The organism is Pseudoxanthomonas sp. z9 (assembly GCF_006542425.1).
Taxonomy (GTDB): domain Bacteria; phylum Pseudomonadota; class Gammaproteobacteria; order Xanthomonadales; family Xanthomonadaceae; genus Pseudoxanthomonas_A.
The window spans coordinates 1-56,093 of sequence record NZ_VFID01000015.1; the positions used below are offsets into that span (position 1 = coordinate 1).

Here is a 56,093-nt window from a genome sequence, read left to right on the forward strand (position 1 = left end):
ACCTCCCAGGCGTCGTCGTAGGAGCCCAGCCGCAACTGCAGCATGCGCACCAGCGACTGGTTGAAGTCGCGGACCAGATCCTCGGCGGAGGCGCGCGCACCGGTCCCGTCGGGGACCGGTGCGCCGGGAGGCAACTTGTTTCTGGATTCAGCCATGCCGGTAGAGACGAAGCGGGGAGTCGAAAGTGAAATGCCCGGGTCCTGGCGGCTATCCCGGCCCGGCCGCGTCAGGTGGGACAAGCATAGCGGGTGCTCGCGGGCCGGCGCCGTTCGCGTACCCGCGGCCATCGTCGCGGGTGATGGCGCATGGCGGTCCCGGGGGCGGGTTGACCGGCGGTGGTCGTGGAAGCGGATGTTTCCCCGCCACGGCATCGAGGCATCGCGGACCAACGGTGGCATCGGGTTCGGAAAGCCACGAAGGTCGCCGGGATTCCGCGCCGGCGCTCGCGCGCCGATGGGTGACGCATCCTGCACATCCCTGAATGCAGCCATCCACCAACCTGGGGCACGGTTAACAGAAGCCGCTGGCGGGAATGTCTACCGTGTCGGCGCGGTCTTCCGCCGCGAACATCATGGAGATGAGTATGGCTCGTAACCGTATCCCCGCCGTCGCTGCGCTGGCCTTTCTTGCGCTGGTGTCCTTCAACGCGGCTGCCGGTTGGCAGGGCACGTGGCATTACTACGACGAGGAAGGCGTACTGGTGGGGTCGTGGACCGCAGGCTGCGGCGCGAAGGATGGGCGCTGGGGCGTCGTCACCAGCAACAAGACCTTTACCCAGGGATGTCGCGACGAAAGTTGAAGCAAAAAAGCCCCGCGCGAGCGGGGCTTTCTGTTTGCGGAACATCGCAGCGTGATCGATCAGTCGGCGTACTTTGCGATGAAGTCACGCACCTGCGGATAGACCTTGTCGCGCCAGCGACGGCCGCTGAAGATGCCGTAGTGACCCGCGCCCTCGACGGTGATGTGCGCGTGCCGCGCCTTGGGGATGCCGGTGCACAGGTCGTGCGCGGCGGCCGTCTGGCCCAGGCCGGAGATGTCGTCCAGTTCGCCCTCGATGCTGAGCAGCGCGGTCTTCCTGATCGCGGCCGGGTTGACCAGTTCGCCGTTGACCTTCCACTTGCCGCGCGGCAGCAGGAACTCCTGGAACACCACCCGGATCGTGTCCAGGTAGTACTCGGCCGGCATGTCCAGCACCGCGTTGTATTCGTCGTAGAAGCGGCGGTGCGACTCGGCGTCCTGCAGATCGCCCTTGACCAGGTTGGCGTAGAAGTCCCAGTGCGACATGAAGTGGCGGCTGGGGTTCATCGCGATGAAGCCGGCGTGCTGCAGGAAGCCCGGATACACCGACCGGCTCTGGCCGGGATAGGGCATCGGCACGCTGTGGATGACATTGTTCTCGAACCACGACAGCGGGTTGCGCGTGGCCAGGCTGTTGACCTCGGTCGGGCTGCGGCGCGCGTCGATCGGACCGCCCATCATCACCAGCGAACGCGGCGTGGCCTCGCCGCGCGCGGCCATCAGCGACACCGCCGCCAGCACCGGCACGGTCGGCTGGCATACGCTGATGACGTTGAGGTTGTCGGCGCCGATGTGGCGAATGAACTCCTCCACGTAGGCGACGTAGTCGTCCAGGCTGAAGGCGCCCTCGGACGTCGGCACCATGCGCGCGTCGACCCAGTCGGTCACGTAGACCTTGTGATCGCGCAGCAGGGTACGCACGGTGTCGCGCAGCAGGGTCGCGTGATGGCCGGACAGCGGCGCGACCACCAGCACCACCGGGTCGTCCTTCAGCGCCTTGATGCTGTCGGCGTCGTCGGTGTAGCGCTTGAAGCGCAGCAGCCGGCAGAACGGCTTCTTGATGATTTCCTGTTCCACCACCGGCACGGTGCGGCCTTCGACTTCCACCTCGTGGATGTCCCAGGCCGGCTTCTCGTAGTCCTTGCCGATGCGGTAGATCAGTTCGTTGCCGGCGGCGATGCGCTCGGCGCCGGGCAGGTTGGACAGCCAACTGCCGGGCGCGGAAAAGATCCGCGCGTTGGCTTCGGCCATGTAGGCGAGCGGCGCCATCCAGGCACGGCCAAGTTCATGCCACTGGTACAGGAGAGTCATGGGCAACGGGAATCCCGGATTTGGTGCAGTCTGCTGCGGCGCAGCATAGCGCAATCCGGGACCACCCGGAATCGGCCTGTTCAGCCAGCGCCCGGGATCTCCAGCGCGGCGGTTTCAGCGGCCAGGGCGGGCGCCAGCCAGCAGTGCGAGCCCACCGCACGCAGGCCGGCGGCCTCGAACTGGCGGCGGTACCAGCGGCCCGGGCGCGACTGGAAACCATCGTGGTCGCCTTCGTATTCATCCTCGCGGGTGAAGGTTTCCAAGAACGCGACCCCTCCGCACAGTTCGGCCAGCCCCGGCAGGCCCCGGCGCAGATCGCGCGTGGGCAGGTAGTGCATCACGTCGGCGCAGACCAGCAGATCCACCGGCGGGCAGGGGCGCAGATATTCGAAGTCGGCGAACGCGGCCAGGTGCAGGTTGCGGCTGCGGCCGTAGCGGGCAATCGCGTATTCGCTGCTGTCGAAGCCCAGATAGCGCAGGCGCGGGCGCAGTTTCAGCAGCGGCGTGCGCCAGGCACCTTCGCCGCAACCGATGTCCAGCACGGTGCGGATCGGGCGCTCCAGGTAGTACTCGGCGGTGGCCACGGCCAGCGCGACCTTGCGCGCGAGGCGCTGCGGGCCGCCGATCTCGCCGTCGCGATACCAGCGTTGGAAATAATGGGCGTCGTACTTCTTCATCGGAATGGAAACCTCGGCAAGCTCATCGGCAAGGATCCCGGTTTGCGAGGCGAAGGAAAAGGGGCGGCGATGGTGTTGCGGTTGGACAGCGGTCCGCGCGATGGCGGAGAATCCGCGCACCCTTCGCCCGCACCGGAGTCCCGCGTGGACAAAGCCAGCCTCTACTTCTGGGTCAAGACCTTCCACCTCGTGTTCGTGATCGCGTGGATGGCGACGGTGTTCTACCTGCCGCGTATCCTGGTCAATCTCGCCGAGACGACCGGACAGGCGGACGTGCAGGCGCGGCTGCTGCTGATGGGACGCAAGCTGTACCGCTTCGGCCACAACATGTTCGGCCTGGCGGTGATCCTGGGCCTGCTGCTGTGGCTGGGCTACAAGGTGATTCCGGGCTTTCCGACCATGGCCGCGCCCGGCGCCGGCTGGCTGCACGCCAAGCTGACCCTGGTGGTGCTGGTGCTGGCGCATTTCATCATCGCCGGCCGCTGGCTCAAGGGGGTGGAGAAGGGCCGCGCGCTGCCGTCCCCCTTCACCCTGCGCCTGTTCAACGAAGCACCGGTGATCGTGCTGATCGGCATCGTCTGGCTGGTGCTGGCCAAGCCGTTCTGAATCAAGGGCGTTGCAGGCTTCAGCGACGCCCCCCTTGTGGGAGCGACGTCAGTCGCGATTCGCGATGCCGGTTGGTCATTCGAAAAGCTCGCGACTCACGTCGCTCCCACAATCGGGGTGTCTGTAGGAGCGACGTGAGTCGCGATCGGGAAAATTCCACGGGCGTGTAGCCGATGGTCGCGACTGAGGTCGCTCCCACAATCGGGGTGTCTGTAGGAGCAACGTGAGTCGCGACCGGGAAAATTCCACGGGCGTGTAGCTGATGGTCGCGACTGACGTCGCTCCTACAAGGAAATCGCCCGGGTGAATGGCCGGGCGTTTTGGTTGACGGCTCCTTCTCGAAATCCACCGGCCTCGGTAGGTCCAAAGGTTCAGTACCGCCCACCTTGTGGGAGCGACGTCAGTCGCGATTCGTGATGCCGGTCGGTCATTCGAAAAGTTCGCGACTCACGTCGCTCCCACAAGGGAAAACGCCCGGATTTGTGACCCGGGCGTTTTGGTTTACGGCTTCTCGAAATCCATCGGCTTCGATAGGTCCAAAGGTTCAGTACCGCCCACCTTGTGGGAGCGACGTCAGTCGCGATTCGCGATGCCGGTTGGTCATTCGAAAGCTCGCGACTCACGTCGCTCCCACAATCGGGGTGTCTGTAGGAGCGACGTGAGTCGCGACCGGGAAAATTCCACGGGGGGGTAGCCGATGGTCGCGACTGACGTCGCTCCTACAAGGGAAATCGCCCGGGCGAATGGCCGGGCGTTTTGGTTTACGGTTCCTTCTCGAAATCCACCGGCCTCGGTAGGTCCAAAGATTCAGCACCGTCCACCTTGTGGGAGCGACGTCAGTCGCGATTCGTGATGCCGGTCGGTCATTCGAAAAGCTCGCGACTCACGTCGCTCCCACAAGGGAAAACGCCCGGGTTTGGCCCGGGCGTTTTTGTTTACGGTTTCTTTTCGAAATCCACCGGTTTCGGCAGTTCCACCGGTACGCCGTCGGCGTTGCAGGTGTTGGCCGCGCACAGGCGCTGTCGCAGCCGGGGCGTGGACTGCACGATGAAGTGGTAGATGGTGTTCTGCTCGACGGTGCCGCGTACCGCGTCGCTGCCCGGGCCGATGGCCCAGATGCCGACATCCTCGCCGCCGTGCGATTCGGACTTCAGCGGCACCAGCGATTCCTGCAGGTAGTCCGGATGCTCGGTGTCCACAGCGGTCAGGTCGGGACGGCCTTCGCTGGTCTCGACGTTGCTGGGGGCATGGATGAAGCGCTTGGGGCCGGCCTTCTGCTGGTTGCTCTCGCCGGTGTAGCCGGGGCCGTTGGCGTAGCTGAGCGTGGTGAACGGCAGGCCGGTCTGGTCGCGCGCCAGGTCGCCGGGCACGTCGTCCTCGCCGCCCTGGCCGCGGACCTTGCCCAGGATCGGGTTGCCGCGCACCGGATAGCCGACGAAGTTCAGCGTGTGCGAATGATCGGCGGTGACCAGTATCAGGGTGTCCTCGCGCGAGGTCGCGTCCAGCGCGGCCTGCACGGCCTCGGACATGGCGATGGTCTCGTCGAGCGCGCGGAAGGCGTTGCCGTAGTGGTTGGCGTGATCGATGCGCGCGCCTTCGACCATCAGCACGTAGCCTTCCTGGCTGCGCGACAGCGTGTGGATGGCGGCGCGGGTCAGTTCGGCCAGCGAAGGTTCGCCGGTGTCGGTGCGCGAGCGGTCATGATCGAACTGCATGTGATCCGGCTCGAACAGGCCCAGCAGGCGCGGCGCGTCCTTGGCCGCTTCCAGTTGCTTGCGGTTCCACACGTACTGGCCGCCCGGATTGGCCTTCAGCCACTCGGCCGGCAGATCGCGCCCGTCGAGGCGTTCGCCGACCTTGTCGTCGTATTCCGGATCGCGCTGCTCGGTGCTGGTGAATTCGGCGCGGCCGCCGCCCAGCGCCACGGTCGGTCCGTGGCCGAAGCGCGAGGAGGTCAACAGTTGCTGGGCGATGTCGCGGCAACCCTGTTCGACCGCCGTCTTGGGCAGATCGGTGTCGTTTTCCCAGTTGCGATCCGGCACGTGCGCGTAAGTCGCCGCCGGAGTGGCGTGGGTCAGGCGCGCGGTGCTGACGATGCCGGTGGCCAGGCCGGCGCTGTCGGCCAGTTCCAGCCAGGTCAGCGCGGCCTTGCCCAGGCTGTCGGCACAGTCGTCGCGGCGACCGGCGCTGACGCCGATGGCGCCCATGTGGGTCTTCACGCCGGTGGTGATGGCGGTCATGGTGCCGGCCGAATCCGGCGTCTGCGAATCGGTGTTGTAGGTCTTGCTGAAGGCGGTGTGCGGGAAGCGTTCCCAGCTCAGCAGGTTCTCCTCGCCCGAGCCGCCCTTGCGCTGGCCGTCGAGGATGCGCGCGGCGGCGACCGTGGTCAGGCTCATGCCGTCGCCGAGGAACAGGATGACGTTCTTCGCGCGTCCGTTCATGGCGCCGTTGGCGGCGGCGCGGGCGGCGCCGTTGCGATACCACCAGGCCGGCGTCTCGCCGCCGGGATGGGCGACGACCGGGACATCGATGCGGGGTGCCGCCGTCGGGGCGGAGGAGGTCGCGGGCGCCGTGGCGCAGCCGGCGAGCAGGGTGGCGAGGGACATGCCCAGGACGGGCAGGACGGCGGTACGACGCATCAGGGACTCCAGGCAAGGCAACGGGGCATTATGGCCCGGTGACAGTGTCCTGTTCATGACATGCGGCCTTTCCAGCCATGCCGTCGCGTATGGGACGGCACTGGGCTATCGTTCGGGATTCCGTATTTTCAGGGCTGCCGATGAAGCTGGTCTCCGCGTGGTTGAGGATCCCGTTCTGGCAACGGGTGGTCGGGGGCTTCGTGCTCGGCGCATTGGCCGGCTGGTTGCTGGGACCCGCGGCCGACACCTGGTTCGGTCCGCTGGGCGCGCTGTACGTCACCCTGATCAAGATGATCGCGGTGCCACTGGTGTTCTTCGCCGTCATCAACGCGGTCTCCAGCCTGCATGGCCAGCAATCGGTCGCCGCACTGGGTGGGCGGACCTTCCTGTGGTTCGTGGTCACCGCGGCGCTGGCGGTCGGCGTGGGCCTGGCGGTGGGCGTGATCGTCCAGCCCGGCGTCGGGGTGACCACGCTGCAGGTGGATCCGAGCTACGTGCCCAAGGACGTGCCCAGTCCGATCAAGGTGCTGCTGGACGTGGTGCCGTCCAATCCGTTCCATGCGCTGACCGGCATCGGCACGACCAAGAATGCCGCCGGCGAGACCGTGCTGGCGGCGGGCAAGGGCTCGATCCTGCCGGTGATTTTCTTCGCCGCGCTGCTGGGCTTCGCGATGGTCAAGCTGGGCGATCGCGTGGCCGCGGCGCGCAAGCTGGCCGGCGAGAGCAGCGAAATCATGATCCAGGTGACCCGCTTCGTGCTGGAAGTGACCCCGCTGGGCACCTTCGGCCTGATCGCCTCGCTGGTCGGCGCCTATGGCTTCGGCAAGCTGCTGCCGCTGGCGAGCTTCGTCGGTGCGCTGTACCTGGCCTGCGCGCTGCATATCGTGATCACCTACAGCCTGCTGCTGCTCAGCCATGGCCTGAACCCGTGGAAGTTCTTCCGCGGCGCCGCCTCGGCGATGCAGGTGGCGTTCGTCAGTTCCTCCAGCTTCGCCTCGATGCCGGCGGCGATCCGCGCGGTCACCCACAACCTGGGCGTGGACAAGAACTACGCCTCGTTCGCGGTGCCGTTGGGCGCGAGCATCAAGATGGATGGCTGCGGCGCGATCTATCCGGCGCTGTGCGCGGTCTTCATCTCGCAGTACACCGGCCACCCGCTCAGCGCGGACCAGTACTTCGTCGTGCTGATCGCCTCGGTGCTGGGCAGCTTCGGCACCGCCGGCGTGCCCGGCACCGCGGTGGTGATGGCCACGGTGGTGCTGACCGCCGCCGGCCTGCCGCTGGAGACGATCGGCTACCTGTACGCGATCGATCGCGTGCTCGACATGATGCGCACGATGACCAACGTGACCGGGCAGATGGTGGTGCCGGTGCTGGTGGCCAAGGAAACCGGCCTGCTGGATCGCAACGTCTACGAGGCCGCGCCGACCAACCTCGGGCTGGAGGAGGGCGAGGGTTCCGATGAACGCGCCGTCTGATCCCTACACGCTGGTCGAGCGCTTCCCCGGCGTCGAGGATTTCCGCCGGCTGCGCGCGGTCGCCGGGCTGTCGCCGAAATCGCAGGAGGCCGCCGAGCGCGGCCTGCCCAACACCCTCTACGGGGTGAGCCTCCTGCACCAGGGCCGCGCCATCGGCATGGGCCGGATCATCGGCGACGGCGGCCTGTCGTTCGTGGTGGTGGACATCGCGGTGGAGCCGGAACACCAGGGCCGGGGACTGGGCAAGCGCATCATGGGCGCGCTGGATGCCTGGCTGAAGGCCAATACCCTGGACAGCGCGCACGTCTCGCTGATTGCCGACGGCGAGGCGAAGCACCTGTACGCGCAATACGGCTTCGCCGACGTCGGTCCGGCCTCGGTGGGCATGCATTACGTCGTCCGCCACTGAGGCAGGCGGGCCCGGCCATGACTTCCGGGCCGGGGCGGGCGTGACGGGGCGGCGTAGGCTGCGGGGACTTTACTGGGGAGATTCCCGATGCGCATCCGCACCGCCGCCGGTTTTCTGGCCGGCCTGCTGCTGGCGTTGCCGGCCATGGCCGCCGACACCGACCGCTGGACCGTCCCGGTCGCCGTCAAGAAACTCGACAACGGCCTGACCGTCGTCATCTCCGAGGATCACAGCTCGCCGGTGGTCGGCGTGAGCGTGGTCTACCACGTCGGCATGCGGCTGGAGCCGCGCAATCGCACCGGCTTCGCCCATCTGTTCGAGCATCTGATGTTCCAGGGCACGCCGAACGCGAAGAAGGGCGTGTTCGACAGCGTCATCACCGGCGGCGGCGGCAACAACAACGGCTCCACCCGCGCCGACTTCACCAACTACATCGAGACCGCGCCGGTGTCGTCACTGGACGCGATCCTGTGGCTGGAAGCCGATCGCATGAAGACCCTGGACTTCAATGCCGAGACGTTGAAGAACCAGCAGGACGTGGTCAAGGAGGAAATCCGCGTCAACGTGAAGAACCAGCCCTACGGCGGCTTCATGTGGATCGACATCGGCCAGCAGGCGTTCCAGAAGTGGGAGAACAACCACGACGGCTACGGCAGCTTCGAGGATCTGGAGAACGCCAGCCTGGAGGACGTCAAGGCATTCCACCGCGACTACTACGGCCCCAACAACGCGGTGCTGGCGATTGCCGGCGACGTCACCCCGGAGCAGGGCTTCGCGCTGGCGCAGAAGTACTTTGGCGGCATTCCCGCGCGCGCCACCCCGGCCGCGCCGGACTACAAGGAAGGCCTGAACACGCAGGAAAAGCGCGTGCAGCAGAGCGACGCGCTGGCGCAGGTGCCGGCGATCGCGGCGGCCTGGAAGATGCCGGATCGCGGCAGCCGCGATCAGGCGCCGATGGCCGTGCTGGGCGCGCTGCTCGCCAACGGCGATGCCTCGCGGCTGTACCAGGGCCTGGTCAAGGGCCGCGAACTCGCGCTCAACGTCGAATCGCTGTACGGCCTGACCAGTGAATGGGAATACGACGGCCCGACCCTGTTCACCGTGTTCGCGCTGTACAAGCCGACCACCGACGCGGACACCGTGCTCAAGGGCATCGATGAAGAGATCGCACGCATCGCCCGCGAAGGCGCCGACGATGCGACCCTGGCGCGCATCAAGACTCAGCTGCTGGCCGACTGGTACAACGGCCTGGAGATGTTCCTGAATCGCGCCGACACCCTGGCCAAGCTGCAGACGCTGTGGGGCGATGCCAACGTCGCCAACCAGATTCCCGGCTGGATCCAGAACGTCTCTTCCGAGGACGTCAAGCGCGTCGCCGCCACCTACCTGACCCCGGCCAACCGCACCGTCATCGACCGCAAGCCCGCGGCGATGCTGGCGCCGTCGGCGAAAAAGGAATGAGGAGAATCCCGATGAGCCTGCACAAGACCGCGATTGCCCTCGCCCTGACCACGCTGTTCGCCGGCGCGGCGCATGCCGCCGAGCCGGTGCTGCCGAAGGATCTGCCGCCATACGCGCCGGACAAGCCGTTGCCGGTGCCGCAGATTGAAAAGAAGACGCTCGCCAACGGGCTGGAAGTATGGGTGGTGCCGCGCGACGGCATCCCGCGCGTGGACTACGTGCTGGCGGTGCGCAACGCCGGCCTGGCCGCGGATGCCGCCAACGCTTCCGGCTTCGCCAGCCTGTTCGCCGGCCTGCTGACCGAGGGCACCGCGCGCCGCGATTCGCGCGCCATCGCCGAAACCGCGCAGGGTTACGGCGGCAGCATCGGTGCCGGCGCCAGCAATGACGGCGTCACCGTGTACGCCGACGCGCTCGCCAGCCAGGCCCCGCCGATGCTGGACCTGCTGGCCGAGGTCGTGCGCGAGCCGACCTTCCCGGAAAACGAGGTCAAGCTGGCCCAGGCCAACGCCGCCCAGCAACTGAAAGCCAATGAAGCGCAGCCCTCGTTCCGTGCCAACCGCGCGATGCTGGCGGCGGTGTACGGCGACCATCCGTATGCGCGCACCCAGCTCAGCGAAGCCGGCATCGCGGCACTTGCCACGCCCACGCTGCGCGCCGAACACGCGCGTCGTTTCCATCCGGATCGCAGCTTGCTGGTGATCACCGGCCGGGTCACGCCCGCGCAGGGATTCGCGATGGCGGAGAAGGCATTCGGTGACTGGAAAGGCACCGGCGGCGAGGTGGCCGATACCGTGGCGCCTCCGCGCACCGCTGCGCCGAAGTTCGTGCTGCTGCAACGTGATGGCAGCGTGCAGTCCACCCTGCGCATCGGCCAGCCGGCGCTGGCGGCCACCGACCCGGACTACATCCCGCTGCAGCTCACCCGCATCGTGCTGGGCGGCGGCTTCAGCAGCCGGGTCAACCTCAACCTGCGCGAGGAGAAGGGCTACACCTACGGCGCGGGCACGCGCCTGTCAGCTTCCCGCGCGGGTGGCGACCTGGTCTCGCAGGCCGACGTGCGCAACGAGGTCACCGGTGCCTCGCTGAAGGAGTTCTTCGGCGAATTCGATCGCCTGCGCAACGAACCGGTGCCGGCCAAGGAACTGGACGACACCAAGCGCTACATCGCCGGCGACTACGTGCTCAGCAACCAGTTGCAGGGCGCGGTGGCTGGCACCCTGGCGAAGAACTGGCTGATTGGCCTGCCGTCGGATTTCCTCGGCCAGTACGTGCCGCGCCTGCGCCAGATCGACGCGGCCAAGGTGCAGGCGGTCGCCCAGCAGTATTTCGATCCGAAGCAACAGTCGATCATCGTGGTCGGCGACGGCAAGGCGATCGCCGAACAGCTCAAGCCCTACGGTACGTTCCAGGCCTCGCAGAAGTAGTCCGCAAGTTTGCAATTCCCTGTCGTTCAAGGCCGGCGTCCGCGCCGGCTTTTTTTTATATGCCGCCGGCGTGCCGGCCGGGTGGTGACTGGCGTATCTTTGCCACTCCCCCGAGGAGAAGCCCATGAGTGGCGAACAGCGCGAACTGAACTTCCGTTTCCTGGCCCAGCCCACCGACGTCAACTACGGCGGCAAGGTGCACGGCGGCATCGTGATGAAGTGGATCGACCAGGTCGGCTACGCCGCGGCGGTGGGCTGGAGTGGCCATTACAGCGTGACCGTGGCGGTGGGCGGTATCCGCTTCGTCGCCCCGATCCGCACCAGCGATCTGGTGACGGTGTCGGCCAAGCTGGTCTACACCGGCACCAGCAGCATGCACTTCGCGGTGGACGTGCGCGCCCGCGACCCGATGGGCGGCGAATCGCGGCTGTGCACGCACTGCATCATCGTGTTCGTCGCCCTGGATCAGGTCGAGGGCAAGCCGACCGCGGTGCCGGCCTGGAAGCCGGAAACGCCGGAGGACTGCCGCCTGGCCGAATACGCGCTCAAGGTGATGGAACTGAGCAAGGGCATCGAGGAAACCGTCGCCCACTACCAGAGCGCGGGCGCGACGACCTGAGGCTCCCTACCGTGGGAGCGACGTAAGTCGCGACCGGGTGAGTGACAGGCCATTCGGGAACACGGCAGATGGCGGGATAGCCGCCGGATGTCGTGGACAACGCATAAAAAGCTCGCGACTTACGTCGCTCCTACAGGGAAGAGCTGCTGGATCCGTTCATTGTGGGAGCGACGTGAGTCGCGACGAGGTGTGCGAGAAGACCGGAGGCCTGCGGTCAGCGCGGCAAGCTCATTCCTGATGAGCGGGCGGGAAAGCAAAAGCTCGCGACTTACGTCGCTCCCACAAGGAGCTTGCTGGAGTCGTTCATTGTAGGAGCGACGTGAGTCGCGACGAGGTGTGTCAGAAGACCGGAGGCCTGCGGTCAGTCCGGCAAGCTTATTTCTGATGGAGGAGCGGGAAAGCAAAGAGCTCGCGATTCACGTCGCTGCCGCATCCCGCAGTTCCGCATCGAAGAATTGTCCTGTCGGGACGCGCGTATGGCATCCCGAAGCCCGGTCACATCGCGACGCGGCGGGCCTGCATGAAGCGGGGAGCCCAGTAGCCGGTGGTCAGGCTGTCCACGCGGACGTCCTTGCCGGTGCTGGGGGAGTGCAGGAAGCGCCCTTCGCCGACGTAGATGCCGACGTGGTTGATCCGGCCCTTGCGGCCGAAGAACACCAGGTCGCCCTGCTGGAGTTCATCGCGACTGGCGATCATCTGGCCGTTGGCCTGTGATGCCATGTCGCGGGATACGCGCGGCAGTTCGATGCCCAGCGCGGTGCGGAACACGTAGCCGACCAGGCCGCTGCAGTCGAAACCGCTGTCCGGCGAGGTGCCACCCCAGCGGTAGGGCGTGCCCATCAGGGTCAGGGCGCGCTTGAGCACGGCCTGGATCTTGCCGCCCTCGTCCTTGATCACGCCGTCCTTGCTCAGGTCATAGCCGGCCAGCAGGCGGCTGAGGTCGCCGGCCACCATGGTGGACCGGTCCAGCAGCGGCAGACTGTCGCTGGCGGCCAGGCGGGGCAGGAGGGCAGTGAGGGTGGCGGTGGCGGCTTCGGCCGCCTTTTCCTTGATGCTGAACGAGGCCGGCTTGGCGGCAACGGCTTCCGGGGCATTGACCGCCGCGGCGGTTTCCACGACGTCGGTCTCGACCGCATCGGCGCCGGGCGCATGCTGCTGGGCCCACGCGGGGACACTTGCGGCGGCCAGCAGCACCAGGGAAAGGAATCGGTTCACGCCCCGCGGGGTGCGGTGGGCGGCGGCGGGCTGGCCTGGCGGCAGGTCGTCGGTCGTCACGCGGGGTCGGGAAAAATGCGAAGCGGCAATAGTGCCGTCATATCGCCTCGATTTGGTTCACAAATCGTTATTTATTCGTTAACAAGACCGGGCTTGGGTCACAGAACTGGCCGACTTCAGTGCAGGACCCGTTTTGCGCCGCTGTAATGATCGCGCCAGTAGCTGCCGTCCAGGTGATCCAGCCGGACCGTGCCGCCGGTACTGGGGGCATGTACGAAGCGACCCTCGCCGACATAGATGCCGACATGGCTAACGCTGCCCCGGCTGCCAAAAAACACCAGGTCGGCGGGCGCCAGCCGGCGCGGTTCGATGCGCGGCCCCTGCACCTTGGCCAGTTCGCCCGAGGTGCGGGGCAGCTTCAGGTCCAGCATGTCACGGAAGACGTAGGCGACCAGCCCGCTGCAGTCGAACCCGGATTCGGGGGTGTTGCCGCCGTAGCGGTAAGGCGTGCCGACCAGGCCGATGGCCCGCATCAATACGGCATTGGCGGCGGCCGGGTCCTCGGCCTCGACCCGCGGCCACTCCCGGGCCGGCGGTGGCGGGGAGCGGCGGACGGTCTCCTTGCCACCGCCACAGCCGGCCAGCAGGGCGGCCAGCAGCACGGCGACCACGACCACGGCGCGGCGGGCCGCGGGTGGCGGCAGGCGGTCCAAGCCGGGATAATGCACGGTCTTCATTGCGGCGCATCTTCGCCCGCAATCCACCTGGCCGACAAGCCACCACGCCTGCCGCCGGCAGCCCCTATTCCAGAGTCCCGAATGAAAATCGCAAAAGACAGCGTCGTCCGTTTCCACTACACCGTCTCCGAAGTCGGCCAGGAGCCGCTGGAGAGCTCGAAGGACCGCGAGCCGCTCGCCATCCTGATCGGCCACGGCAACATCATTCCGGGCCTGGAGAACGCGATGCAGGATCGTGAAGCCGGCGAGAGCTTCAGCGTGGACGTGACCGCCGCCGAGGCCTATGGCGAGCGTCGCGACGGTTTGAGCCAGCGCGTGCCCAAGAAGCATTTCGGCACCCAGAAGCTCGTCCCGGGCCAGCAGGTCGTGCTGAACACCAACTTCGGCCCGCGCGCGGTGACCATCCAGAAGGTCGGCATGAGCGTGGTCGACGTCGACCTGAACCATCCGATGGCGGGCAAGGATCTGCATTTCGACGTCGAAATCGTCGAGGTGCGTGAAGCCTCGCCGGAAGAGGTCGAGCACGGCCACGTGCACGGCGACGGTGGCCATCACCACTGAGCGGACGCACTTTCCCGCGATGCAAAAGAAACGGCCCGCGCGAGCGGGCCGTTCTCGTTTCCGTGTCCGGCGTGTCCGCGTTCTTTCCGATCAGGGCGCGCGCGGGTCGCCGCCGCCGGACTCCGGAATGACCGCGATGGCGTCCACTTCGATGCGGACGCCGGGCTGGAACAGTGCCTGCACTCCGACCAGCGCGCTGGCCGGCGGCCGCTCGGGGTCGATCCAGCGATCTCGCACCTTGCGGATGGCCGGCAACTGCGCGGGATCGAAGTCGCGGATGTACAGCGTCAACCGGGCCACGTGGGAGAAATCGCTGCCGGCCGCGCGCAGGGTGGCGTCCAGGTTGCGCATGACCTGTTCCAGCTGACCCTCTAGCGAACCTTCGACCAGGCTGCCGTCCGCGCGCAACGGCACGTGGCCGGACAGCAGCAACAGCTTGCCGCCATCGACGCGCATGGCCTGCGAGACATTGGGAATGGTGGCGCCGGGCGGGTTGACGGGATGCAGCAGCGCACCATCCGGCGTGCCGGCGAACACGGGCAGTCCGGGACCGGCCAGCAGCAGGGCGGCAAGTCGCAGGCGGAAGGGAGTCATGACGGGTTTCTCCGAAGGCGTTGCGGCGGGGAATGGCGGTGGGACGGACGCGGGAGGCAGCGCGATGGGCGCGAGGTTACACCCGCTTCCGTTCCGGCGGATGGCTGGCCGGGAAGCGTCAACATGCTTTAATGCGCCACGATTCCAGGGAGCAAGGACATGGGCGCCATATCGTCGAACCCGGACGCACCGCTGCGGCCCGTCGCCGCCAGCGAACGCATCGAGACCATGGATGTGCTGCGCGGCTTCGCGCTGGTGGGCATCCTGCTGATGAACATCGAGGGCATGGCCGGCCCGCTGTTCCAGTCGTTCTCCGGGCTCGACCCGGCATTGACCGGCGCGGACCGTACCGCCGATGCGCTCATCTACATCCTGGTGCAGGGCAAGTTCTACACCCTGTTCTCGCTGCTGTTCGGCATGGGCTTCGCGGTGATGTCGACCCGCGCCGAAGCGCGCGGGCAACCGTTCGCGGGGGTGTACTGGCGGCGTAGCCTGGTACTGCTGGTCATCGGCGTGATCCATGGCGTGCTGATCTGGTCGGGCGACATCCTGCTGATGTACGCGCTGTTGTCGTTTTTCCTGCTGGCGTTTCGCAACGTGCCCGCCAAGTGGCTGCCCTGGATCGCGGGCCTGACCTACCTGGCATCGTCGGGAATGATGCTGCTGCTGGGACTGGTGGGATCGGCGATGCAGATGGATCCGGCCGCGGGCGCCAACTGGAACAGCGAAATGGCGAAGGCGGGCGCGGAGATGAACGCGATGCTGGAAGCCCAGCGCAGCGCCTACGGCTCGGGCACCTACCTGGAAGCCGTCATCCAGCGCGCCAGGGACGTCGGCTTCATGCTCAGCAACCTGCTGTTCATCGGGCCTACGGTGTTCGGCATGTTCCTGTTCGGCACGTGGTTCGTGAAGAGCGGCGCCATCGCCGCGCCGGATCGTTTCCCGCGCCTGTTCGCGTTCCTGCGCTGGGGCGCGCTGCCACTGGGATTGGCCCTGATGCTGCTGTCGTTCCGGATGGAGCCCACCGCGGATTTCAACAACATCAACCTGCACGCGTCGCTGGCGTTCGTGGCCAGTTCCGTCGGTAGCGTGCTGATGGCGTTCGGCTACGTGGGCTGGATCGTGAAGGGCGTGCAGTCGACGGCGAGCGCGTCGCTGCTGCACTGGCTGGCGCCGGCCGGGCGGATGGCGCTGACCAACTATCTGACCCAGTCGATCGTGTGCACGCTGATCTTCAACGGCTACGGGCTGGGTTACCTGGATCAGTTGCCGCGCGCGTGGCAGGTGCCGTTCGTGTTCGCGGTATTCCTGCTCCAGGTGGTGTTCAGCCGCTGGTGGCTGGCACGGTTCCGGTTCGGTCCGGCGGAGTGGGTCTGGCGCTCGCTGACCTACCTGCGGCCACAACCGATGCGCGCCGATACCGTATCGGCCTGAGCACCTCCGACAAGAAAACGGCCCGCTCGCGCGGGCCGTTTCTTTCGCGGCGTTGATGAAACCGGATCAATTGACGCTGACCGCGCTCCAGGCACGCGCCACCGCGTTGTACTGGGCCGAGCCGGCACCGTACAGATCGCTGGCCGCGTTGAGCGTGGCGGTGCGGGCTTGCGGATAGGTCGTGTTGGAGGTCATGTACACGGTCAGGGCGCGGTACCAGATGCGCTGGGCGGCGTCACGGCCGATGCCGGTCACGCCGGTATCGCCATTGCAGACCAGCTGGCTGGCGGTGTAGCTGAAGCCGGCCGGCGAGACCGCGCCTTCCGCCAGCAGGTAGAAGAAGTGGTTGGCCGGACCGGACGAGTAGTGCGGATCCACGCCGGCGAAGCCCGCCGCCGGATAGCAGTTGTAGGAACGGCCACCGTCCGCATCGCCGGGGCGGAACATGTAGCGCAGGGCCTTCTTGCCATCCGGATTGCTGCGATAGATCTTCTCGCCGATCAGGTAGTCGCCCGGATCGCTGGCGTTGTTGATGTAGTACTCGACCATGGTGCCCATGATGTCCGAGGCCGCCTCGTTGAGACCGCCGGCATCGCCGGAATAGGCCAGGTTGGAGGTGGCTTCGGTCACGCCGTGGGTCATCTCGTGGCCGGCCACGTCGATCGATACCACCGGGTACCAGGTGGAGGTGCCCAGGCCGTAGGCCATGAACTTGTACGGTGCGCCGTACCAGCCCGCGTTGCCGCCGGTGGCCGGGCCGCCGCCGCCGCGGAAGGTGACGTTGACGATGCTCTTCACGCCCACGCCGTCATTGAAGATGCCGTTGCGACCGAAGGTGTTCTTGTAATAGTCCCAGGTCGCGGCCACGCCGAAGTGCGCGTCGGACGCCTCGCTTGCCACCTGCGACTCGGTGTTGTTGCCCCAGTTGTTGTCGGCATCGGTCATGATCGCGGCCGTGCTGTAGACGCGGCTGATTTCCTTGCCCAGGCCGTCGCGGGTATTGCCGCCGCCGCGGGTGGGATCCACCATCTGGTAACCGCCGCTGATCGAATTGGTGGTGATGGCCACGTCGCCGAGGAACAGGGTCTGGCCGGTGCCGACCGCCGCCGCGGTATGGATGATGTTCCAGTGATCCAGCACCTTGCCGCTGTGCGCGTCGACGAAATAGCGCATGTCGGCCTCGCCCTGGCTGTCGGACACGCCCCGTACCCGCACCTCGTAGGCGAGCACCGGCTGCGCACCGCGCGCATAGATCACCAGGCCCTGGCTGCCGATGTCGTCGATCTGGCCCTTGAAGTCGGCGCCGGCCGAGATTACCGCGGCGTCGGCGTCGATGCCGGCCTTGAGTGCCGGGCGACCGTTGCCGCGCAGGGTGAGGCTGGTGGATTTGAGCTTTCCATTCCTGGAGTGAATCACCACGTCGCCGCCGATGACGGGCAATCCCTTGTAGCGGCGATCCAGGCGCACGTGCTCCGTGCCGTCACGATCGACGATAACATCGCGGGCGACGAACTCGTCGCCGTCGCTGCTCTTCAGCGCGGCCGCATGACCGACGGCCAAGCCCTTGGCGCGGCTGGCGGCCGGCGTCTGGTCGGCATTGGCGGCGTAGAGCGGGGAGGTGACGAGGACGGCGGCGATGGCCGTGGTGATGAGGCTGATCTTCCGTTGCATTGCTTGCTGACCCCTGTGATGTGTGGATGTGGGTGTTGCGACAGCAGGATTCGGAACAGGATCGGAAGCGGTGGGGCGCGTTCCATCGCGCGGCAGCGGACACGACCGGCGATGACCCAACGATGTTGTCGCAGGACAATTGGTGTCAATAGAAACCATGTGAAGAAAGACAGAAAATGACGCTTACCTTTTCCGGATTACGCTTGACATGTCCGTAGTGGCTGACGCCGTATGGAAAACCGGCCATGCGGTGGGGCGTGCGCGTTCGCATGGCGGCAGCCGATGAACAGGTGGCGCGCGTGAATCACCGGCGGGAGGAGATTCTCATTCTCGGTTCGGGGGCCATTGGCCTCTCGATCGCGCTGGTGTTGCTGGAAGCCGGCCGCGCGGTCCGCGTGCTCGAAGCGGGCGAGCGTATTGGCGCCGGCGCCTCGCATGGCAACTGCGGCACCATTACCCCCAGCCATGCGCCACCGCTGGCCGCGCCCGGGGTGGTGAAGCAGGCGTTGCGCTGGATGCTGACGCCGGACGCGCCGCTGTACCTGAAACCGCGCGTGGATCCCGCCTTATGGCGATGGCTGTTGGACTTCGCCGCGCGTTGCAATCCGCGCGATTGGCAGGACAGCACGCGGGCGCGAGCCGCGCTGCTCGACGATTCACGCGCGCGGCTGGCGGAATGGGTCGCACGCTACCCGCTGCAATGCGAGTTCCAGGAGGAGGGACTGGACTACGTGTTCCGTGATCCACGCAATTTCGAGCGTTATGTGCACGAATGCGAATCGTTGCGGCGCATGGGCATCGCCAGCGAGGTGATCGCAGGCGCCGATTACGAGGCCCGGGAGCCGGCCGTGCGTGAAGGTGTTGCCGGTGCGATCCGGTTTCCCGGCGACGCGCGCCTGCGACCGGACCGCTACGTCGCCGAACTCGCGCGGGTGGTGCGCGAACGCGGCGGGGAAATCGAAATCCGCTGCCGCGTGCTCGGTTTCGAGGATGACCGCGACGGGGTTCGGATCCATACCTCGCAGGGAACGCGGAACGGCCGCGAAGCGGTGTTCGCGCTCGGCGCGTGGACGCCGGAATTCGCGCGCCGGCTCGGCCTGCGTATTCCGATCCAGCCGGGCAAGGGCTACTCGGTGACCTACAGCCGTCCGGAGCGGGTGCCGAAGCGGCCGCTGGTGCTGAAGGACCGCTCGGTCTGCGTCACCGTGTGGGACAGCGGCTTCCGCCTCGGCAGCACGATGGAATTTTCCGGCTACGACGACCGCCTCAACGAAGTCCGGCTGGCCGCGCTGGAGCGCGGCGCGCGCGAGTTCCTGCGTGATCCGGTGGGCGAGGTCGTGCAGGAACGCTGGTGCGGCTGGCGGCCGATGACCTGGGACGACCTGCCGCTGCTGGGCCGGGTTCCCCGCCACGAACGGCTCTGGCTGGCCGCCGGCCACGGCATGCTCGGCATCAGCATGAGCGCCGCGACCGGGCAGCTGATGTCCGATCTGATCATCGGCCGGACGCCGGCCATCGATCCCCTTCCTTATCGACCGGAGCGTTTTTCATGAACCCGCAGACCGACTTCGACCTGATCGTGATAGGCGGTGGTTCCGGCGGGCTTGCCGGCGCTTTCCGCGCCGCCGCCCATGGTGCCCGGGTGGCGCTGCTGGAACCGTCGGATCTGGGCGGCACCTGCGTCAACGTCGGCTGCGTGCCAAAGAAAGCGATGTGGCTGGCCGCCGATACCGCCCAGCGCATCGCGCTGGCCGCGCAACTGGGATTCAAGCTGGAATCGCAACCGCTCGACTGGCGCGAGTTCATCGTCCATCGCCAGCGCTACATCGCCGGCATCCACACCAGCTACCGCAAGCGGCTGGACGAAAGCGGCATCGTCTGGATGCCCTGCCGCGGCCAACTGGTCGACACGCATACCGTCGAGAACAGCGACGGCGCGCGACTGCGGGGCGAGCGCATCCTGCTCGCGACCGGCGGCCGTCCGCGCCGTCCGCCGGTGCCGGGCGCCGAACTGGGCGGGGTGTCCGACGACTTCTTCCAGCTTTGCGATCCGCCGGCGCGGGTCGCGCTGATCGGCGGCGGCTACATCGCGGTGGAACTGGGCGGCGTATTGCAGGCGCTGGGCAGCCAGGTGGAACTGTTCGTGCGTGGCCAGCGCCTGCTGGAGGGATTCGATCACGAACTGGCCGCGGACCTGCTGGAGGACAACCGCCAGCACGGCCTGCGCGCGCACTTCGGCCATACGCTGGCGGAACTGCGGCCGGCCGGTGACGGCAAGGTGGTGCTGGTCGACGCGAACGGCGAACGCAGCGATTCCTTCGACAAGGTGTTCTTTGCCACCGGCCGGGTGCCCAGCACCGCCAGCCTTGGCCTGGAGAATGCCGGCGTGGAGGTGGATGCGCGCGGTTACGTGCGGGTCGACGAATGGCAGGACACCACCGTGGCGAACATCCACGCGGTGGGCGACGTGACCGCCGGCCCGGCGCTGACGCCGGTGGCGATCGCCGCCGCGCGCCGGCTGATGGACCGCCTGTACGGTGGCAAGCCGGAGTCGCGGCTGGAGTTCCGTGACATCGCCACCGTGGTGTTCTCGCATCCACCCATCGGCAAGGTCGGCCTGACCGAGCAGGAAGCACGCGCGAGCTTCGGCGATGCCGCCGTACGGGTCTACCGGGCACGCTTCCGCCCGATGCTGCATGCATTGGCCGACTCGCCGCAGCGCAGCCTGTTCAAACTGGTGTGCGTGGGCGAGGAAGAAAAGGTGGTCGGCCTGCACCTGCTGGGCGAGGGCGCCGACGAGATCCTGCAGGGCTTCGCGGTGGCGATCCGGCGGGGCATCACCCGGCGGGATCTGGAGGACACCATCGCCATCCATCCGACCTCGGCCGAGGAAGTGGTACTGATGCGCTGAGGCGATGGACGGGGCGAGCCGACCGGCGGCGGGCCGTGCCGACGGTTGGGTGACGTCCGGCACCTGAGCCTCCCCGTGGCCGGCGCTATGGTGCGCCTGTACAGGCAGGAGAGCCGCCATGCAGCAGGATGTTTCCGTCACCGCCGCCGCGCCCGTGGATTCCGGCGCCGCGTTGAGGCCCATCGATTCGGGAGAACGCATCGCCGCGCTCGACATCATCCGCGGCTTCGCCCTGATCGGCATCTTCCTGATGAACATCGAATGGTTCACCCGCCCGATCAGCGAACTGGGCAGGGGCATCGATCCGTCGCTGCACGGCATCGACTACGCGGTGAGCTGGCTGGTGTACGTGTTCGTGCAGGGCAAGTTCTGGACCTTGTTCTCATTGCTGTTCGGCATCGGCTTCGCGGTGATGCTTGGACGCGCCGAAACCCGTGGGCGCCCGTTCCTCGCCCCGTACCTGCGTCGCATCCTGGGCCTGCTGCTGTTCGGCAGCGCGCACTTCGTCCTGGTCTGGACCGGCGACATCCTGCACAACTACGCCATTACCGCGCTGGCGCTGCTGCTGGTGGTCACCCGCAACTGGAAACTCTGGCTGGGCCTGCTGGTGTCGTTCGCGGCGATGGCGGTGGTGTTGAAGTCCGATGCCGTGGTCGGGGCGCTGATACTGCTGGTGCTGGTCGGCGTGATGATGTTCTTCCTGCATCGCGGCAGCGTGGCGCGCTACTGGAAGTGGGGCGTGACCCTGTATTCGCTGATGTTCGTGCTGGGCCTGATCGGCGCCGGCGTTACCGCCGTGTATCCGCAGATCCGCTCACCGGAAACCGCCGAACAGGCGGCCAAGCGCCAGGAACGCCTGGCCGAGCGAGCGAAGGAGCGGGTGGAGGAAATCCGCATCGACAGCCGCGGCAGCTATGCCGAGGCGGTCCGTTACCGCGCCGACAAGTTTGCCGAGGACATGCCGCAGGCGGCCGGATTGAGTTTCATGGCGCTGCCGATGTTCATGATCGGATTCTGGTTCGTCCGTTCCGGCGTGGTGGCACGATTGCGCGAACACACGGTGCTGTTCCGGCGGCTGGCGGCATGGACCCTGCCGATCGGCATGGCGATCACCCTGCTGAGCGTGTGGCTGGTGCCAAGCTTTCCCGGCGATGGCCTGGGCGGGCGCGATCCGACGCGGATGGCCGCGATGTCGCTGTTCCAGATCGGCGCGCTGCTGCTGTGCCTGGGCTACTTCGCCGGCATGATCCTGCTGCTGGGCACGCGCGCCGCACGCTGGCTGGCGCCGTTGGGCTTCGCGGGCCGGATGGCGCTGACCAACTACATCGGCGCATCGGTGATCAGCACGCTGTTCTTCTTCGGCTACGGCCTGGGATACTGGGGGCAGTTGTCGCGCCCCGGCCAGATGGCGTTCGTGGCGGTGGTGTTCGCCCTGCAGGTCGCTTTCAGCTGGCTGTGGCTGCGCCATTTCCGCTATGGCCCGCTGGAATGGGCGTGGCGCGCGTTGACCTATTGGCACCTGCCCCCCATGCGCCGGAAGCCGGATGTCGCGGCGGCGACGGATGGAACGGTGCATCCGGCCTGAGCCGACCGGCCTGGTCAAATCGCGCCGGGTTTAGAATGCGCGCATGGTTGAGCGCATTTCCCCCCACGCGTCACGCCTTCCTCGCTTCCGCGCCGCCGCGCCCGCTCTCCGATGAGCAGGGTCGGGCAGGACGACGAGGCACAGCAGGACGAATCCGCCAGCGCGGTACTGGATCCGGAGGCGGCGCCTTCCGGCGCCGCCGCGCCGCGCCCGCTGCTGGGCGGATTCGCACTGGCCGCACTGGGCGCCATCGCCTTTTCCGGCAAGGCCATCATCGTCAAGCTCGGCTACCGATATGGCGTGGATGCGATCACGCTGCTGGCGCTGCGCATGCTGGTGGCGTTTCCGTTCTTCCTGCTGATGGGAGCCTGGGCCGCCCGCCGCGCCGAACCATTGGCGCGGGGTGACGGCCTCAGGATCGTCGGCCTGGGGTTCTTCGGCTATTACCTCGCCAGCTTCCTCGACTTCGCCGGGCTGGCCTACATCACCGCCACCCTGGAGCGGCTGATCCTCTACCTCACCCCGACCCTGGTGCTGGCGATCGGCTTGCTGGTGTTCCGTCGCCGCGCCAGCCGCGCGCAGCTGGTTGCGTTGGCGATCAGCTATGCAGGCGTGCTGCTGGCATTCGGCCATGATTGGTCGCTGGGTGGCGGCAACATCGCGCTGGGCAGCCTGCTGGTATTCGGCAGCGCGCTGGCCTATGCAATCTACCTGGTCGGCAGCGGCGAGATGGTGCGCCGGGTCGGGGCGGTGCGCCTGACCGCCTATGCCAGCAGCGTGGCCAGCGTGCTGTGCATCGGCCAGTTCCTGCTGCTGCGTCCGCCGGCGGATCTGCTGGCGGTACCGGCGCCGGTGTGGTGGCTTTCGCTGCTCAACGGCACCGTCTGCACGGTGCTGCCGGTCCTGATGGTGATGATGGCGGTATCGCGCATCGGTTCGGCGCTGGCCGCGCAGATCGGCATGATCGGCCCGGTCTCGACCATCGTGCTGAGCCTGCTGCTGCTGGGCGAACCGATGGGGCCGTGGCAGGTCGCCGGCACCGTGCTGGTGATGTCCGGCGTGTTCGTGGTCTCGCGGCAGAAGGCGGCGTGAGCGCGCGGCGGCTCCGTGGCCTTCATCCTTCCGCCGGACCGGCGCGGGCACAATGAACCCATGAACGCCCCCGGTCCGCAAACACCCGACATCGCCCTGCGGCCGCTGCTGTGGCTGGTGGCGGCGGGGGTGTTCATGCAGATGCTGGACAGCACCATCGTCAATACCGCGTTGCCGGCAATGGCGCGGGATCTCGCGCAGTCGCCGCTGCGCATGCAGGCCGTGGTGGTCGCCTACGCGCTGACCGTGGCGATGCTGATTCCGGCATCGGGCTGGCTGGCGGATCATTTCGGCACCAAGCGGATATTCATCGCCGCGGTGACCCTGTTCACCCTGGGCTCGCTGACCTGCGCGTTCTCGCAGAACCTGCCGCAACTGGTGGCCTCGCGCGTGCTGCAGGGCATTGGCGGGGCGATGTTGCTGCCGGTGGGACGATTGGCGGTGCTGCGCGCGGTGCCGCGCAAGGATTTCCTGGCGGCAATGAGCTTCGTCACCGTGCCGGGCCTGATCGGGCCACTGATCGGCCCCACGCTCGGCGGCTGGCTGGTGGAAGTCGCCTCCTGGCACTGGATCTTCCTGATCAACCTGCCACTGGGTGTGCTGGGCACCGTGGCGGCGCTGCGCTGGATGCCGGACCTGCGTGGCCCGCGGGTGCGTTTCGACGCGCTCGGCTACGTGCTGCTGGCCTTCGGCATGGTGGCGGTGTCGCTGTCGCTGGACAGCCTGTCCGACCACGCCGGGAGCCGCGGCGCGATGGTGGTGCTGCTGGTGTTCGGACTGGCCGGGCTGGTGGCCTACTGGCTGCACGCCGCGCGCGCACCGCGGCCACTGTTCCCGCTGGCGCTGTTCCGGGTGCCGAGCTTCAGCATCGGCCTGCTGGGCAACCTGTTCTCGCGCATGGGCAGCAGCGGCATGCCGTTCCTGATTCCGTTGATGCTGCAGGTCGGCCTGGGCTTTTCGCCGATGTCGGCGGGCATGCTGATGATCCCGGCCGCGCTGGCCGGCATGTTCTCCAAGCGCATCGTGGTGCCGCTGGTGCAGCGGTTGGGCTATCGCAAGGTGCTGGTCGGCAATACCGTGCTGGTGGGGCTGGCGATGGCCAGCTTCGCGTTGATATCGGCCGAACAGCCGCTGTGGCTGCACCTGCTGCACTTCGCCATCTTCGGCGCGGTGAACTCGCTGCAGTTCACCGCCATGAATACCCTGGCCCTGCGTGATCTCGACGGCGATCTGGCCAGCAGCGGCAACAGCCTGCTGTCGATGACGATGATGCTGGCCATGAGCATCGGCGTTGCGCTGGCGGGCAGCCTGCTGGGCGTGTTCGGCAACATCGTCCTGCATCCGCTGCAGGGCCAGGCGCTGTCGGCGTTCCGCTGGACCTTCGTCTGCGTGGGCCTGATCACCATGGCGTCGGCGGCGATTTTCGCGCAACTGCAGCCGACCCACCGCATCCCGCCGTCCAGCGTGAAGCGCGCCGATCCGGGCTGAGTCTTCCTAGTCCTCCGGCGCCACCGGCACGCTGGCGTCGGCAAGCCAGTCCACGACCGCCTGCAGCGCGTCCAGGCGGCCTTCGCCGGCATTGCGGCGCTCGCGGTAGATCGCCAGCTGCCGGTGCGCGCTGGTCCCGTGCTGGAGCGTCTTCCACAGTTGTTCGAAAGCTGCGCCGGCCTCCAGCGCAACGATGTCCTCTTCCAATACCTGCTGCAGATTGCGGAGCATCTCGCGCACCGGCACCAATCGGCCGCTGGCCAGATCGATCAGGCCAGCGTCGTAACCGTGGCGCTGCGCCCGCCACAGGTTCTCCGCGACGATCGCCTGCACGCCGGCGTCCAGGCCGGCATGCCGCTCCGGATGGTGTTCCAGATGACGGACCAGGCAACGGAACAGCTGCGCCAGCGCCAGCGCGTCATCGGCATCGGTGCAGCAATCCGGTACCCGCAACTCGAGGGTGGGAAAGCGCAGGGAGGGGCGGATCGCCCACCACAGGAAACTGGCGTCCTCGATGGTGCCGGACTGCACCATCCGCGCCACGTAGCGATCATAGGCGGCCTGGTTGGCGAACAGCGGCGGCAGGCCGGTGCGCGGGATTTCCTGGTAGGCGGTCTGCCGGTAGCCCATCAACCCGGTCGGATGGCCCATCCAGAACGGCGAAGAGGTGCTGATCGCCAGCAGCAGTGGCATGAACGGTTGCAGGCGCCGCAGCAGGTCGATGCGTGCGGAGGTATCGGCTGGCTGCACGTGCACGTGCAGGCCGCAGACCAGGTTGCGATGGCCCAGCATCTGCAACTGTTCCATCACCCGATCGTAGTGAGGTTTGTCGGTGCTGCGCTGATCGCGCCATAGGCCCATCGGATGCGTGCCTGCGGCGAGGATGGCCAGGCCATGCTCCGCCGCGACGGCGCCAACCGTGCGGCGCAGGTGGTGAAGGTCGCGTCGTGCCTCGCGTGGATCGTGGTGGACGTTGGTCTGCACCTCCACCTGGGTCTGCAGCAGTTCGCTGCCCACCCGATCGCCCAGCGCTTCGTGGCACCGCTCAAAGAACGCCCGCGGCATGTGCCGCAGGCGCCGACGATTGCGGCGGACCAGGAAGTATTCCTCTTCGAGCCCGAATGTGTAGGGATGTGCCGCCAAAAAGAAAACGCCCTGCCGGAGTGACAGGGCGTTATCGCATCGCTGAAGTCAATTTTTCGTTGTCGTCGCCGCGGCAGGCATTGGCGCAGCGGCAGATCCGGTGCCAGGCCCGATGCTCTTGTCGAGGAAAGCCAGGATCCGCCTGTACAGTTCGTTGACGTTCTCCGGCTTGACGAAGCCGTGGCCTTCCCCGGACGCCACCATGGTTTCGACTGGAATGCCTTGTCTGTCAAACCCCTTTTTCAGGCTGTTGAACTGCTCCATCGGGACCTTGCGATCCAGCGTGCCCTGGGCCAGGAACACGGGCACCTTGATCTTATCGATATGGCGTGAGGGAGACATGGCGATCAGATGGTCCATGTCATCGCCCAGCGTCCGCGACAGGAACGCGCGGCCGTCCCGTGTACCGCTCAGGATGTCCCGCTTGTACATCACTTCCAGGTCGTATACGCCCACGTACCCGATCGCGCACTTGTACAGATCCGGGTAGCGGATGGTGCCTTGCAACGCGGCATAGCCGCCGTAGCTGGCGCCGAAGACGCAGATGCGATTGGGATCGGCGAGTTTGTTGTCGATAGCCCATTTCACGCCTTCGGCCACATCGTCCACGAGTTTGCCGCCCCACTCCTTGTAGCCGCTGGTGAGGAAGCGTTCCCCACGTCCGCCCGACCCGCGATAGTTGACCTGCAGCACCGCGTACCCGCGGCTGGCCAGGAACTGGGCGTCCCGGTCATATCCCCACGCATCGGCGACGCCATAGGGGCCGCCGTGCGGTATCACGACCATTGGCTGGGGGCCGCTGACGCCGGCCTTTGCCGTATAGAAGCCGAACAACTTGAGTCCATCGCTGGAGGTGTATTCGAAAGGACGGACCGGCGCGAGCTTCTCCGCCTTGAGCCAAGGCATGAGTTCTCCGACCAGGCGTACCTTGTTGGTGTCCCGGTTGAACAGGTAGTAGGCCCCGGGATTGCGATCGGACCACACCAGGAAAAGTACATTCCTGTTGTCGCGACTGAAACTGTTGAACGACACCATCTGGCCGGGAAAGGCCTTCATCAGCCCTGCATGCAGCTTGGCCCATTCCGAGTTGGTGTCGAAATAGCGGATGGCGGGTTTGTCGGCCTGGTAGGTGATGCCGAATGGTACGCCGGCATAGCCACCGATGAGCATGCGCCCGATATCTGCGTCGTCGCGACCCTGCAACAGGGTACGGGTCCCGGCGGCGAAATCGAGCCGGTAGAACTTGGTCGGCTCGCGCTTGTCCGAGATCTCGGCATAGGCAGTATTGTTGTCCTTGTCGAAGATCAGGGGGCCCATGGTGTAGCCCGCCAGCGTGGCCGGTACCGGCAGCCAGTCGGCACCTTTGGTGGGGCGGTAGTGCAGGACCGGATTGTCGCTCTTGTCGCGGCTGACCCGGAGGCGGGCTTCGCCGGTCTGGTCGTAATAGAACGAAGCCCGCTTGTTGTAACGCTCCACCTCGGTGCGGTTGCCGGTTCGCGTGTCCACCTTGAAGATGACGGTCGGCGGTTCCTCGCCGCAATTCCAGCACACGAAGTTCACCAGGATTTTCCCGGGTTCGTTGGGCAGCAGGTATTCGACGTAGGCAAATCCCTCGTCCTTGCGACGGCCCGAACGAACCAGGTCATCCGGGATGTAGGCGAACAACGGCTTCTGATTCTTCCCGTCGACGTTGGATGACCAAAGTTCACCGCTGCTGACCAGTTGCTCGCGCAGGGGCAGCTTCTCGGCACGGGCTACGACAAAAGTATCGTCATCCGACCAGAGCAGATTCGAGACATGCTGCTGGTTGCCAAAGCGGAGCACCTTGGTTTCCCCCTCACCATCCAGCCGAAGCACGTGCAGTTTGGTTTCCGTTTCTTCCTCGTTGGGCACTGCCAATGCCAGATATTTTCCGTCCGGCGACAGGGCCAGGTCCGAATAGTCGAACCGCTTTGAAAAATCCTCGACCGGAATCACCTGCGCCCAGGCAGGCGCCACCAGCAGGCCGCCCAGCAGGCCCCACTTCCATGCATTGATAGACACGGTTCCTCCCCAGGAACATTGATAGTCGTGTGGGGTGATGTTGCCATTGTCGCGCTGGCCTGTCACCGACAGGTCGATGAGCCCTGCCGGTGCGTGGGTGCCGCCGACGGAAGGGGCGAGGGAGGTGGTCGGCGGGTACGGCCAACTATGCCACCGCTCCAGGGATTGAGTTGCTCATGACCAGGAGATCGGGGCATCTACATGCCGGGACAGGCATGCCCGATGTCAGGCAGGGCGAATGGGACTCCCAGCGAAGCCGCACCGCGGGTCACTTGCCGGCACAGTCATGTCAGCGTCGTCGCCACGGCCCCGGGCAATGAAACCGCCAGGAATCAGACTTCCAGCGAAGCCAGATCTCCCTTGGTCTCCAACCAGCTCTTCCGCTCGCCCGCGCGCTTCTTCGCCAGCAGCATGTCCATCAGGGAATGGGTCTGGTCGCCATCCTCGACGGTCAGTTGGACCAGCCGGCGGGTGTCAGGATGGATGGTCGACTCGCGCAGCTGCGAGGCATTCATCTCGCCCAGGCCCTTGAAGCGGGTGACGTTGACCGCGCCCTTGATCTTCTCGCGCTGGATCTTCTCCAGCAGCAGGCGCTTTTCTTCCTCGTCGAGCGCGTAGAACACCTGCTTGCCCACGTCCACGCGGAACAGCGGCGGCATCGCCACGAACACATGTCCGGCCTGCACCAGCGCCGGGAAATGGCGCAGGAACAAGGCGCTGAGCAGGGTCGCGATATGCAGGCCGTCGGAGTCCGCATCGGCCAGGATCACCACCTTGCCGTAGCGCAGGCCGGAGATGTCTTCCTTGCCCGGGTCGCAGCCGATCGCCACGGCCAGGTCGTGCACTTCCTGCGAGGCCAGCACGCTGCCGGACGCGACCTCCCAGGTATTCAGGATCTTGCCGCGCAGCGGCAGGATCGCCTGGAAGTCCTTGTCGCGTGCCTGCTTGGCGCTGCCGCCGGCCGAGTCGCCTTCGACCAGGAACAGTTCGGTCCGCGACAGGTCCTGGCTGATGCAGTCGGCCAGCTTGCCGGGCAAGGCCGGACCTTGGGTGACCTTCTTGCGCACGACCTGCTTTTCGGTCTTCAGGCGCGCGGCGGCGCGCTCGATGGCGATCTGGGCGATGCGTTCGCCCAGGTCCACATGCTGGTTCAGCCACAGGCTGAAGGCATCGTGGGCGGCGCCCTCGATGAAACCGGCGGCCTGGCGAGAACTCAGGCGTTCCTTGGTCTGGCCGCTGAACTGCGGGTCGGTCATCTTCAACGAAAGCACGAAGGCCACGCGATCCCAGACGTCTTCCGGGGCCAGCTTGACCCCGCGCGGCAGCAGGTTGCGGAAGTCGCAGAACTCGCGCAGCGCGTCGGTCAGGCCACTGCGCAGGCCGTTGACGTGGGTGCCGTGTTGGGCGGTCGGAATCAGGTTGACGTAGCTTTCCTGCACCAGTTCGCCGTCCGGCACCCAGGCCACGGCCCAGTCGACGATTTCGGTGTCCTTCTTCAACTGGCCGACGAACAGGTCCGGCGGCAGCAGCTCGCGCCCCTGCATTTCACCCTTCAGGTAATCGCGCAGGCCGTCCTCGTAGTGCCAGGTGTCGCGCTCGCCGGTGGCTTCGTCATACAGCTTGACGGTCAGGCCCGGGCACAGCACGGCCTTGGCGCGCAGCAGATGGCGCAGCGCGCGCGCGTTGAACTTGGGCGTATCGAAATACTTGGGGTCCGGCCAGAAGCGCAGGCGGGTGCCGGTGTTCTTCTTGCCAACCGTGCCGACGGTCTCCAGCCTGGACGCGGCATCGCCGTCGCGGAACTCCATCCGGTACTCGTTGCTTTCGCGCTTGATGAAGATCTCGACCTTCTTCGACAACGCATTGACCACGCTCACGCCGACGCCATGCAGGCCGCCGCTGAAGGTGTAGTTGCGGTTGCTGAACTTGCCGCCCGCATGCAGGCGGGTGAGGATGAGCTCGACGCCGGGGATCTTCTCTTCCGGATGGATATCCACCGGCATGCCGCGGCCGTCATCGCTGACTTCGCAGCTGCCGTCCTTGTACAGGGTGACCTCGATCTCGCCGGCGTGGCCGGCCAGCGCCTCGTCCACGGAGTTGTCGATGACTTCCTGCGCCAGGTGGTTCGGGCGCGCGGTGTCGGTGTACATGCCGGGGCGGCGCTTGACCGGATCCAGGCCGGAAAGGACTTCGATGTCGGCGGCGTTGTAGCGACTGCTCATGAATTGAATACTGTCTCGGAATGGCGGCTTAGGGCTGGGAAGCGTCCAACTGGCGACCGGTGTAAGGGTTGTACAGGAAATCGCCCGGGAACGACTCACCGCTGGCTGCGTCGCGTTTGTCGGGCAGCAGGCTGCCGAGCGGCAAGCGGAAGTCGTGGGTCTTGCTCGATGTCTTCACACGCAGGTGGCCATCTCCCAGCGGGTCGGCCAGTCGCTTGCCTGCGGCATCGTTGCCGGGAAAGACCAGGAAATACATGCTCTTGCCCAATGGGCCGATGCTGTTGGCGAGGATAGGTCTCAGGAAGGCCAGCGTGGCCGCGAGCCGCGCGGGGACCTTGTCTTCCGCCACGACGGAAAGGACGCGGCCATCGGGGGCGATGAGCACGGTGCTGTCCCGGACATCGCTCTCGGGGGTGAACCGGTATTCCATGTCACTGGCGACGGTTCCCTGTACAACGGCGACGATGTTGTAGTCGCCGAACATGCGGCCCAGATCGGCGGTGGTTTCCGGGTCCGTACCCTTGTTCTGCGCCACGCTGATCTGCCAGTACTCCGGAGGAATCCACCACACCATTTCCATGCGACCGCCGCCGAGGCTGTGCTTCTGCGTGTCGCGGGTGAGGGCATCCAGCTTGACCTCCTGCGGCGGCACCGACACGCGTGCGGCGTGGGCCGGACCCGGCAAGGCCTGCGCGGCCAGGAAAAACAACGCGGAGCAGAGGAATGGGCGCATCGGACGGCGGGGCGGGATCCAGGAGACGCGGAGTTTGCGGCCAGCGCGCCGTTTTTGCACGTTCAGGAGCGGGCGAGCGCCGATGCGGTATCGTGCGCGCGTCAGTTGAATGCCGCCGTTCCGGCCCCATCTGGCGATGCAACGAGTGAATGGAGACGAGCCATGAAACCGCGCAAGCTGTTGATCCTTACCCTGGCCGCCGTGACGGCCGCCGCCGCCGGCCTGGCGCTGGCGCAGTCCAAGTCCGGCAGCCAGGATGCCGACAAGTCCGGGTCCTCGCAGTCCGACTCCTCCGATGCCGACCGCAAGGCGCAGCGCCGGGCCGCCAACGAGGCCGCCGCCGCCGAGCGCGCCAAGCAGAAGGGCGAGCAGGGCAAGAAATCCGGCAGCCAGGAAGAGGAAGAAGAGCGCAAGCCCTGATTCCCGTAAAACCTTTGCCGCACAAGGCTTTCAAGCCTGTTCGGCACCCCCGGACGCCCCGCCTGAGCGGGGCGTTCGGCTTTTAGAAACCCGGCGTTGCCGGTAGACTATGGCTTTCCGGAGCCCTGCCAATGACTCCCCTTATTTTTGTCACCGGCGGCGTCGTGTCCTCGCTAGGCAAGGGCATCGCCGCCGCTTCGCTTGCGTCCATCCTCGAAGCTCGTGGCCTGAAGGTCACGATGATGAAGCTGGACCCCTACATCAACGTCGATCCGGGCACCATGAGCCCGTTCCAGCACGGCGAGGTGTACGTCACCGACGACGGCGCCGAAACCGACCTGGACCTGGGCCACTACGAGCGCTTCGTGCGCACCCGGCTCAGCCGCAAGCATTCGATCACCACCGGCCGCATCTACGAGAACGTCATCCGCCGCGAACGCCGCGGTGACTACCTCGGCGCGACCGTGCAGGTGATTCCGCACATCACCGACGAAATCCGCCGCTGCATCGACGAGGCCACCGAGGGCCACGACGTGGCGCTGGTGGAAATCGGCGGCACCGTGGGCGACATCGAATCGTTGCCGTTCCTGGAGGCGATCCGCCAGATCCGCACCGAGCGCGGGCCGGAGAAGGCGCTGTTCATGCACCTGACCCTGGTGCCGTTCGTGGCCGCGGCCGGTGAACTCAAGACCAAGCCGACCCAGCATTCGGTCAAGGAACTGCGTTCCATCGGTATCCAGCCGGACGTGCTGCTGTGCCGCTCCGAGCAGCCGATTCCGGATTCCGAGCGCCGCAAGATCTCGCTGTTCACCAACGTGCCCGAGCGCGCGGTGATCAGCGTTCCGGACGTGGACGTGCTGTACAAGATCCCGCTGGGCCTGCACGGGCAGGGACTGGACGAGATCGCCATCCGCCAGCTGCGCCTGGACGGTGCCCGCGAGGCGGACCTGTCCGAGTGGGAGGCGGCGGTCGACGCCACCCTCAATCCGCTGGACGAAGTCACCATCGCGGTGGTCGGCAAGTACGTCGATCACCAGGACGCCTACAAGTCGGTCGGCGAGGCGCTCAAGCACGGCGGCCTGCGCCAGCGCACCCGCGTCAACCTGAAATGGATCGAAGCGCAGGAACTGGAAGACAGCGACATGTCGCTGCTCGACGGCGTCGACGGCATCCTGGTCCCGGGCGGCTTCGGTGATCGCGGTTTCGAGGGCAAGGTGCTGACCTCGCGTCATGCCCGCCAGACCGGCGTGCCGTACTTCGGCATCTGCTACGGCATGCAGGCGGCGGTGGTGGATTACGCCCGCCACGTGGCCGGCCTGGAAGGCGCCAACAGCACCGAGAACGACAAGCAGTCGCCGCATCCGGTGATCGCGCTGATCACCGAATGGCGCACCGCCAGCGGCGATGTCGAGAAGCGCGACGAGCGTTCGGACCTGGGCGGCACCATGCGCCTGGGCCTGCAGGAAGCGCGGTTGAAGCCCGGCACGCTGGCGCGCGAGCTCTACGGCAAGGACGTGGTGGCCGAACGCCACCGCCACCGCTACGAGTTCAACAACCGCTACCGCACCCAGCTGGAGGACGCCGGCCTGGTGGTTTCCGCCAAGTCGATGGACGACCTGCTGGTGGAAATGGTCGAACTGCCGCGCGCGGTGCATCCATGGTTCCTGGCCTGCCAGGCGCATCCGGAATTCCTGTCCACCCCGCGTGATGGCCACCCGCTGTTCGTCGGCTTCATTCGTGCCGCGCGCGAGCGCAAGGCCGGCGGCAAGCTGCTGAAGGAAGCGCGCGCCTGAACGCGCTCCGGACCGGTCGCGACGCGTCGCGATCCGGGCCGGTGTCCTGGTGTTACGGTCGCGACTGACGTCGCTCCTACGAGGTACTGCAATGAAACTCTGCGGTTTTGAAGTCGGCCTGGACCAGCCCCTGTTCCTGATCGCCGGTCCCTGCGTGATCGAGTCCATGCAACTGCAACTGGATGTCGCTGGCCGGCTGAAGGAAATCACCGGAAAGCTGGGGATGAACTTCATCTTCAAGTCCAGCTTCGACAAGGCCAACCGCACCTCAGGCACCAGCTTCCGCGGCCCGGGCATGGAAGAGGGCCTGAAGGTCCTGGCCGAGGTGAAGAAGCAGATTGGCGTGCCGGTGCTGACCGATGTGCACGAATACACCCCGATGGACGAAGTCGCCTCGGTGGTGGATGTGCTGCAGACCCCCGCCTTCCTGGTCCGCCAGACCGATTTCATCAGGAAGGTCTGTTCGGCAGGCCGCCCGGTCAACATCAAGAAGGGCCAGTTCCTGTCGCCGTGGGACATGAAGCCGGTCGTCGAAAAGGCCAAGTCCACCGGCAACAACGACATCATGGTGTGCGAACGCGGCGCCAGCTTCGGCTACAACAACCTGGTCAGCGACATGCGCTCGCTCAGCGTGATGCGCGATACCGGTTGCCCGGTCGTGTTCGACGCCACCCACTCGGTGCAGTTGCCGGGCGGGCAGGGCAGCAGCTCCGGCGGCCAGCGCGAGTTCGTGCCGGTGCTGGCGCGCGCGGCGGTCGCGGTCGGCGTGGCCGGCCTGTTCGCCGAGACCCATCCGGATCCGTCCAAGGCGCTGTCCGACGGCCCCAACGCGTGGCCGCTGGACAAGATGGAAGCGCTGCTGGAAACCCTGCTGGCGCTGGATTCGGTCACCAAGCGTTCGGCATTCCTGGAACAGACGCTGTAAGCCATCCACGGATATGCGGCCGGCGATGAAATCGCTGTGGTGGCCGGCTGCAATCATGGATTCGCCGACACGTTCGTGATTCGCACGACAGACAGCCACTCGTGCGCGTCAATGTGATTTGGCGGCGCCCGACGCAACCCGGATAATCGAGGCGCGACCGAACACCACGGTCCGCCTTCTTTCATTTCCGGCTGTTTGCTCACTCATGATCCGCATACCGGGCGCCTTCCTGCGCACGCTGCTTTTCCGGCCTGTCCGCCCTGTTTGCACCCTTCTTTCCGGTCGCCGTTGCGCGTGGACGCTGGCACTGATCGGTGCGGGCATCTCAATGGCGCATGCACAGGAATCCGACCGCTGGCGGATGCCGGAAAGCCCGGAGGATCTGGCCGAGCCCAAGGTACTGCCGCTGACCGAATCCGAACTGCCCGCATTCGCCGCCAGTGCCGAATCCGATCCCGCGCGTCGCGCCGAACTGGTCGACCTCCTGCGCAAGGCGTCCGTGGTGCCGTGGACGCCGGCCGAACGCGACGCCTTTGTCACCGAACTGGAGCAGCTCCGGCAGTGCGAAGCCGGACGTGGCCGCGAGGACCGGGACGACAGCAAGTTCAACGAGCGGATGGAGGCGGTGATGGCCTCGGGAGAACTGGAGCGACAGATCCGTGACTACGCCCGCCTGGTGGAGGTGCCGGAACTGGCGACTCCGCTTGACGCGCCGAGCTGTGGCCGCCCGGAACTGATGAATCAGTTCCGGCAACTGGCGATGCTGCCGATGGCCGCCTCCATGCTGGGGCCGCTGACCGGGCCGCGGGCCGCGCACCAGTTGCGCGGCGCCGGCATGGAACGGCTGTTCGGTTCGCAGATGATGGGTGGCCGCTGCGCCCCTTCGGAGACGTTCGTCCGCCTGTTGATGACTACGCCGGACAACCCGCGCGGCCTGCGCACCGCCGACGACCGGTTGCGCTGCAAGACGGGACCCGCCTACTCGAGCGTGTGGAGCGAAGCCGAATACACGCGCCTGATGGCGGCGATGCCGCAGGTCAGGCAGTGCCTTGCGCGGGGCAACGACCATGGTTTCGACCTGGAGGGCGCAAACGCCCGCTTCGCCGACAGCCCGGAACTGCCGCGCCTGTTCCAGGCCGCCTACGAATTGCTGGCCAACGTGGGTATCTCGAAGTCGTTCGGCTACGCGCTGCCGGCCGATGCCCAGGGGCGCTCCAACGACCTGCTGGCCGCCATGCTGAATGTCGGAACGATGGTCGAGCAGTATCATGACGGGGCTGAAATCAGCTCGCCGGCGGGCGCGCGCCAATTGCAGGCCACTGGCCTGCTGGCCCTCTACATCGCCCGTCTGGCCCCGGAAACCTGTAACCTTCCGGACGATTTCGTCCCCTTACTCAAACTGAACAGTCTGGCCGACCCCTCATGACCACGATCGCCAAAGTCCACGCCCGCGAAATCCTCGACAGCCGCGGAAATCCCACCCTCGAAGCCGAAGTCACCTTGGCCGACGGCTCGTTCGGCCGCGCGATGGTGCCATCCGGCGCCTCCACCGGCACCAAGGAGGCGGTGGAACTGCGCGATGGCGACAAGACCCGCTACCTGGGCAAGGGCGTGCGCAAGGCGGTGGAGAACGTCAACGGTCCGATCGCCAATGCCCTGCACGGCTTCGACGCGGCCGACCAGGAAGGCCTGGACCGCCGCCTGATCGATCTGGACGGCACCGAGAACAAGGGGCGCCTGGGCGCCAACGCGCTGCTGGGCGTGTCGCTGGCCAACGCCCATGCGATGGCCGCCTCGCGCAAACAGCCGCTGTGGCGCTATCTGGCTGGCGGCGACGCGGTGACCTTGCCGGTGCCGATGATGAATATCATCAACGGCGGCGCGCATGCCGACAACAACGTGGACTTCCAGGAGTTCATGGTGCTGCCGGTGGGCTTCGATTCCTTCGCCGAGTCGCTGCGCGCGGGCACCGAAATCTTCCATTCGCTCAAGTCGGTGCTGAAGGGCCACGGCCTGAGCACGGCGGTGGGCGACGAGGGCGGCTTCGCGCCCGATTTCCGCAGCAACGTCGAAGCGCTGGACACCATCCTGGAAGCCATCGGCCGCGCCGGCTACACCGCCGGCGAAGACGTGCTGCTGGGCCTGGACGTGGCATCCAGCGAGTTCTTCGACAACGGCAAGTACCACCTGGTGGGCGAGGGCAAGCGCCTGACCAGCGAGCAGTTCGTCGATTTCCTGGCCGACTGGGCCGCGCAGTACCCGATCATCACCATCGAGGACGGCCTGGCCGAGGACGACTGGGCCGGCTGGAAGCTGCTGACCGATCGCATCGGCAACAAGGTGCAGCTGGTCGGCGACGACCTGTTCGTCACCAACCCGAAGATCTTCAAGGAAGGCATCGAGTCCGGCACCGCCAACGCCATCCTGATCAAGGTCAACCAGATCGGCACGCTCAGCGAGACCCTGGAAGCCATCGCCATGGCCCATCACGCCAACTACGCGGCGATCGTCTCGCACCGCTCCGGCGAAACCGAGGACACCACCATCGCTGACATCGCGGTGGCGACCACCGCCACCCAGATCAAGACCGGTTCGCTGTGCCGCAGCGATCGCGTGGCCAAGTACAACCAGCTCCTGCGCATCGAGGAAGCGCTGGGCAGCGCGGCGCGCTATGCCGGCCGCAACGCCTTCGTCTCGCTGAAGAAGTAAGCCATGCGCCGACTGGTCTGGCTGCTGCTGGTACTGGCGCTGCTGCTGGCCTGGCTGCAATACCGGTTCTGGTTCGGCGCGGGCAGTTCGGGCGAAGTGGTCGCGCTGGAAAGCCAGGTCATCGTGCAGAAGCGCGAGAATGCCGGCCTGCAGGAACGCAACGACGCGCTCGCCGCCGAAGTCGAGGACCTCAAGTCCGGCGAGGCGGCGGTCGAGGAACGCGCGCGCAGCGAGCTGGGCATGATCAAGCCCGGCGAGAAGTTCTACCGCGTGGTGGAACCGACCGCGCCGGTGCCGGCGCCGCCCGCGGCCACGGAGGACGGAGAAGCGACCGCCGAACCGGCCCCGATCGCCGAACCGGAGCACCAGCCCTGATGGCCGGTATCTGGGCGGTGATTCCCGCCGCCGGGCGCGGCACGCGCTTCGGTGGCGAGATTCCCAAGCAGTACCTGCGCGTGGCCGGCCGGCTGCTGCTGGAACACACGCTGGAGGCGCTGTTCGCGCACGATGCCGTGCTGGGCGCGGTGCTGGCGTTGTCGGCCGACGATGCGGACTGGCCGGGCTGGACCTCGTTCGCCGGCCGGCCATTGCTGACCTGCACCGGCGGCGCGACCCGCGCCGAGTCGGTGCTGGCCGGGCTCAACGCGCTGCCCGACGACGTGCGCGCCGACGATTTCGTGCTGGTGCACGACGCCGCACGGCCCAACCTCGGGCTGGCCGATCTGGCCCAGTTGCTTGAGCGCGGACGCAATGATCCAGTTGGCGCCATCCTCGCCGCGCCGGTGCGCGACACGCTCAAGCGGGCCGGCGACGACGGCGGCATCGACGGCACCGAACCGCGTGAGCGGCTGTGGCGTGCCTTCACCCCCCAGCTGTTCCGCCGCCTGCACCTGCAACGCGCGCTGGAAGCCGCCGCCGGCAATGGCATCGAAGTCACCGACGAGGCGATGGCGATGGAGCGGCAGGGCCTGCGCCCGCTGCTGATCGAAGGCGCCGAGGACAACTTCAAGATCACCACCCCGGCGGATCTGGCGCGCTTCGAGTTCATACTGGCCCAGCGCGGCCGCTGACTTCTCCGGCAGGAGCGCCGTCCCGGCGCGGCGCTTCTCCCGGTGACAACCCGGCTTCTTTTTTGTTGGATATGCACATGCCCGACCTTCCTTCCATCCGCATCGGCCAGGGATTCGACGTCCACGCCTTCGGCGATGGCGACCACCTGATGCTGGGTGGCGTGCGCGTGCCGCACGATCGCGGCGTGCTCGCGCACAGCGACGGCGACGTGGTCCTGCACGCGCTGTGCGACGCCATCCTCGGCGCGCTCGCGCTGGGCGACATCGGCAAGCATTTCCCGCCTTCGGACCCGCGCTGGAAAGGCGCGGACAGCCGCCATTTCCTGCGTCATTGCAATGCCCTGATCGGCGAGCGCGGCTGGCGCGTCGGCAATGCGGACGTCACCGTGATCGGCGAGCGGCCCAAGGTGGGCCCGCACGCCGAAGCGATGCGGGCCGCCATCGCCCAGGACCTGGAAATCGACATCGATGCCATCGCCATCAAGGCGACCACCACCGAGAAACTGGGCTTCACCGGCCGTGGCGAAGGCATCGCCGCGCAGGCGGTGGTACTGCTGGTGCGCGCATGAGCACGGAACTGCCGCGCGCCTTTGGCGCATCGGTGCTGACGGCGCGTTTCCGCGCCACGCCGGAGGATTTCTTCGTCGAGGAACTGCCCGGGTTCGAACCCACCGGCGAGGGCGAGCATCTCCTGCTGACGGTGCAGAAGCGCGGCATGAACACCGCCTTCGCCGCCAAGCGCATCGCCGCCTGGGCCGGATTGCAGGAGATGGCGATTGGCTATGCGGGCCTGAAGGATCGCCACGCGGTGACCCGCCAGCGTTTCAGCGTGCACCTGCCCAAGCGCAATGCCCCGGACATCGCCGCGCTGAACGCGGACGACCTGCAGGTGCTGGAATCGATCTGGCACAACCGCAAGCTGCCGCGCGGTGCGCTGGCAGGCAACCGTTTCGTGCTGGTGTTGCGCGAGGTGCGCGGAGAACGCGCCGAGATCGAACAGCGTCTGGCGGATATCGCCGCGCAAGGCCTGCCCAACTGGTTTGGCGAACAGCGTTTCGGCCGCGACGGCGGCAACATCGCCGCGGCGCTGGCGATGTTCGGTGGCCGCCGCGTGCGCCGCGATCAGCGCTCGATGCTGCTGTCGGCCGCGCGTTCGGAACTGTTCAACCGGGTGTTGACCGCCCGCATCACCGCGGGCGACTGGAACCAGGGCATGGACGGCGAGGTATGGATGCTGGATGGCAGCCGCAGCGTGTTCGGCCCGGAGCCGTGGAACGATACGCTGGCGCAGCGGCTGGCGGCATTCGACATCCATCCCAGCGGCCCGCTGTGGGGCGCCGGGGAACTGCGTACCACCGCGGAATGCCGCGAATTGGAGCTGGCCGCGCTGGCCGACGATACCGCCCATCGCCTGCGTGGCGGACTCGAGCAGGCAGACCTGCGCCAGGAACGCCGCGCGCTGCGCCTGCGCCCGCAGACAATGGCTTGGGAATGGCTCGCCGACGACGTGCTGTCGCTGGGTTTCGCGCTACCACCGGGCAGCTACGCCACCGCGCTGCTGCATGAACTGGGCGAGGTGGTGGAAGCGGATCGCGAGGCGTAGGCATCCTGAGCGGGTGGCCGTGCTTCATGCACGAGGGTATGGCGGAGCGGGGCCGGTGGTTGCCGCATGCGTCGATTCGATGGGCGTCCTTATCGCGCCGACCCGTCAGCGCCGCGCCAGCAGCACCAGCACCGCGCCGGTTCCGCCCTGCGTGGCGGGCGCGGAATGGAACGCCAGCACGTCGCCGCGCTGGCGCAACAGCCGATCCACCAGGTTCTTCAGCACCGGAATCTCGCGCTCGTTGCGACGGCCCTTGCCGTGGATGATGCGCACGCAGCCATGTTCGTGCGCATGGGCTTCCTGCATGAACTGGCGCAGCAGGCGCTCGGCCTCGACGGCGGTGGCGCCGTGCAGATCCAGTTCGTCCTGGGCCGAGAACTGGCCCTTGCGCAGGCGCTGGAACACCCGCGGCGGCACCTCGTCGCGGCGGAAGCTGAGTACGTCGCCGGCCTCCAGCAGCGCCAGGTCGTCCAGCCCGCGCTGGAACTCGCTGCGCGCGTCCACCTCGTCGCGTTCGGCCATGCGCGCGGCGGGGCGCGGCTTCGGCGGCCGTGGAGGCGGCGCGGCGTCCGCCATCGGCTTCACCTCGCCGATGGCCTGGCGGAACAAGGCGGCGTCGTCGTCTTCGGGGGGATCGGACATGGCCCACAGCGTAGCGCGGCGGGCGCGTGACGCAAGCGCGGGAAGCGGTCATCCGCTTCCGGTATCATGGGGCGTCCCCCGAGGAAGCACATGCGCGTACTTGTCAGCAACGATGACGGCGTCGACGCCCCCGGCATCCGCATTCTGGCGGAGGGGTTGCGCGAGGCCGGCCATGAAGTGTTCGTCATCGCGCCGGATCGCGATCGTTCCGGCGCCAGCAACTCGCTCACCCTGGATCTGCCGATCCGGCTCAAGCGGATCGACCACTACACCTGCAGCGTCGCCGGCACGCCGACCGACTGCGTGCACCTGGCGCTGACCGGCATGCTGGAGTTCGAACCGGACATCGTGGTGTCCGGCATCAACAATTCCGCCAACCTCGGCGACGACGTGATCTATTCCGGCACAGTGTCGGCGGCGATGGAAGGGCGCTTCCTCGGCCTGCCGGCGGTGGCGATGTCGCTGGTCTCGCGCAATCACGAGCCGCGCCATTTCGAAACCGCCGCGCGCGCCGCGGTGGAGATCGTCGCCCGGCTGAAGGCCGATCCGCTGCCCGCCGACACCATCCTCAACGTCAACGTGCCGGATCGCGCGTGGAGCGAGGTGCGTGGCTTCGAGGTCACCCGGCTCGGCAACCGCCACCGCTCCGAGCCCTGCGTGACCCAGCAGGATCCGCGCGGCAACACCGTGTACTGGATCGGCCCGGCCGGTCCGGAACAGGACGCCGGCCCGGGCACCGACTTCCATGCCGTGCGCATGGGCAACATCTCCATCACCCCGATCCATGTCGACCTGACCCGCTACCAGGCACTGGAAAAGGTCGCCGGCTGGGTCGATGGCCTGACCTCGTCGCTGGAGAACCCGGCATGACCCCACGGCTGCGCCTGCAACCGGAAGCCGTGGGCATGGGCATGACCTCGCAGCGCGTGCGCGACCGCCTGGTCGAGCGCCTGCGCGAGTCGGGCATCCGCGACGAGACCGTGCTCAACGCGATCCGGCTGGTGCCGCGCCATCTGTTCGTCGACGAGGCGCTGGCCACGCGCGCCTACGAGGATACCGCGCTGCCGATCGGCCACAGCCAGACCATCTCGCAACCGTGGGTGGTGGCGCGCATGACCGAGGCGCTGCTGCAGGGTGCGCCGAAGAAGGTGCTGGAAATCGGCACCGGCTCCGGCTACCAGGCCGCGGTGCTGGCTGCGTTGGGGCTGGAGGTCTACACCGTCGAACGCATCGGCGATCTGCTGCGCCAGGCGCGCAAGCGCCTGCGCCAGCTCGGCATGAACGTGCGCAGCAAGCATGACGACGGCCGCATCGGCTGGCCGGAACATGCACCCTATGACGGCATCCTGGTCACCGCCGCCGCGCCCGCATTGGTCAACGCGCTGATCGAACAACTCGCGGTAGGCGGTCATCTGATTGCCCCGGTTGGCTGCTCCGGTTCGCAATCGCTGGTCAAGCTGACCAAGCGCGAGGACGGCAGCGTGCAGGAGGAAACCCTGGCGCCGGTCGTGTTCGTTCCCCTGTTGTCCGGCACCCTGGACTGATCGCGGATGCAGATCTTCAAGCCGCTGTACGAACGCGCGATCCAGTGGGCCCGGCATCCGCGCGCACCCGCGCTGCTGACCGGATTGAGCTTCATCGAGGCGATCATCTTCCCGGTGATGCCGGAAGTGATGCTGGCGCCGATGTGCGTGGCCAATCCACGGCGCTCGCTGTGGTTCGCCACCCTCAGCCTGGCCGGCTCCATGGCCGGCGCGCTGGTCGGTTACGCGCTGGGCCACTACGCCTTCGAGGCACTCAAGCCGCTGTTCGCCGCGCTGGGCATGCTCGACAGCATCGAGGCGGGCATCGCCCTGGTGAAGGCCAAGATGGCCGAGTCGCCGTGGGCGGTCTTCACCTTCCTGGTGCTCGGTGGCTTCATGCCCATCCCGATGAAGGTGTTCACGTGGGCGTCGGGTATCGTAGGCGTGCCTATGCTGCAATACGTCCTCAGCATGCTGATCGGACGCGGCAAGCGGGTGTACCTGCTGGGCATCGCGATCCGGTTGGGCGGGGCGCGTGCCGAGGCGGCGCTGCGCCGCTGGATCGAACCGGTGGGCTGGCTTGCCACCGCACTGGTGGTGGCGTTGGTCGGCTGGTTGATCTGGCGCGCCTCCACCTGATTCCTGGTATCCGCAGAAGGTGAGTGAACGGATGACGAAAGCCACGCGAGCCCTTGTCCTGAGCATCGCGGTGATGGCCGGCCTGGCGGCCTGCCACAGCACCGTGGTCCGCCAGACCGGTTCCTCGGGCGGTGGCAGGATTGTGTCGCAGCCCAAGTACGGGCAGACCGTGCGCGTGCAGCGCGGCGACACCCTGTACGGCCTGGCCTTCCGCAACGGCATCGACTTCCGCGATCTGGCCGCCTGGAACGGCATCGGCTCGCCCTACACGATTTACCCCGGCCAGACCCTGCGCCTGTATCCGTCCTCCGGTGGTCGTCCCACGGCCAGCACGGGCACCGCCGCGACCGGGACCGCACCGCGTCCCACGACGCCGCCGGCCACCAGCGCACCCAAACCGGCACCGCCGCAGGCCGCACCGGTCAATAGCGGTTTCAATTGGCGCTGGCCCGCCGACGGTCACGTGATCGGACGCTTCATCGCCGGCGACGCCACCAAGCAGGGCATCGACATCGCCGGCTCAGGCGGCCAGGCCGTGCGCGCGGCCGCCGATGGCGTGGTGGTGTATTCCGGCGCCGGCCTGGTCGGCTACGGCGAACTGATCATCGTCAAGCACAGCGAAGCCTGGCTGTCGGCCTACGGCCACAACCGCAAGCGGCTGGTCAACGAAGGCCAGAACGTGAAGGCCGGACAGCAGATCGCGGAAATGGGCAGCTCCGGCGCCGCCCGCGAGATGCTCCACTTCGAGATCCGCTACAACGGCAAGCCGGTGGATCCGCAGCTGTACCTGCCCAAGCGCTGAGCTTTCCTTCCTGCGGACGAAATACCCGTCGCGGCGCTCGCTCCTCCCCGGTAGGAGCGACGTAAGTCGCGACCGGAAACCACCAGCGCCCCGCACGCTTGCGACCGATATATCGTGTCCACGCCAGACGCTCTTCAGCACCATGACCTCTCCTGTGGGAGCGACGTCAGTCGCGATGCCTTGCGCGGAAACCACTCGGGTCGCGACTTACGTCGCTCCTACAATGGTGGGTTCATGCCAGGCCTTCCACGCGCCTGGGTCAAGCCCTGTAGGAGCGACGTAAGTCGCGACCGGAAATCATCGGCACGCCGCAGGCCAGCGACTCACATCACGCCCACCACTGCGTATTGGGTCTACGCCACTCGCAATGACCCCTCCTGTGGGAGCGACGTCAGTCGCGATGCCTTGTGCGGAAACCCCTCGGGTCGCGACTTACGTCGCTCCTACAGGGAATGTGGCGATTGCATGCACAGCGAGGTGCGCCGGGTGTGATCGTTGCCCCAGGTGCGGAAGCCCGCCGTATCGATGTGGATGTGTCCGGCGGAGTAGAAACCCAGGCCCATCCGCAAGGCAGGTCCATGCCGCCGCCAGTAACCGCACAGGCGTTCGGGTGTCACCGCAGGATCTAGATCAAGATCAAGCGCGCGGTTGCGCAGATGCTGGCTGCGCGTGCTGCCGCCGGAACAGGCGTTGGTGTGCGCGTCGCGCCAGCCGGAGCGGATGCGCCGGCCATCCACCAGCCCTTCCGCCTGGAGTTGCCGCAGCAACCGCAGGGTCGGCAGGATCCCGGCCCATTCGGCCAGGGGGGGCACGGCGAATTCAGCGGCCCCGCACCGTTGCCAACGCCGCGAGGTCCGCAGCAGCGACGACAACGGCGCGACATCGGCCACGCCTTGTGACGCCAGCCAGGCTTGATAGCGTCCGGCCTCGCCGGCGTGATCACGGTGCCAGCGGGCGAAGCGCTGTTCGGCGGTTTCCGGGGAAAACAGGGTGCGCTGGCAGGCGGCCAGCAGAATGAGCGACAGCAGCGCGATCAGCGCCCGCCGCCGGTTCACGCGGCCGGGGTGTCCAGCAGGAACCCGGCCACCACCCGGCGCGATTCGCTGGCCAGCACGTTGAAGGTGCGGGCGGCGGCGGCATTGGTCATCACCTCGATACCCACGCCGCGGGTCAGGCCGGCGGCCATGACCGCGGCCGGCGGGAAGATCTGGCGGTCACCGGTCCCCAGCAGGATGACCTCCGGCTGCAATGCCAGCAGGGGGGTGAGGTCCTCGGGCGTCAGCGAGGCGACGTCGCGCGGGCCCCAGTCCTCGCGCAACTCCGACGGCGACAGCACGAAGCTGGCGGTCAGCACGCGATCGTTGACCTTGGCGCTGCGGCCGTCGGCCGCGCGCAGGGTGTAGGCGTAATCGGGGAGTTCGTGGCTCAGTTGCATGGGAGGCGACTCGGAGCCGGGCAGGCCGTCAGGCCCGCGGCAGGACAATCTGGCGGCGTTCCTTGCTGGGGCGGTACAGCACGGCGGTGTGGCCGATGCGCTGGACCAGCGCCGCGCCGGTCTGCTCCGCCAGCTCGGCGATCATCGCGTCGCGGGCCTCGCGGTCTTCACCCGCCACCTTCACCTTGATCAGCTCATGGTGTTCCAGCGCGCCGTCCAGTTCGGCGATGAACGCCGGGGTGACTCCCTTGCCGCCAATCTGCAGCAGCGCTTTCAGGTCATGGGCCTGGCCACGCAGGAAACGGGTCTGGGCGGAGGTCAGAACGACGGGCATGCACAAATCAGGGTGGGAAAGGGTGTTCAGGGTATCATGGCGGCCTTTCCCGCCGCCGTTCCGCCCGCTGTCGCAAGGCCGGCGGAGATTGACGCCCTCATGGCCACACGCAGCAAAAGCAGCCAACGCTGGCTCCGCGAGCACTTTTCCGACCCCTACGTGAAGAAGGCGCAGGCCGAGGGCATGCGCTCGCGCGCCGCCTACAAGCTGGAAGAACTGCTGGAACGCGATCGCCTGCTCAAGCCGGGCATGGTGGTGGTCGACCTGGGGGCCGCCCCGGGCGGCTGGTCCCAGTTCGTCCGCCAGGCCATGGGCGACAACGGCCGGGTGGTGGCGATGGACATCCTGGACATGCCGCCGCTGGCCGGGGTCGAGTTCCTTCATGGAGACTTCAGGGAACAGACCGTGTTATCCCAGCTGGAGTCCATGCTGGACGGCCAGCCGGTGGACCTTGTGCTGTCCGATATGGCCCCCAATAAGAGTGGTGTGGACGCGGTGGACCAGCCGCGGGCGATGTACCTGGCCGAGTTGGCGATGGAGTTCGCCGATGGCCACCTCAAGCCCGGCGGTGCGTTCCTGATCAAGTTGTTCCAGGGCACCGGTTTCGACGACTACGTCAAGGAACTGAGGCGCCGGTACGACAAGGTGGTCATCCGCAAGCCGGACGCCTCGCGCAAGCGGTCGCCGGAAGTCTATGCGCTGGGGCAGGGCAAGCGTGCCCGGATGAAGTAAGGTGGCTTAACGTGGATATCGTGAAAGAGGAACGGCGGGGCCGATGAGGATGAACGACTTGACCAAGAATCTGCTGCTGTGGGTAGTCGTCGCCGTCGTGTTGATGGTGGTGTTCCAGAGCTTTTCGCCGAAGATGGGCGCGGGTGCCGGCGGTGGCGAAGTCACCTATTCCGAGTTCCTGCGCGAGGTCGACAACGGCCGCGTGTCCTCGGTGCGCTTCACCAAGGACGGCAACCTGACCACCAACGCCATCGAATACAAGCGCGCCGACGGCCAGACCGGCACGGTCTACGGCCCGGCCGACGATGAACTGGTCAACCAGTTGGTCCGCAAGAACGTCACCATCACCCGCGATGCGCCGGAATCGGGCATCAGCCTGGGCGTGATCCTGCTGAACTTCCTGCCGGTCCTGCTGATCATCGGCTTCTGGATTTTCATGATGCGGCAGATGCAGGGCGGCGGTGGCGCCAAGGGCGCCATGAGCTTCGGCAAGTCGCGCGCCAAACTGCAGGGCGAGGACCAGGTGAAGATCACCTTCGCTGACGTCGCCGGTTGCGACGAGGCCAAGGAGGAAGTCGGCGAGCTGGTCGAGTTCCTGCGTGATCCGGGCAAGTTCCAGAAGCTGGGCGGCAAGATTCCGCGCGGCGTGCTGATGGTTGGCCCGCCCGGCACCGGCAAGACCCTGCTGGCCAAGGCCATCGCCGGCGAAGCCCGCGTGCCGTTCTTCAGCATTTCCGGTTCCGACTTCGTCGAGATGTTCGTCGGCGTCGGCGCCAGCCGCGTGCGCGACATGTTCGAGCAGGCCAAGAAGCACGCGCCGTGCATCATCTTCATCGACGAAATCGACGCGGTCGGCCGCCATCGCGGCGCCGGCCTCGGCGGTGGCCATGACGAGCGCGAGCAGACCCTGAACCAGTTGCTGGTCGAGATGGACGGCTTCGAGGGAGGCGAGGGCGTGATCGTCATCGCCGCCACCAACCGTCCGGACGTGCTGGATCCGGCGCTACTGCGCCCGGGCCGCTTCGACCGCCAGGTGGTGGTCGGCCTGCCCGACGTGAAGGGCCGCGAGCAGATCCTGCGCGTGCATATGCGCAAGCTGCCGCTGGCCGACGATGTCGAGCCGATGGTGATCGCCCGCGGTACCCCTGGCTTCAGCGGTGCCGACCTGGCCAACCTGGCGAACGAGGCCGCGCTGTTCGCTGCCCGCGAGAACGCCAAGGAAGTGCGCATGGATCACTTCGACCGCGCGCGCGACAAGATCTTGATGGGCACCGAGCGCCGCTCGCTGGCCATGAGCGAGGACGAGAAGACCCTCACCGCCTACCACGAGGCCGGTCATGCCATCGTCGGCCGGCTGGTGCCGGAGCACGATCCGGTCTACAAGGTCACCATTATCCCGCGCGGCCGCGCGCTGGGCGTGACCATGTACCTGCCGGAAGGTGACAAGTACAGCCTCAACCGCGTCGCCATCGAGTCGCAGCTGTGCTCGCTGTACGGTGGCCGCGTGGCCGAGGAACTGATCTTCGGTGCCGACAAGGTCACCACCGGTGCCTCCAACGACATCGAGCGCGCCACCAAGATGGCCCGCAACATGGTCACCAAGTGGGGCCTGAGCGACGAGATGGGCCCGATCGCCTACGGCGAGGAAGAGGACGAAGTCTTCCTGGGCCGCTCGGTCACCCAGCACAAGAATGTCTCCAACGAGACCGCGCGCCGCATCGACGAGGTCGTCCGGGCCATCCTGGATCGCGCCTACCTGCGTACCAAGGGCATCCTGACCGAAAACCTCGACAAGCTGCATTCGATGTCCCAGTTGCTGCTGCAGTACGAGACCATCGATGCGCCGCAGATCGACGCCATCATGGAAGGCCGCGAGCCGCCGCCGCCGGCCGGCTGGGGCAAGTCGGGCAAGGACGGCGACAAGCCGGAATCGCGCCCGCTGCCGCCGCTGGGCGGTCCGGCCGCCCAGACCTGAGTCGGGCGCTCATTCGGAAGGTCACGAAAGACGGCTTCGGCCGTCTTTTGTTTTGCGTGGATAATGGGCCGTATCGGGCGGCCCGCCGCGCGCAGGAGTCCTTCATGAAGAACTTCAAGACCAACCCCGGCGTGGCCATCGCGCTGGGCATCGCCATCGGCGCCGCCGTCGGTGTGGCCACCGGCAACCTGGCCCTGTGGCTGGCGCTGGGCGTGGCGATTGGCGGGGGACTGTCCGCCGCGGCTGCTTCCCGCAAACCCAAGGATCCCGATTGATGTTCGACACCACTCCGCAACTCGACTGCGCCGGCCGCATCCTCAAGCTTGATCGCCCGCGGGTGATGGGCATCGTCAACGTCACCCCGGATTCGTTCTCCGATGGCGGCGCGCACGACACCCTGGAGGCGGCGGTCGCCCACGGTCTGAAGCTGACGGAGGAGGGTGCGGATATCCTCGACATCGGCGGTGAATCGACCCGCCCCGGCGCCGCGGATGTTTCCGTGGAAGAAGAACTGCGGCGGGTGGTGCCGGTGATCGAACGGCTGGCGAAGGAAACCACGCTGCCGATCAGCATCGACACCTTCAAGCCGGAAGTGATGCGCGCGGCGGTGCAGGCCGGCGCCGGCATGATCAACGACATCTACGGCCTGCGTCGCGAAGGCGCGCTCGAAGCCGCCGCCGCGCTCGGCGTGCCGGTGGTGCTGATGCACATGCAGGGCGAACCGCGCACCATGCAGGAGGCACCGGACTACGACGACGTGGTCGGCGAGGTCCATCGCTTCCTGGCCGAGCGCATCTTCGCCGCGGAGATGGCCGGCATCGCCAAGAAGAACCTCCTCGTCGATCCCGGTTTCGGCTTCGGCAAGAACACTCAACACAACCTCGCGTTGCTGGCACAACTGGAGCGCTTCGTCGAACTGGGTGTGCCGGTGCTGGCCGGGCTGTCGCGCAAGCGTTCGCTGGGTGAGCTCACCGGGCGTGATGTCGCCAGCGAGCGCGTCGCCGCATCGGTCGCCGCACACCTGATTGCCGCCCAGCGCGGCGCGGCGATCGTGCGCGTACACGATGTAGCCGCCACGGTGGATGCGCTCAAGGTGTGGAATGCGGTGGCTGCGGTGCCGCAACCGCGCGCCAAATCCGCGGCGCCGACGATTCGCTGGCCGGATGAGGATTGAGTGGCCTGGCAAATCGCCTCCGTCCCCAAGAGTGCGTAGCCCCCTTGACCAGCCTTCGGCTGTTGAGAAGCACTTGAAAAAGGGGGGGGCACCTGCGAAGCAGGTGACGGGGATTGACCAGCCATTCGGCTGTTGAAAAGCGCTTGCTCTTGGCGCCAAAAGCAAATCCCCCTCAATCCCCCTTTTTCAAAGGGGGAGGCAAAAGCCCAACCTCCTTCAGTCCCCAATCCCCAATCCCCAACCACCCCCATGCCCGCCGACACCCGCCCCCTCGCCATTGCCCTGATGGGCCCGACCGCCTCGGGCAAGACGGCGCTGGCGATGGAGTGGGCCGAGCGCTGCAATGGCGAAATCATCAGCATCGATTCGGCGCTGGTGTATCGCGGGCTGGATATTGGCGCGGCCAAGCCGGATGCGGTGATGCAGGCGCAGGTGCGGCATCACCTGATCGACGTGCGGGATCCGTGGCAGACCTATTCGGCGGCCGAATTCGCCGCGGACGCGCGCGCTGCGCTGGCCGACATCGCCACACGCGGCAGGCTGCCGATTCTGGCGGGTGGGACCGGGCTGTATTTCCGTGCGCTGCTGGAAGGGCTGGCGCCGATGCCGGAAGCCGACCCGGACACCCGCGCCACGCTGGCCGCCGAAGCCGCCGAACGTGGCTGGCCAGCCCTGCATGCCGAGCTGGCCCGGGTCGATCCCGAGGCGGCCGCGCGCATCCACGCCACCGATCCCCAACGCATCCAGCGTGCGCTGGAGGTCTACCGGCTCAGCGGCAAGCCGATCAGCCAATGGCAGCTTGAACCCGGGCCGCCGCGCCTGCCGTTCCGCGTGCTCAAACTGGTGCTGGCGCCGGCCGAGCGTGCCGTGCTGCATGCGCGCATCGAACAGCGCTTCGACGCCATGCTGGCCGAGGGCTTCCTGGACGAGGTCCGTCGGCTGCGCGCGCTGCCGCAAATGCAGGCCGTGGCCGCGCCACTGGACCTGCCGGCGGTGCGCGCGGTGGGCTACCGCCAGGCCTGGGAACACCTGGACGGCGCCGTCTCCGCCACCGAATTCCGCGACCGCGCCATCTACGCCACCCGCCAGCTCGCCAAGCGCCAATTGACCTGGCTGCGGGGCGAACTGGATGCCCGCTGGTTCGACCCCGGGCGCGACCAGGCCGCCTTGGAGCGGGCCCGGCAGCAATTTCTGGGCGCCCCGTAGCTGGTCAAACCGCCCCGGTTGTGTAACATCGGGGGCCGGGCCGCCAGGGGATACAAGCGCGCGGACCCGGAAACACCACAATTATTCCTATAAGCAACACTTCGGGAGTTCGCCACAATGTCCAAGGGGCAATCCTTGCAGGATCCTTTCCTGAACGCTCTGCGCCGCGAGCGGGTGCCGGTTTCGGTCTACCTGGTCAACGGCATCAAGCTGCAGGGCACCATCGAATCGTTCGACCAGTTCGTGGTCCTGCTGCGCAACACGGTCAGCCAGATGGTCTACAAGCACGCCATTTCCACCGTGGTGCCGGCGCGCAACGTGCGCGTGGGACCGGGTGGCGGCTACGTGCAGTCCAATGAGGGCGGCGCGGCGGGCGAAGAAGAAGAAGACACCGAGTAAACACCCGGGGAACCGGTGGAGATTCCAGGGTGAAATCGGGGGCGACCGCCCCCATGTGATGGGATCCGGGCGCCTGGCGCGACCGGATCCTCCCTGAAATCGAGTCCAAACCGCTTTCCATGTTCGAACGTTCCCGCAAAGGCGAACACGCCCTCCTGATCCAGCCCCACGCTGGCGGCCCGCCGGATGATGGCGCCGCCGAGGAATTCACCGATCTGGCCCGCTCCGCCGGCGCCAGCATCGCGGCGTTGCTCACCGCCCGCATCGATCGGCCCAATCCGTCCACCCTGATCGGCAGCGGCAAGCTGGAAGAGGTCAAGGCCGCGGCCGAAGCCACCGGCGCGGATCTGGTACTGGTCAACTATCCGCTTTCGCCCGGCCAGGAGCGCAACCTGGAGAAATTCCTGGAACGCCGCGTGCTGGATCGCACCGGCCTGATCCTGGACATCTTCGCCCAGCGCGCCCGCAGCCACGAAGGCAAGCTGCAGGTGGAACTGGCCCAGCTCAAGCACATGGCCACCCGGCTGGTGCGCGGCTGGACCCACTTGGAGCGCCAGCGCGGTGGTTCCATCGGCCTGCGCGGCCCGGGTGAAACCCAGCTGGAAACCGACCGCCGCCTGCTGCAGAAGCGGGTGGAGCAGTTGCAGAAGCGGCTGGAAAAAGTCGAAGTGCAGCGCACCCAGATGCGCCGCGCCCGCGTGCGCAGCGAACTGCCGCGCGTGGCCCTGGTCGGCTACACCAACGCCGGCAAATCCACCCTGTTCAATACGCTGACCGGCGCGGAGGCCTACGCCGCCGACCAGCTGTTCGCCACCCTGGATCCCACCGTGCGCCGCATCGAACTGCCTGGCGGCGGCGTGGTGCTCGCCGACACCGTCGGCTTCGTCCGCGATCTGCCACACGAACTGGTCGCCGCGTTCCGCTCCACCCTGTCCGAGGCGCGCGAGGCGGATCTGCTGCTGCACGTCATCGACGCCGCGGATCCGCTGCGCGAGGAACGCATCACCCAGGTCGATGAAGTGTTGCAGGCGATTGGCGCGGGCGACATTCCGCAGTTGCTGGTGTTCAACAAGATCGATCGCATCGAAGGCGCCGAACCGCGCCACGACCAGCCCAACGAAGGCCACGAGCGCGTGTGGATTTCCGCGCGCGACGGCGCAGGGCTGGATGTGCTGAAGGAAGCGCTGGCACAGAAACTCGGGCTGGAACGGATCATCGGCACCGTGCACCTGGGCGAGCGTTCGGCGCGACTGCGTTCCCGCCTGCACGCGCTCGGCGCGGTGCGCGGCGAACGCCACGACGAAACCGGCTGGCACCTGGACCTGGACATGGCCCTGGCCGACGCGCGCCGGCTGGCCGCCGAAGCCGGCGGCCACGCCCTGGAAACCCTGCTCCCCGAACCCGTCGAAGACACCTTCTGACCACCCACCCTGTGCGTTGTGGGAGCGACGTGAGTCGCGACCGCAATCCCACCGACGTGACGAAACCTCCAGTGGTCTTCCAACTTCCCGGTCGCGACTCACGTCGCTCCCACAGGGAGCTCGTGTGTGGGAGCGACGTCAGTCGCGACGTGGTCTTGGGTCGCCGGCAGGGCAACCCGCAGGCGGCCATTTTTCCGGTCGCGACTTATGTCGCTCCCACACAGGTAGGGAGCGCGCAAGAGGCTCTTGTGGGAGCGACGTCAGTCGCGACGTGGTCTTGGGCCGCCGGCGGGGCAACCCGCAGGCGGCCATTTTTCCGGTCGCGACTTATGTCGCTCCCACACAGATAGGGAGCACGCGAGGGGCTCATGCGGGAGCGACGCCAGTCGCGACCGGAAACCCGCCCACCCCGCAAAAACACCCCGCCTCCCGCCACTCCCCGCCGAAAAACCGCCCGCCCCATGCCCTTCAGCCCTTGTCCGGCGGCCGGGCGGCCCTATCTTGTAGAATCGGAAACGCGTCGGTTTCGGCCCACGCATCATTGACGACGGAGTGGGCATGGCCTGGAACACCCCTGGAAGCGGCGGCTCTGGCAGCGGCGGCGGAAACGGCAACAACGACAACCGACGGGGCTGGAATCCCCGCGGCGGCAACAGTGGCGGCGGCGGCCTGGGCGATCTGCTGGATCGCCTGCGCGGTTCCTTCGACGGCAACGGCCCGCTGCGCTGGATCGGCGTGGCGCTGCTGCTGCTGGTCCTGTTCTCCAGCTTCCAGCTGATCGGCGAACAGCAGCGCGGCGTGGTCCTGCGCTTCGGCCAGTTCTCCCGCGTCATGCAGCCGGGACCCAACTTCAAGTGGCCGTGGCCGATTGAAAGCGTCACCAAGGTCAACGCCACCGAGATCAAGAACTTCAGCAACACCATGCCGGTGCTGACCCGCGACGAGAACATCGTCACCGTGTCGGTCAACGTGCAGTACCGCATCGCCGATCCGCGCCTGTACCTGTACGGCTCGCGCAACGCCGACGACGTGTTGCAGCAGGCCGCGCAGAGCGCCGTGCGCGAACAGGTGGGCCGCTCGGATCTGGACACCGTGCTCGGCGAGCGCGGCCCGCTGGGCAGCCAGGCCAAGGAGCGCCTGCAGGCCTCGCTGGACACTTACCGGACCGGCCTGGTCGTGACCGAACTCAACCTGCCCGACGCGCGTCCTCCGGAAGAAGTGAAGCCGGCCTTCGACGAGGTCAACTCGGCCCAGCAGATCAAGGACCGCCTGGTCAACGAAGCGCGCGCCTACGCCGCCCGCATCGTGCCCGAGGCACGCGGTACCGCGGCGCGTACCCGCACCGTGGCCGAAGGCTACAAGGCCGCCACCGTCGCCCGCGCCCAGGGTGACGCCGACCGTTTCAGCCTGCTCCAGGAGCAGTACAAGAACGCGCCGGACGTGACCCGCAAGCGCCTGTGGCTGGATACCGTCCAGCAGGTGCTGCAACAGAACAATCGCAAGGTCATCGGTGGCGACAGCCGCCAGCTGATCTACCTGCCGATGCCCGCGCAGACGGGCGCCGCCCCGGCGGCATCGTCCAGCGCCCCGGCGCCGGAAGTGGTGATGCCCGCCGTGGAAAGCAGCGCGACAACCCCGCTGCGCAGTGCCGAGCGTCCCGCGCGATCGGCCGGACGTGAGGAGAGTGGACGATGAGACTTCCCGCAATCGTGGCGCTGCTGGTCGCCATCGTGCTGGGCCTGATGGGCTCGGTGTACGTGGTCCGCGAGGATCAGACCGGCCTGGTGCTCAACCTGGGCCGCGTGGCCCGCGCCGACATCCCGCCCGGCCTGCACTTCAAGTGGCCGCTGGTGGAAACCGCGCGCGTGTTCGACCGCCGCTTCCAGGTGCTGGAAACCCAGCCCGAGCGCTACCTGACCTCCGAGCGCAAGGACGTCAGCATCGACTTCTTCGCCGTGGGCCACATCTCCGACGTGCGCGCGTTCTACCGCGCCACCGGCGGCGACGAAAAGCTGGTCAATGATCGCCTGGCGCCGATCATCACCGACTCGCTGCGCAACGAAATCAACGCCCGCACCCTGACCCAGCTGGTCTCCGGCGATCGCAACCAGATCGTCACCGCCCAGCTCAAGGCCATCAACGAGGGCGCCGCCACCCTGGGCATGCGCATCACCGACCTGCGCCTGAAGCAGATCGACCTGCCCACCGACAGCCAGGTCATCACCGACGTCTACGAGCGCATGCGCGCCCAGCGCAAGCAGGTCGCCAGCCAGTTGCGCGCCGAAGGCGAAGAGCAGGCCCGCACCATCAGCGCCCAGGCCGATCGCGACCAGGCCGTGCTGGTGGCCGAAGCCGAACGTGACGCCCAGCGCCTGCGCGGTGAAGGCGACGCCGAAGCCGCCCGCATCTACGCCGCCGCCGCCAACAAGGACCCCGCGTTCTTCGCCTTCCAGCGCAGCCTGGAGTCGTACAAGAAGTCCTTCGCCGACGGCAACAGCGTCATCGTCCTGGACAAGGACGATCCGTTCTTGCAGTACCTCAAGAGCGACCGCTGACGCGGTCGCTCCGGGAATCGGGAATGGGGAATCGAGAATCGGTTTTCCCATTCCCGGCCCGGACCGGGCGGTGAAACCGCCAAGCTCCTGAAACGGGAACAAGGCGGTCGCCCGCAAACGGCCCGTTCGTCAGCGGCCCACGATTCCCGATTCTCCATTTCCGATTCCCGGCCTCAAAATGCCCGATCTCTGGTCCGCCCTCTGCCTGGTCGCCGTCCTGGAAGGCCTGTTCCTGCTGGTCTCGCCGGGGCTGTGGAAGCGGATGGCCCTGCAACTGCTCAACCTGCCCGACGCCCAGATCCGCCAAGCCGGCGGCCTGGTCCTGATCATCGGTCTGACCCTGCTGTGGTGGCTGCGCCACTGAGGTGCCCGCAGCCCCTCTCCCCGTCCCCGTGGGCGTGTAGGAATGTGGGAGCGACGTCAGTCGCGATTCGCGATGCCCGGTCGCTCAACCGGCTCCGGAAGCCAGGTCGCCCATCGCGACTGACGTCGCTCCCACAAGAAACGGGGCAGGGACCCTTGGCCGGATTGCCCCCCATTCAGCCAATCGGGGTAGCCCCCTTCACCCAAAACCCGGATAATGCACAAAAGCCGGACGGGCGCTCGCCAGAGCCAACCCTCCGGCTTTTTCCGTGTCTGGGCACAGCGTAGTGGACCCCTCCCCGATGGAGACGGCCCGCATCGGTAACGCCGCGCCCGGTCCGGCCCATCCCGGCGGCCCCGATGGTCGCCAACAAGCGAAGGAGTTACCCGTCATGGGTCAGTCAGTCGTCGTTCTCGGCGCCCAATGGGGCGATGAAGGCAAAGGCAAAATCGTCGACCTGCTCACCGAGGAAATCGGTGCGGTCGTGCGCTTCCAGGGCGGCCACAATGCCGGCCACACCCTGGTCATCAACGGCAAGAAAACCGTCCTCCACCTGATTCCCTCTGGCATCCTGCGGCCCGACGCCCTGTGCCTGATCGGCAACGGCGTGGTCATCAGCCCGGCCGCCCTCCGCAAGGAAATCGAGGAACTGGAAACCAGCGGCGTGGACGTGCGCTCGCGCCTGAAGATTTCCCCGGCCGCCCCGCTGATCATGCCGTACCACATCGCCCTGGATCAGGCCCGCGAGAAGGCCGCCGGCGGCAAGGCTATCGGCACCACCGGCCGCGGCATCGGCCCCGCCTACGAAGACAAAGTGGCCCGCCGCGGCATCCGCATCGCCGACCTGCATTACCCCGACCAGCTGGCCGAAAAGCTGCGCGCCGCGCTGGACTACCACAACTTCGTCCTCACCAAGTATCTGGGCGTGGACGCGGTGGACTTCCAGCAGGTCTATGACGAAGCGCTGGCCTTCGGCGAATACGTCCAGCCCATGAAGTCCGACGTGGCCGGCATCCTGCACGACCTGCGCAAGCAGGGTAAGCGCGTGCTGTTCGAGGGCGCCCAGGGCGCCCTGCTGGACATCGACCACGGCACCTATCCCTACGTCACCAGCTCCAACACCACCGTCGGCGGCGCGCTGGCCGGCAGCGGCGTGGGCGCGGACGCCATCGACTACGTGCTGGGCATCGCCAAGGCCTACGCCACCCGCGTCGGCGGCGGCCCGTTCCCGACCGAACTGGACGACGAAGTGGGGCAGGGCATCCGCGACCGCGGCCAGGAATACGGCGCCTCCACCGGCCGTCCCCGCCGCTGCGGCTGGATCGACATCGTCGCCCTCAAGCGCGCCGTGGCCATCAACGGCATCACCGGCCTGTGCATCACCAAGCTGGACGTGCTGGACGGCATGGAAAAGCTGAAGATGTGCATCGCCTACCGCTACCGCGGCAAGGAAACCGAGTACGCCCCGCTGGACGCCCAGGGCTGGGAAGAATGCGAGCCGGTCTACCTGGAATTCCC

At 67.0% G+C, this 56,093-nt stretch carries 52 protein-coding genes and 1 pseudogene (1 of these 53 running past the window's edge); 38 read left to right on the forward strand and 15 right to left on the reverse strand.

Annotated features, from left to right (window positions below):
* Positions 1 to 532: 532 nt before the first annotated feature.
* The gene (locus FG323_RS17645) at positions 533 to 799 is read left to right on the forward strand and encodes a DUF6289 family protein (protein ID WP_141456034.1); all 267 of its coding nucleotides are present in this window, start codon (positions 533 to 535) and stop codon (positions 797 to 799) included.
* A 68-nt stretch (positions 800 to 867) separates the two neighbouring features.
* Here FG323_RS17645 and phaZ read toward each other — a convergent pair.
* Together phaZ and FG323_RS17655 are read right to left on the reverse strand one after the other, a co-directional pair.
* Positions 868 to 2,109, reverse strand: a pseudogene (gene phaZ / locus FG323_RS17650) (polyhydroxyalkanoate depolymerase); the annotation flags it as partial.
* A gap of 80 nt (positions 2,110 to 2,189) precedes the next feature.
* Positions 2,190 to 2,786: a class I SAM-dependent methyltransferase gene (locus FG323_RS17655; RefSeq protein WP_141456036.1), complete on the reverse strand. Its 597-nt coding sequence runs from the start codon at positions 2,784 to 2,786 to the stop codon at positions 2,190 to 2,192.
* Between the two features lie 144 nt (positions 2,787 to 2,930).
* Between FG323_RS17655 and FG323_RS17660 the strand changes: the two genes are divergently transcribed.
* A complete protein-coding gene (locus FG323_RS17660) occupies positions 2,931 to 3,392 on the forward strand; it encodes a CopD family protein (protein WP_255470227.1) in 462 nt (153 codons plus the stop codon).
* 935 nt (positions 3,393 to 4,327) lie between these two features.
* Here FG323_RS17660 and FG323_RS17665 read toward each other — a convergent pair.
* Positions 4,328 to 6,031 carry an alkaline phosphatase gene (locus tag FG323_RS17665; RefSeq protein WP_141456038.1) on the reverse strand — a complete coding sequence of 568 codons (1,704 nt, stop codon included), beginning with the start codon at positions 6,029 to 6,031 and terminating at the stop codon, positions 4,328 to 4,330.
* A 140-nt stretch (positions 6,032 to 6,171) separates the two neighbouring features.
* On the opposite strand from FG323_RS17665, the gene FG323_RS17670 reads away from it, so the two are divergent.
* From FG323_RS17670 to FG323_RS17690, 5 genes are all read left to right on the forward strand, one after another.
* Complete coding sequence (locus tag FG323_RS17670; RefSeq protein ID WP_141456039.1) at positions 6,172 to 7,509, forward strand: dicarboxylate/amino acid:cation symporter; 1,338 nt, start codon at positions 6,172 to 6,174, stop codon at positions 7,507 to 7,509.
* Positions 7,493 to 7,918 carry a GNAT family N-acetyltransferase gene (locus FG323_RS17675; protein WP_141456040.1) on the forward strand — a complete coding sequence of 142 codons (426 nt, stop codon included), beginning with the start codon at positions 7,493 to 7,495 and terminating at the stop codon, positions 7,916 to 7,918. The genes FG323_RS17670 and FG323_RS17675 overlap by 17 nt, the downstream gene beginning before the upstream one ends.
* An 87-nt stretch (positions 7,919 to 8,005) precedes the next feature.
* Positions 8,006 to 9,379 carry a pitrilysin family protein gene (locus tag FG323_RS17680; protein WP_141456041.1) on the forward strand — a complete coding sequence of 458 codons (1,374 nt, stop codon included), beginning with the start codon at positions 8,006 to 8,008 and terminating at the stop codon, positions 9,377 to 9,379.
* Positions 9,380 to 9,390: 11 nt separating this feature from the next.
* Positions 9,391 to 10,806, forward strand: a complete 1,416-nt coding sequence (locus FG323_RS17685) for a pitrilysin family protein (protein ID WP_220094204.1) — start codon at positions 9,391 to 9,393, stop codon at positions 10,804 to 10,806.
* Between the two features lie 124 nt (positions 10,807 to 10,930).
* Complete coding sequence (locus FG323_RS17690; RefSeq protein WP_141456042.1) at positions 10,931 to 11,425, forward strand: acyl-CoA thioesterase; 495 nt, start codon at positions 10,931 to 10,933, stop codon at positions 11,423 to 11,425.
* Positions 11,426 to 11,920: 495 nt separating this feature from the next.
* Here FG323_RS17690 and FG323_RS17695 read toward each other — a convergent pair whose 3' ends face one another.
* Both FG323_RS17695 and FG323_RS17700 read right to left on the reverse strand, forming a co-directional pair.
* Entirely contained in the window at positions 11,921 to 12,541 is a 621-nt protein-coding gene (locus tag FG323_RS17695) for a C40 family peptidase (RefSeq protein WP_255470228.1), read from the reverse strand.
* 275 nt (positions 12,542 to 12,816) lie between these two features.
* Complete coding sequence (locus FG323_RS17700) at positions 12,817 to 13,377, reverse strand: C40 family peptidase (RefSeq protein WP_141456044.1); 561 nt, start codon at positions 13,375 to 13,377, stop codon at positions 12,817 to 12,819.
* Between the two features lie 81 nt (positions 13,378 to 13,458).
* Here FG323_RS17700 and FG323_RS17705 point away from each other — a divergent pair, with 81 nt between their 5' ends.
* On the forward strand, positions 13,459 to 13,938 hold the full coding sequence (locus tag FG323_RS17705) for a peptidylprolyl isomerase (RefSeq protein WP_141456045.1): 480 nt from the start codon (positions 13,459 to 13,461) through the stop codon (positions 13,936 to 13,938).
* Positions 13,939 to 14,028: 90 nt separating this feature from the next.
* Here the strand turns inward: FG323_RS17705 and FG323_RS17710 are convergent, their stop codons facing one another.
* Positions 14,029 to 14,532 (reverse strand): RidA family protein, encoded by a 504-nt coding sequence (locus FG323_RS17710; protein ID WP_141456046.1) that lies wholly within the window; start codon positions 14,530 to 14,532, stop codon positions 14,029 to 14,031.
* A gap of 159 nt (positions 14,533 to 14,691) precedes the next feature.
* Here FG323_RS17710 and FG323_RS17715 point away from each other — a divergent pair, with 159 nt between their 5' ends.
* Positions 14,692 to 15,966, forward strand: a complete 1,275-nt coding sequence (locus FG323_RS17715; protein WP_141456047.1) for a DUF418 domain-containing protein — start codon at positions 14,692 to 14,694, stop codon at positions 15,964 to 15,966.
* Positions 15,967 to 16,032: 66 nt separating this feature from the next.
* Here the strand turns inward: FG323_RS17715 and FG323_RS17720 are convergent, their stop codons facing one another.
* Positions 16,033 to 17,637: a M4 family metallopeptidase gene (locus FG323_RS17720; protein WP_141456048.1), complete on the reverse strand. Its 1,605-nt coding sequence runs from the start codon at positions 17,635 to 17,637 to the stop codon at positions 16,033 to 16,035.
* A 269-nt stretch (positions 17,638 to 17,906) separates the two neighbouring features.
* On the opposite strand from FG323_RS17720, the gene FG323_RS17725 reads away from it, so the two are divergent.
* From FG323_RS17725 to mdtD, 5 genes are all read left to right on the forward strand, one after another.
* Positions 17,907 to 19,190: an FAD-dependent oxidoreductase gene (locus FG323_RS17725; RefSeq protein ID WP_141456049.1), complete on the forward strand. Its 1,284-nt coding sequence runs from the start codon at positions 17,907 to 17,909 to the stop codon at positions 19,188 to 19,190.
* On the forward strand, positions 19,187 to 20,548 hold the full coding sequence (gene gorA, locus FG323_RS17730) for a glutathione-disulfide reductase (protein ID WP_141456050.1): 1,362 nt from the start codon (positions 19,187 to 19,189) through the stop codon (positions 20,546 to 20,548). The genes FG323_RS17725 and gorA overlap by 4 nt, the downstream gene beginning before the upstream one ends.
* A gap of 118 nt (positions 20,549 to 20,666) precedes the next feature.
* Positions 20,667 to 22,133, forward strand: coding sequence for a DUF418 domain-containing protein (locus FG323_RS17735; protein ID WP_141456051.1), 1,467 nt, complete (start codon positions 20,667 to 20,669; stop codon positions 22,131 to 22,133).
* Between the two features lie 111 nt (positions 22,134 to 22,244).
* On the forward strand, positions 22,245 to 23,225 hold the full coding sequence (locus tag FG323_RS17740) for a DMT family transporter (protein ID WP_141456052.1): 981 nt from the start codon (positions 22,245 to 22,247) through the stop codon (positions 23,223 to 23,225).
* Between the two features lie 60 nt (positions 23,226 to 23,285).
* Positions 23,286 to 24,713 (forward strand): multidrug transporter subunit MdtD, encoded by a 1,428-nt coding sequence (gene mdtD, locus FG323_RS17745; RefSeq protein WP_141456053.1) that lies wholly within the window; start codon positions 23,286 to 23,288, stop codon positions 24,711 to 24,713.
* A gap of 6 nt (positions 24,714 to 24,719) precedes the next feature.
* Here mdtD and FG323_RS17750 read toward each other — a convergent pair whose 3' ends face one another.
* The 4 genes from FG323_RS17750 to FG323_RS17765 form a co-directional block, all read right to left on the reverse strand.
* Complete coding sequence (locus FG323_RS17750) at positions 24,720 to 25,856, reverse strand: carboxylate-amine ligase (protein ID WP_181444281.1); 1,137 nt, start codon at positions 25,854 to 25,856, stop codon at positions 24,720 to 24,722.
* A 48-nt stretch (positions 25,857 to 25,904) separates the two neighbouring features.
* The gene (locus FG323_RS17755) at positions 25,905 to 27,899 is read right to left on the reverse strand and encodes a prolyl oligopeptidase family serine peptidase (RefSeq protein WP_141456055.1); all 1,995 of its coding nucleotides are present in this window, start codon (positions 27,897 to 27,899) and stop codon (positions 25,905 to 25,907) included.
* 332 nt (positions 27,900 to 28,231) lie between these two features.
* Positions 28,232 to 30,121 (reverse strand): DNA topoisomerase IV subunit B, encoded by a 1,890-nt coding sequence (gene parE, locus FG323_RS17760; RefSeq protein ID WP_141456056.1) that lies wholly within the window; start codon positions 30,119 to 30,121, stop codon positions 28,232 to 28,234.
* Between the two features lie 28 nt (positions 30,122 to 30,149).
* Entirely contained in the window at positions 30,150 to 30,830 is a 681-nt protein-coding gene (locus tag FG323_RS17765; protein ID WP_141456057.1) for a hypothetical protein, read from the reverse strand.
* 186 nt (positions 30,831 to 31,016) lie between these two features.
* Here FG323_RS17765 and FG323_RS17770 point away from each other — a divergent pair, with 186 nt between their 5' ends.
* The 9 genes from FG323_RS17770 to truD all read left to right on the forward strand — a co-directional run bounded on the left by FG323_RS17770 (position 31,017) and on the right by truD (position 39,374).
* Positions 31,017 to 31,274 (forward strand): hypothetical protein, encoded by a 258-nt coding sequence (locus FG323_RS17770; protein ID WP_141456058.1) that lies wholly within the window; start codon positions 31,017 to 31,019, stop codon positions 31,272 to 31,274.
* 131 nt (positions 31,275 to 31,405) lie between these two features.
* Positions 31,406 to 33,067 carry a CTP synthase gene (locus tag FG323_RS17775; protein WP_141456059.1) on the forward strand — a complete coding sequence of 554 codons (1,662 nt, stop codon included), beginning with the start codon at positions 31,406 to 31,408 and terminating at the stop codon, positions 33,065 to 33,067.
* Between the two features lie 91 nt (positions 33,068 to 33,158).
* Positions 33,159 to 33,992, forward strand: a complete 834-nt coding sequence (gene kdsA, locus FG323_RS17780) for a 3-deoxy-8-phosphooctulonate synthase (protein WP_141456060.1) — start codon at positions 33,159 to 33,161, stop codon at positions 33,990 to 33,992.
* A gap of 118 nt (positions 33,993 to 34,110) precedes the next feature.
* Positions 34,111 to 35,418, forward strand: a complete 1,308-nt coding sequence (locus FG323_RS17785; RefSeq protein WP_141456061.1) for a hypothetical protein — start codon at positions 34,111 to 34,113, stop codon at positions 35,416 to 35,418.
* Positions 35,415 to 36,701 (forward strand): phosphopyruvate hydratase, encoded by a 1,287-nt coding sequence (eno, locus tag FG323_RS17790; protein ID WP_141456062.1) that lies wholly within the window; start codon positions 35,415 to 35,417, stop codon positions 36,699 to 36,701. The genes FG323_RS17785 and eno overlap by 4 nt, the downstream gene beginning before the upstream one ends.
* Positions 36,702 to 36,704: 3 nt before the next feature.
* Positions 36,705 to 37,076, forward strand: a complete 372-nt coding sequence (ftsB, locus tag FG323_RS17795; RefSeq protein WP_141456063.1) for a cell division protein FtsB — start codon at positions 36,705 to 36,707, stop codon at positions 37,074 to 37,076.
* Positions 37,073 to 37,771, forward strand: a complete 699-nt coding sequence (gene ispD / locus FG323_RS17800; RefSeq protein WP_141456094.1) for a 2-C-methyl-D-erythritol 4-phosphate cytidylyltransferase — start codon at positions 37,073 to 37,075, stop codon at positions 37,769 to 37,771. Before ftsB ends, ispD begins: the two co-directional genes overlap by 4 nt.
* A 77-nt stretch (positions 37,772 to 37,848) precedes the next feature.
* Positions 37,849 to 38,340, forward strand: a complete 492-nt coding sequence (gene ispF / locus FG323_RS17805; protein WP_141456064.1) for a 2-C-methyl-D-erythritol 2,4-cyclodiphosphate synthase — start codon at positions 37,849 to 37,851, stop codon at positions 38,338 to 38,340.
* Positions 38,337 to 39,374, forward strand: a complete 1,038-nt coding sequence (truD, locus tag FG323_RS17810) for a tRNA pseudouridine(13) synthase TruD (protein ID WP_141456065.1) — start codon at positions 38,337 to 38,339, stop codon at positions 39,372 to 39,374. Before ispF ends, truD begins: the two co-directional genes overlap by 4 nt.
* 105 nt (positions 39,375 to 39,479) lie before the next feature.
* Here truD and FG323_RS17815 read toward each other — a convergent pair whose 3' ends face one another.
* Complete coding sequence (locus FG323_RS17815; RefSeq protein ID WP_141456066.1) at positions 39,480 to 40,016, reverse strand: Smr/MutS family protein; 537 nt, start codon at positions 40,014 to 40,016, stop codon at positions 39,480 to 39,482.
* Between the two features lie 90 nt (positions 40,017 to 40,106).
* On the opposite strand from FG323_RS17815, the gene surE reads away from it, so the two are divergent.
* Genes surE through FG323_RS17835 form a run of 4 tightly spaced genes read left to right on the forward strand, consistent with a single transcriptional unit; the run spans position 40,107 to position 42,980 of the window.
* On the forward strand, positions 40,107 to 40,886 hold the full coding sequence (surE, locus tag FG323_RS17820; RefSeq protein WP_141456067.1) for a 5'/3'-nucleotidase SurE: 780 nt from the start codon (positions 40,107 to 40,109) through the stop codon (positions 40,884 to 40,886).
* On the forward strand, positions 40,883 to 41,560 hold the full coding sequence (locus FG323_RS17825) for a protein-L-isoaspartate(D-aspartate) O-methyltransferase (RefSeq protein WP_141456068.1): 678 nt from the start codon (positions 40,883 to 40,885) through the stop codon (positions 41,558 to 41,560). The genes surE and FG323_RS17825 overlap by 4 nt, the downstream gene beginning before the upstream one ends.
* Positions 41,561 to 41,566: 6 nt before the next feature.
* Entirely contained in the window at positions 41,567 to 42,178 is a 612-nt protein-coding gene (locus FG323_RS17830) for a DedA family protein (RefSeq protein ID WP_141456069.1), read from the forward strand.
* 31 nt (positions 42,179 to 42,209) lie between these two features.
* On the forward strand, positions 42,210 to 42,980 hold the full coding sequence (locus FG323_RS17835; protein WP_141456070.1) for a peptidoglycan DD-metalloendopeptidase family protein: 771 nt from the start codon (positions 42,210 to 42,212) through the stop codon (positions 42,978 to 42,980).
* A gap of 443 nt (positions 42,981 to 43,423) precedes the next feature.
* Here FG323_RS17835 and FG323_RS17840 read toward each other — a convergent pair whose 3' ends face one another.
* From FG323_RS17840 to yhbY, 3 genes are read right to left on the reverse strand one after another with little or no spacing between them, the layout of a single operon-like run.
* Positions 43,424 to 44,035 carry a D-Ala-D-Ala carboxypeptidase family metallohydrolase gene (locus FG323_RS17840; protein ID WP_181444282.1) on the reverse strand — a complete coding sequence of 204 codons (612 nt, stop codon included), beginning with the start codon at positions 44,033 to 44,035 and terminating at the stop codon, positions 43,424 to 43,426.
* Positions 44,032 to 44,415: an Mth938-like domain-containing protein gene (locus FG323_RS17845; protein WP_141456072.1), complete on the reverse strand. Its 384-nt coding sequence runs from the start codon at positions 44,413 to 44,415 to the stop codon at positions 44,032 to 44,034. The genes FG323_RS17840 and FG323_RS17845 overlap by 4 nt, the downstream gene beginning before the upstream one ends.
* A 28-nt stretch (positions 44,416 to 44,443) precedes the next feature.
* Positions 44,444 to 44,749, reverse strand: a complete 306-nt coding sequence (gene yhbY / locus FG323_RS17850) for a ribosome assembly RNA-binding protein YhbY (RefSeq protein ID WP_141456073.1) — start codon at positions 44,747 to 44,749, stop codon at positions 44,444 to 44,446.
* A 99-nt stretch (positions 44,750 to 44,848) separates the two neighbouring features.
* Between yhbY and rlmE the strand changes: the two genes are divergently transcribed.
* The 11 genes from rlmE to FG323_RS17900 form a co-directional block, all read left to right on the forward strand.
* Positions 44,849 to 45,481 (forward strand): 23S rRNA (uridine(2552)-2'-O)-methyltransferase RlmE, encoded by a 633-nt coding sequence (gene rlmE, locus FG323_RS17855; RefSeq protein WP_141456074.1) that lies wholly within the window; start codon positions 44,849 to 44,851, stop codon positions 45,479 to 45,481.
* A 49-nt stretch (positions 45,482 to 45,530) separates the two neighbouring features.
* A complete protein-coding gene (gene ftsH, locus FG323_RS17860) occupies positions 45,531 to 47,456 on the forward strand; it encodes an ATP-dependent zinc metalloprotease FtsH (RefSeq protein ID WP_181444286.1) in 1,926 nt (641 codons plus the stop codon).
* Between the two features lie 104 nt (positions 47,457 to 47,560).
* The gene (locus FG323_RS19755) at positions 47,561 to 47,731 is read left to right on the forward strand and encodes a hypothetical protein (protein WP_181444283.1); all 171 of its coding nucleotides are present in this window, start codon (positions 47,561 to 47,563) and stop codon (positions 47,729 to 47,731) included.
* The gene (folP, locus tag FG323_RS17865; RefSeq protein ID WP_141456076.1) at positions 47,731 to 48,630 is read left to right on the forward strand and encodes a dihydropteroate synthase; all 900 of its coding nucleotides are present in this window, start codon (positions 47,731 to 47,733) and stop codon (positions 48,628 to 48,630) included. The genes FG323_RS19755 and folP overlap by 1 nt, the downstream gene beginning before the upstream one ends.
* A gap of 249 nt (positions 48,631 to 48,879) precedes the next feature.
* On the forward strand, positions 48,880 to 49,836 hold the full coding sequence (miaA, locus tag FG323_RS17870) for a tRNA (adenosine(37)-N6)-dimethylallyltransferase MiaA (protein ID WP_141456077.1): 957 nt from the start codon (positions 48,880 to 48,882) through the stop codon (positions 49,834 to 49,836).
* A gap of 117 nt (positions 49,837 to 49,953) precedes the next feature.
* Positions 49,954 to 50,235, forward strand: a complete 282-nt coding sequence (gene hfq, locus FG323_RS17875; protein WP_141456078.1) for an RNA chaperone Hfq — start codon at positions 49,954 to 49,956, stop codon at positions 50,233 to 50,235.
* A 119-nt stretch (positions 50,236 to 50,354) separates the two neighbouring features.
* Complete coding sequence (gene hflX, locus FG323_RS17880; RefSeq protein ID WP_141456079.1) at positions 50,355 to 51,656, forward strand: ribosome rescue GTPase HflX; 1,302 nt, start codon at positions 50,355 to 50,357, stop codon at positions 51,654 to 51,656.
* A 558-nt stretch (positions 51,657 to 52,214) separates the two neighbouring features.
* Complete coding sequence (gene hflK, locus FG323_RS17885; RefSeq protein WP_141456080.1) at positions 52,215 to 53,351, forward strand: FtsH protease activity modulator HflK; 1,137 nt, start codon at positions 52,215 to 52,217, stop codon at positions 53,349 to 53,351.
* Positions 53,348 to 54,211 carry a protease modulator HflC gene (locus tag FG323_RS17890; protein WP_141456081.1) on the forward strand — a complete coding sequence of 288 codons (864 nt, stop codon included), beginning with the start codon at positions 53,348 to 53,350 and terminating at the stop codon, positions 54,209 to 54,211. Before hflK ends, FG323_RS17890 begins: the two co-directional genes overlap by 4 nt.
* A gap of 178 nt (positions 54,212 to 54,389) precedes the next feature.
* Entirely contained in the window at positions 54,390 to 54,575 is a 186-nt protein-coding gene (locus FG323_RS17895) for a DUF2065 family protein (protein ID WP_141456082.1), read from the forward strand.
* 391 nt (positions 54,576 to 54,966) lie between these two features.
* Positions 54,967 to 56,093: the 5' portion of an adenylosuccinate synthase gene (locus FG323_RS17900; RefSeq protein WP_141456083.1), read on the forward strand. Its footprint extends 166 nt past the window's final position; 1,127 of the gene's 1,293 nt are visible here — the first part of the coding sequence; its start codon is at positions 54,967 to 54,969; the stop codon falls past the right edge of the window.

What these genes read in the sequence shown, in the direction of transcription:
- FG323_RS17645 (WP_141456034.1), top strand. Translation starts at nt 533, where the DNA reads ATGTCTACCGTGTCGGCGCGGTCTTCCGCCGCGAACATCATGGAGATG.
- FG323_RS17655 (WP_141456036.1), bottom strand. Translation starts at nt 2,786, where the DNA reads ATGAAGAAGTACGACGCCCATTATTTCCAACGCTGGTATCGCGACGGC.
- FG323_RS17665 (WP_141456038.1), bottom strand. Translation starts at nt 6,031, where the DNA reads ATGCGTCGTACCGCCGTCCTGCCCGTCCTGGGCATGTCCCTCGCCACC.
- FG323_RS17670 (WP_141456039.1), top strand. Translation starts at nt 6,172, where the DNA reads ATGAAGCTGGTCTCCGCGTGGTTGAGGATCCCGTTCTGGCAACGGGTG.
- FG323_RS17675 (WP_141456040.1), top strand. Translation starts at nt 7,493, where the DNA reads ATGAACGCGCCGTCTGATCCCTACACGCTGGTCGAGCGCTTCCCCGGC.
- FG323_RS17680 (WP_141456041.1), top strand. Translation starts at nt 8,006, where the DNA reads ATGCGCATCCGCACCGCCGCCGGTTTTCTGGCCGGCCTGCTGCTGGCG.
- FG323_RS17685 (WP_220094204.1), top strand. Translation starts at nt 9,391, where the DNA reads ATGAGCCTGCACAAGACCGCGATTGCCCTCGCCCTGACCACGCTGTTC.
- FG323_RS17690 (WP_141456042.1), top strand. Translation starts at nt 10,931, where the DNA reads ATGAGTGGCGAACAGCGCGAACTGAACTTCCGTTTCCTGGCCCAGCCC.
- FG323_RS17700 (WP_141456044.1), bottom strand. Translation starts at nt 13,377, where the DNA reads ATGAAGACCGTGCATTATCCCGGCTTGGACCGCCTGCCGCCACCCGCG.
- FG323_RS17705 (WP_141456045.1), top strand. Translation starts at nt 13,459, where the DNA reads ATGAAAATCGCAAAAGACAGCGTCGTCCGTTTCCACTACACCGTCTCC.
- FG323_RS17710 (WP_141456046.1), bottom strand. Translation starts at nt 14,532, where the DNA reads ATGACTCCCTTCCGCCTGCGACTTGCCGCCCTGCTGCTGGCCGGTCCC.
- FG323_RS17715 (WP_141456047.1), top strand. Translation starts at nt 14,692, where the DNA reads ATGGGCGCCATATCGTCGAACCCGGACGCACCGCTGCGGCCCGTCGCC.
- FG323_RS17720 (WP_141456048.1), bottom strand. Translation starts at nt 17,637, where the DNA reads ATGCAACGGAAGATCAGCCTCATCACCACGGCCATCGCCGCCGTCCTC.
- FG323_RS17725 (WP_141456049.1), top strand. Translation starts at nt 17,907, where the DNA reads ATGGCGGCAGCCGATGAACAGGTGGCGCGCGTGAATCACCGGCGGGAG.
- gorA (WP_141456050.1), top strand. Translation starts at nt 19,187, where the DNA reads ATGAACCCGCAGACCGACTTCGACCTGATCGTGATAGGCGGTGGTTCC.
- FG323_RS17735 (WP_141456051.1), top strand. Translation starts at nt 20,667, where the DNA reads ATGCAGCAGGATGTTTCCGTCACCGCCGCCGCGCCCGTGGATTCCGGC.
- FG323_RS17740 (WP_141456052.1), top strand. Translation starts at nt 22,245, where the DNA reads ATGAGCAGGGTCGGGCAGGACGACGAGGCACAGCAGGACGAATCCGCC.
- mdtD (WP_141456053.1), top strand. Translation starts at nt 23,286, where the DNA reads ATGAACGCCCCCGGTCCGCAAACACCCGACATCGCCCTGCGGCCGCTG.
- parE (WP_141456056.1), bottom strand. Translation starts at nt 30,121, where the DNA reads ATGAGCAGTCGCTACAACGCCGCCGACATCGAAGTCCTTTCCGGCCTG.
- FG323_RS17770 (WP_141456058.1), top strand. Translation starts at nt 31,017, where the DNA reads ATGAAACCGCGCAAGCTGTTGATCCTTACCCTGGCCGCCGTGACGGCC.
- FG323_RS17775 (WP_141456059.1), top strand. Translation starts at nt 31,406, where the DNA reads ATGACTCCCCTTATTTTTGTCACCGGCGGCGTCGTGTCCTCGCTAGGC.
- kdsA (WP_141456060.1), top strand. Translation starts at nt 33,159, where the DNA reads ATGAAACTCTGCGGTTTTGAAGTCGGCCTGGACCAGCCCCTGTTCCTG.
- eno (WP_141456062.1), top strand. Translation starts at nt 35,415, where the DNA reads ATGACCACGATCGCCAAAGTCCACGCCCGCGAAATCCTCGACAGCCGC.
- ftsB (WP_141456063.1), top strand. Translation starts at nt 36,705, where the DNA reads ATGCGCCGACTGGTCTGGCTGCTGCTGGTACTGGCGCTGCTGCTGGCC.
- ispF (WP_141456064.1), top strand. Translation starts at nt 37,849, where the DNA reads ATGCCCGACCTTCCTTCCATCCGCATCGGCCAGGGATTCGACGTCCAC.
- truD (WP_141456065.1), top strand. Translation starts at nt 38,337, where the DNA reads ATGAGCACGGAACTGCCGCGCGCCTTTGGCGCATCGGTGCTGACGGCG.
- FG323_RS17815 (WP_141456066.1), bottom strand. Translation starts at nt 40,016, where the DNA reads ATGTCCGATCCCCCCGAAGACGACGACGCCGCCTTGTTCCGCCAGGCC.
- surE (WP_141456067.1), top strand. Translation starts at nt 40,107, where the DNA reads ATGCGCGTACTTGTCAGCAACGATGACGGCGTCGACGCCCCCGGCATC.
- FG323_RS17825 (WP_141456068.1), top strand. Translation starts at nt 40,883, where the DNA reads ATGACCCCACGGCTGCGCCTGCAACCGGAAGCCGTGGGCATGGGCATG.
- FG323_RS17830 (WP_141456069.1), top strand. Translation starts at nt 41,567, where the DNA reads ATGCAGATCTTCAAGCCGCTGTACGAACGCGCGATCCAGTGGGCCCGG.
- FG323_RS17835 (WP_141456070.1), top strand. Translation starts at nt 42,210, where the DNA reads ATGACGAAAGCCACGCGAGCCCTTGTCCTGAGCATCGCGGTGATGGCC.
- FG323_RS17845 (WP_141456072.1), bottom strand. Translation starts at nt 44,415, where the DNA reads ATGCAACTGAGCCACGAACTCCCCGATTACGCCTACACCCTGCGCGCG.
- yhbY (WP_141456073.1), bottom strand. Translation starts at nt 44,749, where the DNA reads ATGCCCGTCGTTCTGACCTCCGCCCAGACCCGTTTCCTGCGTGGCCAG.
- rlmE (WP_141456074.1), top strand. Translation starts at nt 44,849, where the DNA reads ATGGCCACACGCAGCAAAAGCAGCCAACGCTGGCTCCGCGAGCACTTT.
- ftsH (WP_181444286.1), top strand. Translation starts at nt 45,531, where the DNA reads ATGAACGACTTGACCAAGAATCTGCTGCTGTGGGTAGTCGTCGCCGTC.
- FG323_RS19755 (WP_181444283.1), top strand. Translation starts at nt 47,561, where the DNA reads ATGAAGAACTTCAAGACCAACCCCGGCGTGGCCATCGCGCTGGGCATC.
- folP (WP_141456076.1), top strand. Translation starts at nt 47,731, where the DNA reads ATGTTCGACACCACTCCGCAACTCGACTGCGCCGGCCGCATCCTCAAG.
- miaA (WP_141456077.1), top strand. Translation starts at nt 48,880, where the DNA reads ATGCCCGCCGACACCCGCCCCCTCGCCATTGCCCTGATGGGCCCGACC.
- hfq (WP_141456078.1), top strand. Translation starts at nt 49,954, where the DNA reads ATGTCCAAGGGGCAATCCTTGCAGGATCCTTTCCTGAACGCTCTGCGC.
- hflX (WP_141456079.1), top strand. Translation starts at nt 50,355, where the DNA reads ATGTTCGAACGTTCCCGCAAAGGCGAACACGCCCTCCTGATCCAGCCC.
- hflK (WP_141456080.1), top strand. Translation starts at nt 52,215, where the DNA reads ATGGCCTGGAACACCCCTGGAAGCGGCGGCTCTGGCAGCGGCGGCGGA.
- FG323_RS17890 (WP_141456081.1), top strand. Translation starts at nt 53,348, where the DNA reads ATGAGACTTCCCGCAATCGTGGCGCTGCTGGTCGCCATCGTGCTGGGC.
- FG323_RS17895 (WP_141456082.1), top strand. Translation starts at nt 54,390, where the DNA reads ATGCCCGATCTCTGGTCCGCCCTCTGCCTGGTCGCCGTCCTGGAAGGC.